At 66.5% G+C, this 54,836-nt stretch carries 53 protein-coding genes and 1 tRNA gene (1 of these 54 running past the window's edge); 30 read left to right on the top strand and 24 right to left on the bottom strand.

What is annotated here, in order from left to right; genetic code table 11:
- Positions 1-183 precede the first annotated feature (183 nt).
- From ACOZBP_RS05950 to ACOZBP_RS05930, 5 genes are all read right to left on the bottom strand, one after another.
- Entirely contained in the window at positions 184-990 is an 807-nt protein-coding gene (locus ACOZBP_RS05950; RefSeq protein WP_422675452.1) for an inositol monophosphatase family protein, read from the bottom strand.
- 133 nt (positions 991-1,123) lie between these two features.
- Positions 1,124-1,690, bottom strand: coding sequence for an elongation factor P (gene efp, locus ACOZBP_RS05945; RefSeq protein WP_422675451.1), 567 nt, complete (start codon positions 1,688-1,690; stop codon positions 1,124-1,126).
- A 124-nt stretch (positions 1,691-1,814) separates the two neighbouring features.
- A complete protein-coding gene (locus ACOZBP_RS05940; RefSeq protein ID WP_422675450.1) occupies positions 1,815-2,369 on the bottom strand; it encodes a TspO protein in 555 nt (184 codons plus the stop codon).
- A 57-nt stretch (positions 2,370-2,426) separates the two neighbouring features.
- A complete protein-coding gene (gene bfr, locus ACOZBP_RS05935; protein WP_422675449.1) occupies positions 2,427-2,927 on the bottom strand; it encodes a bacterioferritin in 501 nt (166 codons plus the stop codon).
- 169 nt (positions 2,928-3,096) lie between these two features.
- Positions 3,097-3,282 carry a (2Fe-2S)-binding protein gene (locus tag ACOZBP_RS05930; protein ID WP_422675448.1) on the bottom strand — a complete coding sequence of 62 codons (186 nt, stop codon included), beginning with the start codon at positions 3,280-3,282 and terminating at the stop codon, positions 3,097-3,099.
- A gap of 122 nt (positions 3,283-3,404) precedes the next feature.
- Between ACOZBP_RS05930 and thiE the strand changes: the two genes are divergently transcribed.
- The 3 genes from thiE (at position 3,405) to ACOZBP_RS05915 (ending at position 6,560) form a co-directional block, all read left to right on the top strand.
- Positions 3,405-4,064, top strand: coding sequence for a thiamine phosphate synthase (gene thiE / locus ACOZBP_RS05925; RefSeq protein WP_422675447.1), 660 nt, complete (start codon positions 3,405-3,407; stop codon positions 4,062-4,064).
- Between the two features lie 64 nt (positions 4,065-4,128).
- Positions 4,129-5,802 (top strand): ATP-binding protein, encoded by a 1,674-nt coding sequence (locus tag ACOZBP_RS05920; RefSeq protein WP_422675446.1) that lies wholly within the window; start codon positions 4,129-4,131, stop codon positions 5,800-5,802.
- Positions 5,803-5,834: 32 nt separating this feature from the next.
- Positions 5,835-6,560 (top strand): hypothetical protein, encoded by a 726-nt coding sequence (locus ACOZBP_RS05915; RefSeq protein WP_422675445.1) that lies wholly within the window; start codon positions 5,835-5,837, stop codon positions 6,558-6,560.
- Positions 6,561-6,567: 7 nt separating this feature from the next.
- Here the strand turns inward: ACOZBP_RS05915 and ACOZBP_RS05910 are convergent, their stop codons facing one another.
- Positions 6,568-6,900 (bottom strand): VOC family protein, encoded by a 333-nt coding sequence (locus tag ACOZBP_RS05910; RefSeq protein ID WP_422675444.1) that lies wholly within the window; start codon positions 6,898-6,900, stop codon positions 6,568-6,570.
- A gap of 89 nt (positions 6,901-6,989) precedes the next feature.
- On the opposite strand from ACOZBP_RS05910, the gene ACOZBP_RS05905 reads away from it, so the two are divergent.
- A complete protein-coding gene (locus tag ACOZBP_RS05905) occupies positions 6,990-7,172 on the top strand; it encodes a hypothetical protein (protein WP_422675443.1) in 183 nt (60 codons plus the stop codon).
- A gap of 10 nt (positions 7,173-7,182) precedes the next feature.
- Here the strand turns inward: ACOZBP_RS05905 and ACOZBP_RS05900 are convergent, their stop codons facing one another.
- Both ACOZBP_RS05900 and ACOZBP_RS05895 read right to left on the bottom strand, forming a co-directional pair.
- Complete coding sequence (locus ACOZBP_RS05900) at positions 7,183-8,385, bottom strand: thiolase family protein (protein ID WP_422675442.1); 1,203 nt, start codon at positions 8,383-8,385, stop codon at positions 7,183-7,185.
- Between the two features lie 64 nt (positions 8,386-8,449).
- Complete coding sequence (locus ACOZBP_RS05895) at positions 8,450-9,277, bottom strand: acyl-CoA thioesterase (RefSeq protein ID WP_422675441.1); 828 nt, start codon at positions 9,275-9,277, stop codon at positions 8,450-8,452.
- 183 nt (positions 9,278-9,460) lie between these two features.
- On the opposite strand from ACOZBP_RS05895, the gene ACOZBP_RS05890 reads away from it, so the two are divergent.
- Positions 9,461-9,952 (top strand): winged helix-turn-helix transcriptional regulator, encoded by a 492-nt coding sequence (locus tag ACOZBP_RS05890; RefSeq protein WP_422675440.1) that lies wholly within the window; start codon positions 9,461-9,463, stop codon positions 9,950-9,952.
- 132 nt (positions 9,953-10,084) lie between these two features.
- On the top strand, positions 10,085-10,495 hold the full coding sequence (locus ACOZBP_RS05885; protein WP_422675439.1) for a hypothetical protein: 411 nt from the start codon (positions 10,085-10,087) through the stop codon (positions 10,493-10,495).
- 90 nt (positions 10,496-10,585) lie between these two features.
- Here ACOZBP_RS05885 and ACOZBP_RS05880 read toward each other — a convergent pair whose 3' ends face one another.
- The 8 genes from ACOZBP_RS05880 to ACOZBP_RS05845 form a co-directional block, all read right to left on the bottom strand.
- Positions 10,586-10,960 carry a hypothetical protein gene (locus tag ACOZBP_RS05880; RefSeq protein WP_422675438.1) on the bottom strand — a complete coding sequence of 125 codons (375 nt, stop codon included), beginning with the start codon at positions 10,958-10,960 and terminating at the stop codon, positions 10,586-10,588.
- A gap of 145 nt (positions 10,961-11,105) precedes the next feature.
- Entirely contained in the window at positions 11,106-13,037 is a 1,932-nt protein-coding gene (locus tag ACOZBP_RS05875; protein ID WP_422675437.1) for a S9 family peptidase, read from the bottom strand.
- Positions 13,038-13,131: 94 nt separating this feature from the next.
- Positions 13,132-13,641 carry a hemerythrin domain-containing protein gene (locus tag ACOZBP_RS05870; RefSeq protein WP_422675436.1) on the bottom strand — a complete coding sequence of 170 codons (510 nt, stop codon included), beginning with the start codon at positions 13,639-13,641 and terminating at the stop codon, positions 13,132-13,134.
- A 61-nt stretch (positions 13,642-13,702) separates the two neighbouring features.
- A complete protein-coding gene (gene mnmA / locus ACOZBP_RS05865; RefSeq protein WP_422675494.1) occupies positions 13,703-14,872 on the bottom strand; it encodes a tRNA 2-thiouridine(34) synthase MnmA in 1,170 nt (389 codons plus the stop codon).
- A gap of 171 nt (positions 14,873-15,043) precedes the next feature.
- Positions 15,044-15,328: a DUF1153 domain-containing protein gene (locus tag ACOZBP_RS05860; RefSeq protein WP_105563033.1), complete on the bottom strand. Its 285-nt coding sequence runs from the start codon at positions 15,326-15,328 to the stop codon at positions 15,044-15,046.
- Positions 15,329-15,514: 186 nt separating this feature from the next.
- The gene (gene flgE, locus ACOZBP_RS05855; RefSeq protein ID WP_422675435.1) at positions 15,515-17,251 is read right to left on the bottom strand and encodes a flagellar hook protein FlgE; all 1,737 of its coding nucleotides are present in this window, start codon (positions 17,249-17,251) and stop codon (positions 15,515-15,517) included.
- Between the two features lie 47 nt (positions 17,252-17,298).
- Complete coding sequence (locus tag ACOZBP_RS05850; protein ID WP_422675434.1) at positions 17,299-17,979, bottom strand: flagellar hook assembly protein FlgD; 681 nt, start codon at positions 17,977-17,979, stop codon at positions 17,299-17,301.
- Positions 17,980-17,982: 3 nt separating this feature from the next.
- Complete coding sequence (locus ACOZBP_RS05845; protein WP_422675433.1) at positions 17,983-19,941, bottom strand: flagellar hook-length control protein FliK; 1,959 nt, start codon at positions 19,939-19,941, stop codon at positions 17,983-17,985.
- A gap of 383 nt (positions 19,942-20,324) precedes the next feature.
- Here ACOZBP_RS05845 and flgK point away from each other — a divergent pair, with 383 nt between their 5' ends.
- The 6 genes from flgK to ACOZBP_RS05815 all read left to right on the top strand — a co-directional run bounded on the left by flgK (position 20,325) and on the right by ACOZBP_RS05815 (position 26,958).
- Positions 20,325-22,439: a flagellar hook-associated protein FlgK gene (gene flgK / locus ACOZBP_RS05840; protein WP_422675432.1), complete on the top strand. Its 2,115-nt coding sequence runs from the start codon at positions 20,325-20,327 to the stop codon at positions 22,437-22,439.
- Entirely contained in the window at positions 22,436-23,374 is a 939-nt protein-coding gene (locus ACOZBP_RS05835) for a flagellin (protein WP_422675431.1), read from the top strand. The genes flgK and ACOZBP_RS05835 overlap by 4 nt, the downstream gene beginning before the upstream one ends.
- Before the next feature lie 105 nt (positions 23,375-23,479).
- Positions 23,480-24,598: an MlaE family lipid ABC transporter permease subunit gene (locus ACOZBP_RS05830; RefSeq protein WP_422675430.1), complete on the top strand. Its 1,119-nt coding sequence runs from the start codon at positions 23,480-23,482 to the stop codon at positions 24,596-24,598.
- Complete coding sequence (locus tag ACOZBP_RS05825; protein ID WP_422675429.1) at positions 24,595-25,383, top strand: ABC transporter ATP-binding protein; 789 nt, start codon at positions 24,595-24,597, stop codon at positions 25,381-25,383. The genes ACOZBP_RS05830 and ACOZBP_RS05825 overlap by 4 nt, the downstream gene beginning before the upstream one ends.
- 16 nt (positions 25,384-25,399) lie before the next feature.
- A complete protein-coding gene (locus tag ACOZBP_RS05820) occupies positions 25,400-26,338 on the top strand; it encodes an MlaD family protein (protein ID WP_422675428.1) in 939 nt (312 codons plus the stop codon).
- Positions 26,335-26,958, top strand: coding sequence for an ABC-type transport auxiliary lipoprotein family protein (locus ACOZBP_RS05815; protein ID WP_422675427.1), 624 nt, complete (start codon positions 26,335-26,337; stop codon positions 26,956-26,958). The genes ACOZBP_RS05820 and ACOZBP_RS05815 overlap by 4 nt, the downstream gene beginning before the upstream one ends.
- Before the next feature lie 166 nt (positions 26,959-27,124).
- On the opposite strand, the gene ACOZBP_RS05810 is transcribed toward ACOZBP_RS05815, so the two are convergent.
- On the bottom strand, positions 27,125-27,775 hold the full coding sequence (locus ACOZBP_RS05810; protein WP_422675426.1) for a 3-oxoacid CoA-transferase subunit B: 651 nt from the start codon (positions 27,773-27,775) through the stop codon (positions 27,125-27,127).
- The gene (locus tag ACOZBP_RS05805) at positions 27,775-28,479 is read right to left on the bottom strand and encodes a CoA transferase subunit A (RefSeq protein ID WP_422675425.1); all 705 of its coding nucleotides are present in this window, start codon (positions 28,477-28,479) and stop codon (positions 27,775-27,777) included. Before ACOZBP_RS05805 ends, ACOZBP_RS05810 begins: the two co-directional genes overlap by 1 nt.
- 140 nt (positions 28,480-28,619) lie before the next feature.
- On the opposite strand from ACOZBP_RS05805, the gene ACOZBP_RS05800 reads away from it, so the two are divergent.
- The 3 genes from ACOZBP_RS05800 to ACOZBP_RS05790 all read left to right on the top strand — a co-directional run bounded on the left by ACOZBP_RS05800 (position 28,620) and on the right by ACOZBP_RS05790 (position 32,623).
- Complete coding sequence (locus ACOZBP_RS05800) at positions 28,620-29,663, top strand: SAM-dependent methyltransferase (RefSeq protein ID WP_422675424.1); 1,044 nt, start codon at positions 28,620-28,622, stop codon at positions 29,661-29,663.
- Entirely contained in the window at positions 29,663-30,076 is a 414-nt protein-coding gene (locus tag ACOZBP_RS05795; RefSeq protein WP_422675423.1) for a DUF2177 family protein, read from the top strand. Before ACOZBP_RS05800 ends, ACOZBP_RS05795 begins: the two co-directional genes overlap by 1 nt.
- A gap of 84 nt (positions 30,077-30,160) precedes the next feature.
- The gene (locus tag ACOZBP_RS05790) at positions 30,161-32,623 is read left to right on the top strand and encodes a prolyl oligopeptidase family serine peptidase (RefSeq protein ID WP_422675422.1); all 2,463 of its coding nucleotides are present in this window, start codon (positions 30,161-30,163) and stop codon (positions 32,621-32,623) included.
- Between the two features lie 158 nt (positions 32,624-32,781).
- Here the strand turns inward: ACOZBP_RS05790 and ACOZBP_RS05785 are convergent, their stop codons facing one another.
- Positions 32,782-33,672, bottom strand: a complete 891-nt coding sequence (locus tag ACOZBP_RS05785) for a LysR family transcriptional regulator (RefSeq protein WP_422675421.1) — start codon at positions 33,670-33,672, stop codon at positions 32,782-32,784.
- A 103-nt stretch (positions 33,673-33,775) separates the two neighbouring features.
- Here ACOZBP_RS05785 and ACOZBP_RS05780 point away from each other — a divergent pair, with 103 nt between their 5' ends.
- The 6 genes from ACOZBP_RS05780 (at position 33,776) to ACOZBP_RS05755 (ending at position 42,279) form a co-directional block, all read left to right on the top strand.
- Positions 33,776-35,929, top strand: coding sequence for a malate synthase G (locus ACOZBP_RS05780; RefSeq protein WP_422675420.1), 2,154 nt, complete (start codon positions 33,776-33,778; stop codon positions 35,927-35,929).
- Positions 35,930-36,158: 229 nt separating this feature from the next.
- A complete protein-coding gene (locus ACOZBP_RS05775; RefSeq protein WP_422675419.1) occupies positions 36,159-36,749 on the top strand; it encodes a hypothetical protein in 591 nt (196 codons plus the stop codon).
- A 255-nt stretch (positions 36,750-37,004) separates the two neighbouring features.
- Complete coding sequence (locus ACOZBP_RS05770; protein ID WP_422675418.1) at positions 37,005-37,739, top strand: hypothetical protein; 735 nt, start codon at positions 37,005-37,007, stop codon at positions 37,737-37,739.
- 177 nt (positions 37,740-37,916) lie between these two features.
- Entirely contained in the window at positions 37,917-38,768 is an 852-nt protein-coding gene (locus ACOZBP_RS05765; RefSeq protein ID WP_422675417.1) for a hypothetical protein, read from the top strand.
- Between the two features lie 59 nt (positions 38,769-38,827).
- A complete protein-coding gene (locus tag ACOZBP_RS05760) occupies positions 38,828-41,359 on the top strand; it encodes a hypothetical protein (RefSeq protein ID WP_422675416.1) in 2,532 nt (843 codons plus the stop codon).
- Positions 41,360-41,370: 11 nt separating this feature from the next.
- Complete coding sequence (locus tag ACOZBP_RS05755; RefSeq protein ID WP_422675415.1) at positions 41,371-42,279, top strand: hypothetical protein; 909 nt, start codon at positions 41,371-41,373, stop codon at positions 42,277-42,279.
- 72 nt (positions 42,280-42,351) lie between these two features.
- On the opposite strand, the gene ACOZBP_RS05750 is transcribed toward ACOZBP_RS05755, so the two are convergent.
- The gene (locus ACOZBP_RS05750; protein WP_422675414.1) at positions 42,352-42,783 is read right to left on the bottom strand and encodes a hypothetical protein; all 432 of its coding nucleotides are present in this window, start codon (positions 42,781-42,783) and stop codon (positions 42,352-42,354) included.
- A 199-nt stretch (positions 42,784-42,982) separates the two neighbouring features.
- Positions 42,983-44,326 carry an MFS transporter gene (locus ACOZBP_RS05745; RefSeq protein WP_422675413.1) on the bottom strand — a complete coding sequence of 448 codons (1,344 nt, stop codon included), beginning with the start codon at positions 44,324-44,326 and terminating at the stop codon, positions 42,983-42,985.
- A 190-nt stretch (positions 44,327-44,516) separates the two neighbouring features.
- Between ACOZBP_RS05745 and cyoA the strand changes: the two genes are divergently transcribed.
- The 7 genes from cyoA (at position 44,517) to ACOZBP_RS05710 (ending at position 51,449) form a co-directional block, all read left to right on the top strand.
- Positions 44,517-45,749: a ubiquinol oxidase subunit II gene (gene cyoA, locus ACOZBP_RS05740; protein ID WP_422675412.1), complete on the top strand. Its 1,233-nt coding sequence runs from the start codon at positions 44,517-44,519 to the stop codon at positions 45,747-45,749.
- Between the two features lie 13 nt (positions 45,750-45,762).
- Positions 45,763-47,772 (top strand): cytochrome o ubiquinol oxidase subunit I, encoded by a 2,010-nt coding sequence (gene cyoB / locus ACOZBP_RS05735; protein WP_422675411.1) that lies wholly within the window; start codon positions 45,763-45,765, stop codon positions 47,770-47,772.
- A gap of 4 nt (positions 47,773-47,776) precedes the next feature.
- Positions 47,777-48,421: a cytochrome o ubiquinol oxidase subunit III gene (gene cyoC / locus ACOZBP_RS05730; RefSeq protein WP_422675410.1), complete on the top strand. Its 645-nt coding sequence runs from the start codon at positions 47,777-47,779 to the stop codon at positions 48,419-48,421.
- Positions 48,418-48,807: a cytochrome o ubiquinol oxidase subunit IV gene (gene cyoD / locus ACOZBP_RS05725; protein WP_422675409.1), complete on the top strand. Its 390-nt coding sequence runs from the start codon at positions 48,418-48,420 to the stop codon at positions 48,805-48,807. Before cyoC ends, cyoD begins: the two co-directional genes overlap by 4 nt.
- A gap of 67 nt (positions 48,808-48,874) precedes the next feature.
- On the top strand, positions 48,875-49,588 hold the full coding sequence (locus ACOZBP_RS05720) for an SURF1 family protein (RefSeq protein ID WP_422675408.1): 714 nt from the start codon (positions 48,875-48,877) through the stop codon (positions 49,586-49,588).
- Positions 49,585-50,907, top strand: a complete 1,323-nt coding sequence (locus tag ACOZBP_RS05715) for an ATP-binding protein (RefSeq protein WP_422675407.1) — start codon at positions 49,585-49,587, stop codon at positions 50,905-50,907. The genes ACOZBP_RS05720 and ACOZBP_RS05715 overlap by 4 nt, the downstream gene beginning before the upstream one ends.
- The gene (locus tag ACOZBP_RS05710) at positions 50,904-51,449 is read left to right on the top strand and encodes a response regulator transcription factor (protein ID WP_422675406.1); all 546 of its coding nucleotides are present in this window, start codon (positions 50,904-50,906) and stop codon (positions 51,447-51,449) included. Before ACOZBP_RS05715 ends, ACOZBP_RS05710 begins: the two co-directional genes overlap by 4 nt.
- An 8-nt stretch (positions 51,450-51,457) precedes the next feature.
- On the opposite strand, the gene ACOZBP_RS05705 is transcribed toward ACOZBP_RS05710, so the two are convergent.
- Positions 51,458-52,399: a DUF808 domain-containing protein gene (locus tag ACOZBP_RS05705; protein ID WP_422675405.1), complete on the bottom strand. Its 942-nt coding sequence runs from the start codon at positions 52,397-52,399 to the stop codon at positions 51,458-51,460.
- A 140-nt stretch (positions 52,400-52,539) separates the two neighbouring features.
- A tRNA-Lys gene (locus ACOZBP_RS05700) sits at positions 52,540-52,615 on the bottom strand.
- Positions 52,616-52,810: 195 nt separating this feature from the next.
- Here ACOZBP_RS05700 and ACOZBP_RS05695 point away from each other — a divergent pair.
- Both ACOZBP_RS05695 and ACOZBP_RS05690 read left to right on the top strand, forming a co-directional pair.
- The gene (locus ACOZBP_RS05695) at positions 52,811-54,220 is read left to right on the top strand and encodes an amino acid permease (RefSeq protein WP_422675404.1); all 1,410 of its coding nucleotides are present in this window, start codon (positions 52,811-52,813) and stop codon (positions 54,218-54,220) included.
- On the top strand, positions 54,220-54,573 hold the full coding sequence (locus tag ACOZBP_RS05690) for an Hpt domain-containing protein (RefSeq protein WP_422675403.1): 354 nt from the start codon (positions 54,220-54,222) through the stop codon (positions 54,571-54,573). The genes ACOZBP_RS05695 and ACOZBP_RS05690 overlap by 1 nt, the downstream gene beginning before the upstream one ends.
- 8 nt (positions 54,574-54,581) lie before the next feature.
- Here ACOZBP_RS05690 and ACOZBP_RS05685 read toward each other — a convergent pair whose 3' ends face one another.
- Positions 54,582-54,836: the 3' portion of a chorismate mutase gene (locus ACOZBP_RS05685; protein ID WP_422675402.1), read on the bottom strand. The gene runs 78 nt beyond the window's last position; only the last 255 of its 333 coding nucleotides appear in the window; the start codon falls outside the window, past its right edge — the gene reads right to left on this strand; its stop codon occupies positions 54,582-54,584.

Genomic DNA, 54,836 nt, shown 5'->3' with positions numbered 1-54,836 from the left:
ATCCTCCCCTGCGTAGCGGGGGAGGGGGACCATGCGCAGCATGGTGGAGGGGGCGAGATCGAGGTCGTCCCGGATATATGAGAGAGCAGTGGTGCGAAATGTTTGACGGTGGCGGCTGTGGCTGCCCCCTCCACCGCCTGCGGCGGTCCCCCTCCCCCGTGAAACGGGGGAGGATCAGAGGCCTTAGGCCGCTTGCAGGACCTTGCGCAGCTGCGGGTGCAGTTCCGGGTTCGAGGCCAGGATCTGCTTGCCGTTCTTGGGGTCGCCGTCGATGTCGATGGTGGTGACCGTGCCGCCGGCTTCGGTGACGAACAGGATGCCCGCCGCCACGTCCCAGGGCTGCAGGTTACGCTCGAAGAAGGCGTCGTAGCGGCCGGCGGCGACCCAGGCGAAGTCCAGCGAGGCCGCGCCCAGGCGGCGGATGCCGGCGACACGCTGGCCGACGGCGTGGATGTCCTTGATCGCCTGCGAATGGCCGGTCTTGCCGATGAAGGGCAGGCCGGTCGAGATCAGGCTTTCCGACAGGTCGCGACGGCCCGAGACGCGGATGCGCTGGTCGTTCAGATAGCAGCCCTTGCCCTTTTCGGCCCAGAACAGCTCGTTCATGACGGGGTTGTAGGTGACGCCGGCGACGATCTCGGACGAGCCGTCGGGATGCTTGCGTTCCAGGCCCACCGTGATGGCGAAGTGGGGCATGGCGTGCATGAAGTTGGTGGTGCCGTCGATCGGGTCGACGATCCAGGTGTGCGACTTGTCGGTGCCTTCGACCAGACCGCGTTCCTCGCCGAGGAAGCTGTAGCCGGGGCGGGCCTTCATCAGCAGTTCAAAGAGGGTGTCTTCGGCCTTCAGGTCGGCGGCCGTGACGAAGTCGCCGGGTCCTTTGCGCGAAACCTGAAGCTGGGCGACTTCGCCGAAATCGCGAAGCATGGGGCGGGCGGTCTTGCGCACGGCGCCGATGATGACCTGAACAAGAGCAGAGGCGAGGGCCATGGGGTTCTCCTGGTCCGTCTGTCCTTGAAGGCCCTGTCGGCCCGGAGAGACGGAGAAGCAAAAGGGGCGCGGACCATCCGCGCCCCCGTAGAAACGTCTTGTGTCCGACCTTGGCCGGAAAAGACGGTGTTTGTTAGTCCGCGCGGCGGACGTATTCGCCCGTCGAGGTGTCGACGACGATGCGCTCGCCGGCCGACATGTAGGGCGGGATCATGATGCGGACGCCATTGTTGGCGATTGCGGGCTTGTAGGAGGACGAGGCGGTCTGGCCCTTGACCGTGGGCTCGGTCTCGGCGACTTCAAGCGTGACCTGTTCCGGCAGTTCAAGGCCGATCGGACGCTCTTCGTGCATCTCGATGATGACCTTCATGCCCTCTTGCAGATAGGGGATGCGCTCGTCGCCGACCCAGCCCTTTTGCAGTTCGATCTGCTCGTAGGTGGCGTCGTCCATGAAGACCAGGCTGTCGCCGTTGTCGAACAGGTAGGAGAAGTCCTTCTGTTCCAGAGTGACGCGCTCGACCTTGTCTTCCGAACGGAAGCGTTCGTTCAGCTTGTTGCCGGTTTCGAGGTTCTTGGCCTCGACGTTGGCGAAGGCGCCGCCCTTGCCGGGCTTGACGTGGCTGGCCTTGGTGACGACCCAGAGGCCGCCATTGTGCTGTAGGACCATGCCGGGCTTGATGTTGTTGCCGTTGATTTTCATAGAAACCGCTGGATGTGAGGGCTGGAGGCGGCCCGGCCGCATCGTGGGCGGGCGCGCGAAATCGCGGCGAGCCGTAGAGGAACAGCGGAAAAAGGGCAATGGGCGCTGATCGTCGGTCTGCGGATCAGTGGAGGCTTGGTCCCTCACGAAGGCGAGCTTCGGCGCGGTTGACCAGTCGGACGCCCCTGCCAGTGGGGGAGGCCAGTTTACCGGCGGCCGGGTCCAGCTTGCGCGCTTCGTGAGCAAAGGCTGCGGCCAGACCCGCCGAGGACATGGCGGCGACGATCTGGGTCGTTCGCTGCGTCGGCCGAACTGCGAGCCAGACGGCGCTGACAGCCTGGGCGGCGAGCCACAGCGCCATGGCGCTGCGTCGCTCCGGACGAGCGGGCGCATTCCAGACGCGAACCGCCGACAGGGTGGTGGCCGAGAACATGGCGGGCAAAATCAGGCTGAGCGGGCCACGCGGACGCTCTGTGATCGGGGCGTCGCCGCCCAGGGGTTGCAGCGCGCGACGCGGCTGGGGGCGGATCAGTTTCGAAGCGGCGGTCGTCGCAGCCAGTGCGAAGCCGGCCGTCAGGGCGACGCCAAGCGCCACATGGGCCCAGTCTCGCCCTTCGGCGTTGAGAAAGTCCGCGGCCTGGTCGCGAGCGGTGTCGAGGGCGTCTTCGATGCTGGTCATGAGACCGGAATGGCCGGACGCGGAAACTCGTTCCGCGTCCGGCGTCTGGAAGACCGCCTAGTTGCCGGTGGCGGCGCCGTCGGTCTTGATCTCGCTCATGGCGGACTGGAGGTAGTTCTGGGCGCCGAGAAGCTCGATCAGCTTGTGCTGGTTCTCAAGGAAGTCGACGTGTTCCTCGGTGTCGGCCAGGATCTTCATCAGCAGGTCGCGGCTGACGTAGTCGCGGGCTTCCTCGCATTGGGTGACCGCGTCGCGCGTGGTGGCGCGGCTGTCGATCTCCAGTTGCAGATCGGCGCCCAGGCATTCGATCGGCTCCTCGCCGACCTTGAGCTTGTGCAGGTCTTGCAGGTTGGGCAGGCCGTCGAGGAAGAGGATGCGCTTGATCAGCATGTCGGCGTGTTTCATCTCGCCGATGGATTCCTGATAGATGACGTCGCCGAGGTGGCTGAGGCCCCAGCTCTCGAACATTCGGGCGTGCAGGAAATACTGGTTCACCGCCGTCAGTTCATTGGTCAGAACTGCGTTGAGGGTGCGGATGATCGCCGGATCGCCCTTCATGGTCGTCGCCTTTCGTCGTGGGCGGCGAAAGGGAGGCCGGAGCGGCGCTCCAGACTCAATCGCCGCCGGATGCGAAGGCTTTTACCACGGCGAATGCTGCTTGGATTATTTGCGAGTACTTATCACTGCATTGATAGTGCGAGTGAATTTCGTCTTTCGATGGCGCGGGCTACTCGGCGGCGAGGGCGAAGGCCGCCTGCGTGTCCTGGATCATCTGACGCATTTCGCAGACGCATTTCGCGCACTGGGCAGCGCATTGATTGGACGCGAAAATATCTTTCGGGCGGGTCGCGCCCGCCTCGATGGCCTGGGCGACGTCGCGTTGGCGAAGGCCGTTACAGTTGCAGACGTACAAGGCGGCAAGCCCCGAAGCAGTTACTGAGAATGGCTCGCTATAGCATTTCTTAAGGCGAGTGCAAATCGTTCGCATCGATGGGCGCGATTGACGCCCGCCGCCGGGACGGGCAGGGCGGGGGCATGGCTCGTCAATCCGCTCTTCCGCCCCGCCCGCCCTGTCAGCTGTATCTGATCACGCCGCCTGTCATAGCCGACCTGGAGGCCTTCGCCGGCCTTCTGGAGCAGGCGCTGGCCGCAGGCGAGGTCGCGGCCTTGCAGATCCGGTTGAAGGACGCGCCGGACGATCAGATCAGGGCGGCCGTGGCGCGGCTGGCGCCGATCGCCCAGGCGCACGGCGTGGCGGTAATTCTGAACGACCGTCCCGATCTGGCGAAGGCCACGGCCTGCGACGGCGTCCATGTGGGTCAGGACGACGCGCCGGTGGCCGAGGCGCGGCGCATCATGGGGCCGGACGCCATGATCGGCGCCACTTGTCACGACAGCCGGCATCTGGCGATGGAGGCGGCGGAGGCGGGGGCGGACTATGTGGCCTTCGGGGCCTTCTTCGAGACTGGCACCAAGGCGACCACGCATCGGCCCGACCTAGCCGAACTGACCATCTGGCAGGAGACGATGGAGACGCCCTGCGTCGCCATCGGCGGGATCACGGTCGAGAACGCGGCCCAGGTCGCCGCCGCCGGGGCCGATTTCGTGGCCGTCAGTGCGGGCGTCTGGAACCATCCCGAAGGACCGGCCGCAGCGGTTCGGGCCTTCAACACGGTGCTCGAAAACGCCTTCTGACTTCAGAGGATGTTTAGGAAGCTTGGTCAGGATGGGGTGTTAGTCGCGGACATCGGACCCGATCATGAACATGAGCCGAGCGCTCGACAGGGCTGAAACCGTGCTCGCCGCCTCCGTGGACGGCGACATTTCCGTGACTGCGCCTAACGCCGCCTTCTTCCGCCAGCCCCTGGCCCCGATCCTGACGGCGGTCGGCGTGACCGTGCTGGTGGTTGTGGCCATTAGTTTTGCGCGAACGAACGGCCTGGTCGCCGCCCTCTGGGGCGCCGGCGGTCTGGCGCTGGCCGTCTGGCTGCGCGGCGGGCGGGGTCGGACCTATGACCTGGCCTTCGGCGCCCTGGTGTCCGTCGGCGTGCTGGCCGGCGAATTCCTGGTTGGCAACGGACCCGCCCTGTCCGCCATGTTCACGGTGGTGAACCTGCTGGAGATCGGTCTGGCTGTGGTTCTGACGCGTCGCTTCGTTCCGGGGCTGAGCGTCAATTCCGTCGAAGGGTTGTCGCGGTTTCTGGGGGTATGTGCAGTCGCGCCCCTGCCTTCGGCCATCCTGAGCGCCGTCGCGCTGGACGCCATGGTCGGCGCTGACCTTGTCGACGGTTTCCGAATCTGGTGGTGCGGCCACGCCCTGGGGCTGGCCGTGATCGGCGCCTTCGGTCTGGCCCTGCAACGCCGCCATCTGATCATCGTGCGCCAGCCCGCGCGGCTCGCTGAGGGGATCGCCCTGCTGGGACTGATCGGGGCCGCCTGCTATGCCATCTTTTCTCACCTGAGCCTGCCTTACGGCTTCCTGTTGATGCCGCTGCTGCTGATGATGGCGGTGCGCTTCCGGGTGTCAGGCATCGCTGCTGCGCTGCTTGTCGTGACGGTCATGGCCGTTGGCGGGACCATGGCGGGGCATGGCCCCTATCATTCCTTCCACGCTCAGGACCGCGCCCTGTTGGCTCAGCTTCTGGTGCTGCTGGGCTATATGCCGATCCTGATGGTCGCCGCCCTGCTGGAAGAGCGGGACCGGCTGGCCGAGCGGGCGCGCGCCGGGCGGGAACGAGCCGAGCGGGCCTCCGCGGCCAAGTCGCGGTTGCTGGCCAATGTCGCCCATGAGATCAAAAGTCCGGTCGGGGGCATCATCGGCATCGGTGAGCTGTGGGCGGGCGGCCAGTTGGGCGCGACCTCGGCCGAGCAGGTCGAGATGGCGCAGATGCTGGTGAAGACCGCGCGACAGGTCGAAACCCTGGCGCACGATCTGCTGGATGTGGCGCGAGCCGAGTCCGGAGCGGTGAAGGTCGAACTGCGACCGACCGAAGTATCGGGGCTGCTGGAAGATGTGCGGAGGGCCCTGATCCTGAAGCCCGAAACCCGCGGAATAGGCGTCGAGGTGCTGATCGAGGGCGACGCCCTGATCGCCCAGGCGGATTCGCAGCGTCTGGCCCAGGTCATCGGCAATCTGGCGGGGAATGCGGTCAAGTACGGCGCTTCCGGCGGTCGGATCCTGCTTCGGGCGGCCTGGGCTGACGACCGCGTGAGGATCGAGGTGGTGGACTTTGGGCCGGGCCTTTCGCTGGAAAAACAGGGGCAGCTGTTCGAGCCTTTCAACCGCCTTGGGCTCGAGCGCTCGGCCATCGAAGGTCATGGCATCGGCCTGGCCCTGGCCAAGCGACTGACCGAGTTGCAGGGGGGCGAAATCGGCGTCATCTCGGCGCCCGGCCAGGGTGCGACCTTCTGGGTCGAACTGGCGGCGGCTTGACCGCCGGGCGGCGCGGGGGCCAAGGTCGGGTTATGAAAACCGTGCTTCTCGCCTCCATTCTCTTGAGCGCCGCGCCCATCGCTGCTCATGCCCAGTCCCAAAGCACCGAGGACCTGACCCGGCGGCTGAACGGCGGGCCGCCGGTCACCGCGCAAGCCGCGCCGCAAGCCACGCCTCCCGCTGTTCGACCCGGCCCGTCGGCGTCAGGCGCGACCGTCGCGACGCCCGCGACGAGGCCCGCGCCAAGCGCGACGCCCGCAGCCACGCCTCGATCCGCAACCGCGTCTTCGCTCCGGCCCGCCGCAACGACGCCCGTTGCGCCGTCGGGAAGCGTCGCCGCGCCGACGCCCCCCGCTACGGCCCCGGCGCCGTCCGCCGGGTCGGCTCCCGCTCCGGGCGCGCTTGGTCCTGCGGCTGTCGCCGCCCTTCCGTTCCGTATCGAGCTGTCGAGCGGGACCCAGCTCTTCGAGGGCCGTGCGGCGCCGGGGGCCAAGGTCTGGTCCGTTCGAAAGGCGGGCAAGACGCTGGCCATGATCTACGCCGGGCCTGCGTCGCAATTTCCCATCTATGACGGCGAACAGGTCACGGCGGCCGGTCGCGTGTCAGTCATCGTGCCTGAAGGCACGCGCCGCATCGCCATGGAGCACCTGTTCCAGCGGCCAGCGGCTCCGACCGAAATCCACGTCTGGCTGATGAGCCTTGACGGCGCCGACCGTGACGCCGCCGAGCGGATCGCCCAGTCGGTAGACCCGAGGTAATCTGCGCCTATTCGGACCAGACGGCCAGATCGTTGCCGGACGGATCGCGAAAATGGAATCGCCGTCCACCGGGGAAGGCGAAGATCGGGTGGGTGATTTTCCCGCCTGCCGCCTCGACCCTGGCCAGCATGGCTTCCAGGTCCCGGGCGTAGAGGATGGGCAGGGGCTTGGGCGTCATGGCGTCGGTGGTGAAGCCGCCGTCCAGGCCCTCGCCGAACGCCGCGTAGTCGGGGCCGTAGTCCTGAAACGCCCAACCGAAGGCTGAGGCGTAGAAGGCCTTGTGCGCCGTCATGTCGGTGGCGGGCAGTTCGAGGTAGTCCAGCTTGCCGTCTTCGCGCATGGCGTCTCTCCAGAAAATGCAGGCGGACGCTTGCACGACGAACGACTCTGCGCAAACCTGCAAATGGTTCGCAAATGCAGGAGTCGGCCATGATCATCCTGAGCGCCGGATGCGCCTCGCTGGCTTCGCTCATGCGCGAGGATGCGGCGGCGGGTCCGACAGCTGAAACGACAAGGGCGCCGGTCGAGACCGACGGACGCCCGCGCCTGATTTCAACGAACGGCGGCGACCAGGGGCCGGCCTGGGTCTCGCCGCCGCATCACTCTCGATAGCCGCGCCTGATCAGGCCAGTTCGACGGCCATGGCCACGGCTTCGCCGCCGCCGATGCACAGCGAGGCCATGCCCTTCTTGCCGCCGCGCGCCTGAAGCGCCGCCAGCAGGGTGGACAGGATGCGCGCGCCCGACGCGCCGATCGGGTGGCCCAGCGCCGTGGCTCCGCCGTTGACGTTCAGCCTGGCGCGGTCGATGCCCAGTTCCTGCTGCGCGATCATGGCGACGACTGCGAAGGCCTCGTTGACCTCCCACAGGTCCACGTCCTCGACCGACCAGCCGGCCTTCTTCAGGGCCTTCTGCATGGCGGGGACGGGTGCGGTGGTGAACAGGCCCGGCTCATGGGCGTGGGCGGCGTGGGCGACGACGCGGGCGACGATGGGCAGGCCCAGGGCCTTGGCCGTGCTCTCGCGGGTCATTACCAGGGCCGCAGCGCCGTCCGAGATCGAAGAGGCGTTGGCGGCGGTGATGGCGCCGTCCTTGGTGAAGGCGGGGCGCAGGGTGGGGATCTTGGCCGGGTCGGCCTTGCCGGGCTGCTCGTCCTCGCTGACGACGACCGGGCCCTTGCGGGTGGCGACCTCGACCGGGACGATTTCGGCCTTGAAGGCGCCCGAGGCGATGGCGGCCTTGGCGCGGGTCAGGCTTTCGATCGCGTATTCGTCCATCTGTTCACGGGTGAACTGATACTGGGCCGCCGCGTCCTCGGCGAAGACGCCCATGGCCTTGCCGGGGGAATAGGCGTCTTCCAGACCGTCCATCATCATGCTGTCGACGATGACGTCGTGGCCGATGCGGGCGCCGCCGCGGTGCTTTTTCATCAGGTAGGGGGCGCCGGTCATGGACTCCATGCCGCCAGCGACGATGACCTCGGCGGTGCCGGCCAGCAGGGCGTCGTGCGCCATCATGGCGGCTTGCAGGCCCGAGCCGCACATCTTGTTCACCGTGGTCGCCTCGACGTGCTTGCCCAGGCCGGCGCCGATGGCGGCCTGACGCGCCGGGGCCTGACCCAGACCGGCGGGCAGGACGCAGCCCATGAATATCTGCTCGACCTTTTCAGGGGCGAGGCCCGCGCGCTCGACGGCGGCCTTGACGGCGGCGGCGCCCAGGTCGGTGGCCTTGACCGTGGACAGGGCGCCCTGGAAGCCGCCCATGGGCGTGCGGGCGAAGGAGACGATGACGACGGGATCGGCAGAGGTCTGGGGGGCGGCGGTCATGAGGAGCGTTTCCAGTGTAAGTCGTTTCGCGGGGATTAGGGGAGGCGGGGGGGCACTGGCAAGGTCAGAGGAGTTTGCGGCGCTGGCGAGCCAGGGCCAGCGGCCGGCCGTCCGCGCCCCAGGCGACGGCCTCGTCCACCGACCAGCCGAGCCCGTGGTCCAGCAACCGGTATTCGAAGAAGGCCCAGCCGTCTGGCGCGGTCTCGGGCGTCGGATCGTTGATGAAGTCGTAGCGCAGATCGACGCTGGTCATCATCGGCGGCGCCTTGAAGGCGGTCCAGGCGGGCGGATAGAGGGCGTCCAGCAGATAGGCCAGGCGAAGTTCGTCCAGGGGCGCGCCGTCGCGGGTGCGCATCCAGACGCGCTCGATCACGGGCTTGCCTTCGTTGCCGCCCAGGATGTTGGGGCCGCTGTCGAAGCGATAGTCGACGTGTTGCGAGAAGCGCGGGGCGAGCGGGCCGCTGAGGCCCGGCGCGTCGCTATCCAGCAGGGGCGGCCGGGCGAGCAACGGGCTGAGGGTTTCGACACTGTCGCCGTCCGCGCCATAGGTGGCGCTGGCGTGGTGGGTCAGGCGCGCGCCTTGCCCGCCCTCGACCACGGCGTAGGCGACGTTGCGGCCCCCGCGCAGCAGGCGAGGGCGGAAGTGGATCGGCTGGCCGTATTTGGCGGCGGCCAGATACTGGACCGTCAGGCTGCGCAAGGGCGCCTTGAGGTCGAGACCTTGCCGCATGGCCCCCGCGCACAGGGCCGCCAGGAGGCCGCCGAACGGGAAGCCGGCCTCGGGCGGGGCGGCGATGGGACCGTTGGAGAATTCGCCCGACAGGTGGGCGGCGAGGCCGTCGTCCGAAGGCGTCAGGGTCAGGGCGTCGTGCAGCAGGTCGGCTTCGGTCATCGGTCCACGCAACAGCAGGCGAAAGAGAGGCGGGCGGAGACTGAAGCGTCGCCGCCCGCAAGTCGAGGAATGCAGAAACCACGACAGGCCAGTCGTTAGTTCGTTGCCTAAAGAAACTGACAAACTGCGTCCCGATTGGCAACCCACTTGTCAAAAGCCTGACGCGGGGTCACTTTCCGCTGCATGGGACGCACCGCCGACTATAGCCGCCAGAGCTGCTCGATCGCCGCCACGCTGGAGGTGATCGGCGACCCGTGGACCCTGCTGGTCATCCGCGACGCCTTCAACGGCGTGCGCCGGTTCGAACAGTGGCAGGAACGGCTAGGCGTGGCGCGCAACGTCCTGGCCGCGCGGCTGAAGTCGCTGGTGCAGCACGGGGTGCTGGAGCCGCAGCTCTATTCCGAACGCCCGCCGCGCAACGAATACGTCCTGACGCCCAAGGGCAAGGACCTGTACGGGGTCCTGGTGACGCTGCACGCCTGGGGCGAGAAACATGTCTATGGCGAGGCCGACAGCGGCGTCGCCATGATCCACAAGACCTGCGGCCACGACCTCAAGCCCCGTATCGCCTGCGGTTGTTGCAACGAGATCGTCAAACCCCGCGACATCGAAGTCACCTGGGCCGAGAACCGGCCGACCGTCGGCGACATGATGCCCAAGGAAGAGGCGGCCTAAAAGGCGGCGAGCAGACGGTAGAGACGTCCGTTAAGGGTGGAAAGCAGACACGGACAATGCTCAGTTTAGCCAATGGCCAATGCAACTCTCTCTCGCAGTCGGACGTCACTCAGGGCTGGGTGCGCGCTAGCCATGCTGGCCTTGTTAGGCTGCGCAGACGAGGGCGACTACGGCTTGACCGGCCACTGGTTTCCGACGGAGATCAACGGCCAGGACGTCACCGGGTCTAGCGTGGAACTTTGGCTCGACAACATTCAGACAACCGATCTCACGCCCACCACTTACGAACTACGCCTTGGCTGCGCGGATGCGGGTCGATGGGATTCGAAACGGAAACTGCTGGTCAGCGACGCCACATACGCGGGCCGGGTGCCGCAGGATCAATGCCAAGCTGCGGACGCACCCCGTCTGGATGCCTTGCGTCGCATGACCCACGAAGGGGTCACGATTGGAGTGGATGCGGAGACCTACGAGGTCAGCTTTTCGACCGCATCAGGACAATCGGCCCGCTTCACCTACTTCTCTTCGCTCGTTGTTGACTAGCAGCCTGTAACCCTGCTCGCGCGGAGACGGACGTCGCGAACGTCCGCAACGGGTCGGCTTCGGTCCTGGGCTTCGGTGCCGAAAGCTGACCTACAGAAATCGGATGGCAGGCTTCTCGAAACACACCACCTCCACGCACTCTTGCGGTGTCGCGATCAGGCAGGAGAAGGTCGTCTCGGGTTCGGAGGGTCGCACGTTCGTGCGATACTCAACCACATAGGGAGCGTCATCGCTCATGAATACGCCGACATCCGCGTCGCGCCCCTTCAGCAAGGGCTCGCCTCGGTAGGTTGCCAAATAGTGGTGGAAGTCGCTTTCGGAATACGAACGAAAAGCGCGGGGCGGATCGAACTGAAGTTCAACGTGAGGCTCACCGCCGACCTCAAGCGTGACCATCAGCGATCCCCCTGTGTATCGAAGGGAATGGAGATGGAAGTTGGCTGGAGGAGCATCTGTGTCAGTCATGCCCAACCTTCCACTGTCCTCTGAAGGTCTGCAACGGGTCGAAAGCGGCATTTGGCCCATGCGCTGAAAGAAGACATGGGGACGACAGCCGACCGCGCTTTCTCACGGACGGCGTGCGTCAGCCTCTGACGTCGCCCCCGCCCGTTCACTCCGCCTTGCGGACGTAGCGGTTCAGGAAGGCGAGGTAGGATTCCTGGGCCTTGATGCGGTTGGCGCGGCGCTGGAAGCCGTGGCCTTCGTCGGGGAAGACGACGTATTCGACCGGCACGTTGTTGGCCCGGACCTTTTCGACCAGCTCGTCGCTCTCGACCTGAAGCACGCGGGGGTCGTTGGCGCCCTGGATCACCAGCAGGGGGCGCTGGATCTTGTCGGCGTGGAACAGGGGGGAGATGGCGCGCTGGCGTGCGGCGTCGGTGGCCGGGTCGCCCATTTCGTCGAACAGGGCCACGCGCTGCGCGCCCCACCAGGCGGGGATGGATTCCAGGGTCCGCACCCAGTTGGTCACGCCGAAGATATCGATGCCGGCCTCGAACTTGTCCGGGTGGAAGGCCAGGGCCGCAGCCGTGATGTAGCCGCCGTAGGAGCCGCCCATGACCGCGACCTGATCATCGGCCACCCAGTCCTGGGCCCGCAGCCAGTCGCCGCCGGCGACGATGTCGCGCAGGTCGGCCTCGCCGTGTTTCTTGTCGTCCATGTGGAAGAAGGTCTTGCCGTAGCCGGACGAGCCCCGGTTGTTGGCCCCCAGCACGGCATAGCCGTGATTGACCAGATGCTGAACCATGGCGGAGTAGCCGCGCCGCGTCTGACCGCCCGGCCCGCCGTGGACTAGGACGACCGCCGGGGCCGGGTTGGCGGCAGAGGCGCCCCTGGGCCGATAGAGGACCGCCGGGACCATGACCCCGCCTTCGCCCGGGTAGCGGACGATGGTCGCCTCGACCAGATCGCCTTCCTTGATCGCCGGGTTCAGGGCCGAGGTCAGGCGCCGCGCGTGTCCGGTCGACAGGTCGGCGACGAAGACGTCGGCGGGCGAGGTGTCGGACACCACGGTGAAGGCGGCCAGATCGGCGCCGGGATCGAAGCGGACGCCGGTGATGTCGCCCTGGGGCAGGCCGGTCAGGCGGACGGGCGCGCGGGTCTGCGCGTCCTCGATGGTCAGTTCGGTCGAGGCGTCGGCGTTGACGGCGGTGACCCGATAGCGGCCGTTGGGCGAGAAGGAGACATACATGACGTCCCAGTCGGCCTGGGTCGTGCGGTTGTGGGCCTTGTTGGCGATGTCATAGGCGTAGGCTTGGGCGAACTCGCCGTCCTGATTGCTGGTGTAGATCAGGGTGGCGTTGAAGGGGCCGAAATCATTGACCTCATAGGCGACGTCGCCGGTGTGCTGGGTGATCAGATAGGGTTCGCCGCCCGCCTGAAGGTCGGCCAGATAGATGTCGGAGTTGGCGCTGGTGTGGGACTTGGTCAGGGCCACCAGACGCCCGTCGCCGGACACCGCGGCCAGGTCCATGCCGGGATTCTGGAAGATCAGCTTCCGGTCATAGGTGGCGGCGTCATAGGCGTAGAGGTCGAAGACCTCGGCGTCGCGCTCGTTGCTGGTCAGCCAGAAGGTTTGGCCGTCGTCGCTGAAGCCGATGAAGCCGGCCTTGAGCTTGTCGCCCGGCGTCAGGTCGCGCAGCGTGCCATCGGTTTCGCGCACATAGATGTGGGTCAGCTCGTTGCCGCCCTGATCCGCCGCGACCAGAACGCGGCGGCCGTCGGGGAAGTAGCTCTGGGCGAAGGTGGCGTTGGTGGTCGAGGCGGTCAGGGGCACGGGATCGCCGCCTGCGACGGGCAGGGCGTAGGCGTTGAACACGCCGGTCCTGTCCGAGGAGATCAGGACGTGGCTGCGCCCCTCGGAGAAGGCCAGGCCGTCCGGGTTGGCCATCGAAAAGCTGGTCGTCTCGAAGAACTGGGCGGCGGTATAGGGCGCAGGGACGGTCGATGCGGCCTGGGCGGGCAGGGCGGACTCGGTCGCGGCGAGGGCGGGGAAGCCGGCGACGAGCGCCAGGGCGGAAACCATGCAGGCGAAGGAGCGCATTCTGAACCTCGTGAGGTGTGGTGACCTGTTGAGGCGTCAACATGGGCCGCTGGATGCGGTCTGTCGAAAGTTTAATGAGCGCGGTTCTGCGACGTCAGGCCGCCGCGCCGCCCTTCAGCACCATCAGGGGGATGACGATGTCCTCCTCGTCATCGAGGTGGCGGATCAGGCTGGGGGCGGCGCGGTCCAGCAGGTCGGCCAGACGGTGGCCTTGGTCGGGGGCGTCAGGCGACTGTCCCGCGACCGACTGATGGAAGGCGACGGCGGAGTGGTAGAGGGCGTCCAGATGGGCGTGGATGGCGTCATGGTCGCGGTCCAGCAGATCGAGGCCGGTCTGGATGCGCGGCTCGATCAGGCGGAACTGCGGGAAATAGTGACCGCTCTCGACGCGGTGGTGGCCGTCCAGATGCTGGAGGAAGGCTTGCAGCGTCGGCAGCAGGGCGGCGTGCAGGCCGCGCGGATCCAGCCCGCCGGACCGCCAGCGGGTCGCGGCCTCGGCCATCTGAACCTGCTGGGCGCGGAAGCCGGCGTGCATCTGCAGCCAGAAGGCGGCGGTTTCGGGCAGGGCCTCGGTCCAACGCTCACGCGGGAAGGCGTCACGCAAGTACAGCATGTCGTCGGGCAGGCCGGCGCGGACGCCCAGCGCCTGCGCGTCGTGAGGCGCCTCAGGCGACAGCGGTGGTGCCCTGGATGAAGCCGCCGCCCAAGACGCGGTCGGGGTCTGCGGGGTCGTAGAGGGCGCAGGCCTGGCCGGGGGCGACGCCTTCTTCGCCTTCGTCGAAGACGACCGAGACGACCTTGTCTTCGCTCAGGGTCAAGCGAGCCGGCGAGGGCTGGCGGGTCGAGCGGACGCGGGCCAGGACGGGGGCGCCGTCGCGGGCGGCTTCCTCGATCGTGGCCTGATCGCCCAGCCAGTTGGTTTCTTCCAGCACCAGGCTGGCGGTCAGCAGGGCTTCGCGCGGGCCGACGATGACGCGGCGGTTGTCAGGGTCCAGCTTGGTCACGAACAGGGGCTCGCCCACGGCGACGTTCAGGCCCCGGCGCTGGCCGATGGTGTAGTCCGTGATGCCGCCGTGCTGGCCCAGAACCCGGCCGTCCATGTGAACGATCTCGCCCGCCTCGCGGCCTTGCGGGCGCAGGCGGTCGATCAGGGTGCGGTAGTCGCCGGACGGCACGAAGCAGATGTCCTGGCTGTCCGGCTTGGCGGCGATGCGCAGGCCCAGAGCGGCGGCCACGCCGCGCACCTGGGGCTTTTCCAGATCGGCCAGGGGGAAGCGCAGATAGTCCAACTGCGCTTGGGTGGTGGCGAACAGGAAGTAGGACTGATCGCGCGAGTGGTCGACGGCCTTCCTCATCTGCGAGCGGTTGCCGGCGGCGGCGCGGCGGACGTAGTGGCCGGTGGCCATGGCCTCGGCGCCCAGGTCGCGGGCGACGTCCAGCAGGTCGCGGAACTTGACCGTCTGATTGCAGCGAATGCAGGGAACTGGGGTCTGGCCCTTCAGATAGGAATCCGCGAACTGGTCGATCACCGCGTCCTTGAAGCGGCTTTCATAGTCGAGGACGTAGTGGGGGATGCCGATCAACTCGGCGGCCAGACGGGCGTCGTGGATGTCCTGACCGGCGCAGCAGGCGCCCTTCTTCTTCAGGGCGGCGCCGTGGTCGTAGAGCTGGAGCGTGACGCCGACGACATCATAGCCGGCCTTGGCCAGCAGGGCGGCGACGACGGTGGAATCCACACCGCCCGACATGGCCGCGACCACACGGGCGCCGACCGGCAGGCCGACAGCCTGTCGCGCGCTCTCGATCGCGGCGTCTATGTCGGCGGCGGCGGACATGGGAGCGATGGTCGGGATGGGGCAGATGTCGTCAGCCATGGTCATCGCCGCCATATAGAGGTCCCTGCGTTCGATTTCGAGGCATGGAGCCGAAAACGACAAAGGCCGCCTCCGTCACCGGAAGCGGCCTTTATCCTTGGGCCTATCGCGCTTCGCGCTACTTGAGGCCCATTAGTCCCGGTAGCTCTGGATGCGCGTGGTGCGCAGCCCTTGCATGCCCCATTTGTCGATCGCCTGTTGCCAGGCGATGAATTCCTCGGCCGTCAGACGATATTTCGTCAGGGCGTCCTCGAGGCTGATCAGACCGCCGCGAACGGCGGCGACCACTTCGGCCTTGCGGCGGATCACCCAGCGGTTCGTTTCCGCGGGCGGGAGATCCCGCAGGGTCAGCGGCGTGCCCGTTGGGCCGACCACATATTGTTCGCCTCTACTATTCAGGCGTCGCTCTTGCAGCATGGGCTTAAGCCTCTTTCACCACCACCATCGACGCGTAGCCTAGAGGCACCTCGGCTAAGGGGCGTTTAAGCGTCGTGGTGAAGGAATGGCTAAGACGCATCCTCCGTCCCCGGCGCATGCGAGGCGCCGGAAACGAAGGATTCATCGAGTCTAACGAAGGCTTACTCACGGAGTCCCGTTAAGCGATCAACGCTTGATGCTGAGCAGTTCGGCCAGCATCTCGTCCGCCGTCGTGATGATCTTGGACGAGGCCGAATAGGCGCGCTGGGTGGTGATCAGGCTGGTGAACTCGGCCGAGAGGTCCACGGTCGAGGATTCCAGTTGCTGGGCGGCCAGCATCCCGGAGCCGCCCGTGCCGGCCGCCTTCAGGTTGAAGGTGCCGCTTTCCAGGCTGACGCGGAAGGCGTTGCCGGAAACCTGACGCAGGCTGTCGGGGCTGGGGAAGGTGGCGATGGCGACCTGGGCGATCTTGCGCATGACGCCGTTGTCGAAGATGGCGGTGACGAAGCCGCCCTCATCGATCTTGATCTCCGACAGGTTGCCGAAAGCCGTGCCGTTGGTGACCGTCGACTGCACGATCGAGGCCGTGTTGAGCTGGCTGAGGCCGCCTGCCGAGGTGTTCAGATCCAGCGTCAGAACCTGATCCGAAATCCCCAGACCGTCCGCCCATTTGATCCGGTTGGCGTTGGCGGGAAGCGTCAGATCCAGGTTGGAATCGGATGCTCCGAAGTCCAGCAAGGCGTTGGTGGGGTCGCTGAACAGAGCATTGGGCATGGTCTGCATGGTCGTGACGTCCAGACGACCGGACGGCGTAAAGGCGATCACGCCGGTCTTGATCTGGCCGTTCGAAAACGCGCTGCCGGTTTCAACGCTGTCTGCGGGAACGGCGACGACCTCGGCGTACCACTGGTTGGCGACGTCGCTCTTCAGCAGACGGATCTCGATATTGCGCTGACCGCCCTTGGAGTCGGAGACCGGGATATTGATCTTGAAGTCGGGCTTGATGCCGACCGGGTTGTCGTCCTCGCCATTATACATGGCCATGGAGTTCAGGCTGGGGTCGTACTTTGTCTTGGCCACGACGTTGTTCCCCATGGCCAGGTTGGCGAGTGAAACCATGTCGCCGCCGCCCAGATCGAGGTCGGTCAGGGTGCTGCCAGGTCCGCCGCCGGTCACGCCCGTCAGACCCACGAGATTGCCCGTGGTTGCGTCGTAATCCGCAACAGCGGTGATCGTCTGGTTTCCGGTCTTGATCGTGACGTTGTACTGGTTGGCCGTCGCCGTCGGCGCGTAGCGAACGGTGAAGTCCTTGGGACCCGACGCGGCGGGAACCACGGCGATATTGGCGTACTTGCTGGGGCTCGCGCCGCTCTGAATGGTCTGGCCGGAGAACAGGTTGGCGTTGATCTGGGCGCGCGTGGTCTTTTCGGCCGTGCCGCCGACGGTGCCGATGTTGATGGAGCGCAGGCGCGTCAGATCGGACGGGTCCGTGGCGATGTCGCCGTTGGAATCCACGGGCCAGCCTTGCAGATAGAGGCCGGCGCTGTTCTTCAGGTAACCCAGATCGTCGATGCGGAAGGCGCCCGCACGGGTGAACAGCCGGCTGTCGGTCGCGCCGACGCCTTCGGCCTTCTCGGTCGTGACGAAGAAGCCCTGGCCGTCGATGGCCAGATCGGTGTTCTCGGTCGTGCGCTGAAGCTGGCCTTCCTGGCTGATGAAGTGACGTGCGGAGGCGATGACGCCGCCCGCCGCATAGCCGCCGGCGCCCTTGCTCTGGCTGTTGACCAGGGTCTGGAACTCGCCTTGCGTCCGCTTGTAGCCGATGGTGTTCACGTTCGCGATGTTCTGCGAGATCGCGGCCAGGGCGGCGGAGTTGGCGGAAAGACCGGAAACACCGGCCTGCATGGCGCTGTTGATGCTCATTGTGTCGGCTCCTTAAGCGGAAATGGGGAACGGGAGAGGGACGCCGTTCAGGCGTCGGTCTCGGGTGTGGTTGGGGGCTGGACGCTCGCGTTCTTCTCGTCGAGCGCAATGATGCTGGACAGCGGCATGACCGAGCTGCCGATCGTGACGTAGGGCTGGTCGGCGTACATCTCGACGCCGGTGATGCGGCCGCGCATCAGGACCTGGGCGTCGACCTTGCCGCCCGTCGCGTCCTTGGCCGTGACCTTGAGCGTATAGACGCTGCCGTCCTGGCCTTCGGTCCAGTTGAAGTCGTGCACGCCGGCGCCGGCCTCTGGCGCCGGGCCCTTCCATACGACCTGACCCGTGGCGTTCAGGACCTGAAGCTCGACTTCCGAAGCCTTCGCACCCAGTTCGTAGCTCCACGACGCCTTGCCGTCGGTGGCCTTGGTCGCGTCCCAGACGGCGGTGGCGTCCTTGCCGATGTAGTTGGACGCCGAAGCGAGGCCGTCGCCCTTCTGACCATCGAGAAGCGCGGTCAGCAACTGGTTGGACAGCAACTGTTGTTCGACGCCGGCCATCTGGGTGAGCTGGGCGGTGAACTGGTTGGAGTCCATGGGCGACAGGGGGTCCTGGTTCTTCAACTGCGCAGTCAGCAGCGAAAGGAAGGTCTCGAAGTTCGAGGCCAACATGCCGGAGCTGTTGTTGATCTTGTCTGTGGCGGTGTTGGAAGTGACGGCGGTGACCATCGATCAGACCTTCATATCGACGCGGTCGGGCGTCATCGAAAGGGAAGCCCAGGCGCCCGGAGGCGGTAGGACGGTATCGGCCTCGGCGGCCACGCGGGCGGCGCCCGCGAAAGCGCGGCGATCGGGGGACCGGTCGAAGGCCCCGCCCCCGAACCCGGACGACGGGTTGCGCTCTGAGAACTCCAGCGAGTCCTGAGTCAGCTGGAAGCCGGCGTCCTGAAGTTGCCGACGCAACTCATCGGCCCGGCTGCGCAAATCCGTCGCGGCGGCCGGATTATCGAAGGCCAGACGAGCCGTGAGATGACCCTCGGAATCGATCTCCATGCTGACGTCGACCCGCCCCAGGCCCTCGGGCGTCAGGGCCATGTCGAAGCGGGTGGAGCGACCCTCCAGCTTCTTCATGATCTGGGCGGCGATCTGAGCCGTTGTCTCGACCGTGGCTCGCGACAGCTGTGACAGGCCCAGGTCGCGGGCTGTCGCGGGCGCGGCGTTCTGAGCCTCCAGAACCTGCTGCGAGGGCGCGAGGTCCGGCGCGGCGGCGGGGTCGAGCGGGGCGGCTTCGACCGAGGCGATCGGCTTGGCCGCTGTAGCGTTGCTCAGGCTTGGCGCAGAGAGGGTCGGGGTTTGCACACCGGCGGCCTGGGGCGACGGGGCGCCGCCCTTGGCGTCGGCCTGGGTGTCCGTCTGGCCGGTCGGCGATGCGGCGTTGGACGGACGATCGTCCAGACGGGCGGCGCCGTTGCGGGGAGGCGCGACGGGTGCGGCGGATGCCGAGGTTGGTGTCGGCGCAGCGGGGGGGGCGAGCTGGCCATTCGACGGAGCGGCTTCACCCTCGGCGTCGGAAGCGGTCGCGTGCGCTGAGGCGGCTTGCTCGGGCACGTCGGCGACCTCAGCCGGCAGGACCGCGAGCGGTTGCGCCGAGGCGATTGTCTGAGAGCGGGGCGTCGGAGCGATGATCGACCGGGCCCCTTGAGCTGGCGGGGGAGCGACTTCGACACGCGGGGCTTCCGGTGTCGCTTCAGTCAGGGCCTTGAGGGGTTCGGCCTGGATCGGGACCTGAGGCTGGCTGTCAGCTGCAACGGTCGGGGCGGCAGCGAACGTGGTGGTCGCTGTGATCTGCGGCGATGCCGTCGGGGCGGGACGGGCCTGAACGGAGGCTTCCGGACGCGTCTTCTCTGCGGCCGAGACCGGCTTGGCCTCGGGCGAAGCGGAGGCGGGGAGGGGCGCAACTCCGCCATCGGATGCAGGCGTCGCCGGCGGCGTCGAAGATGCGGCTGGCTGCGGCGTGCCGAGCAGGGCGCCGACATTTGCAGCGACGGGCGGCGTCGGACGGGCAGCGGCCTCGGCCATGGCGGGCCGGTCTGGCGCAAGATCAACGGAGGGCCGGGCCGTAGCCTGTTCGGTAGAGGCCTGGACCGTGGACGGTTCGGCCTTTTGGGCGGCGTCAGGCTGCGCGGCTTCGCCTTGGGCCGGCGCCGTCGTCTGGGCGGTCAAGATCGGTTCGGGGGCTTGGGCGGCGAACTGTGCGGCGGGGGCGAGAGGCGTGGCCGGATGGGAAGGGACGTCAACGGGCGCAGGCGAAGCTTCGGCTGCCGGCGGCATGACGGGCGCGGCAGAATTCGGAAGAGACGCGGCCGGCGGCGGCGAAGCGGCCGCGATGCTCGGCTCCGTCATGTCAGAATCGGGCGAGACCGGCTGAGCAGGAGCGATCAGGGGGATCGGAGGCCAGGCCGGCGCGGCGACGACGGCGGCGTCCACGACTGGAGTTTCGGGGGCGTCGAGATCCGCCGCCGGAAGATCAGGAGGTGTCTTGCCGTCGTTGTTCGACACCGGCGCAGACGGGGCGGCAGCCGCGACCATGCCCGCGAACAGGCCGTCGCTCGCCATCGCCCCGGCGGGCGCCGGGGCCGTTCCGCCGGTGGCGGTCGGGACAATGGAGGACAGGACGCTCAGCGCGGACATGGGCTGCGATAGGGCTTTCGCGAGGTGGATCGGCGCCTACTGCACCCGGGCTGTTCGCAAGGGCCGGCGCAAGGTCCGGGCCAAGTGCGTGACGCGCTGGTAAGTCGTTGAAATAAAACATATTTATTATAATGCAGACGCCTGAAGGCGGGGCTCGGGGCCCGGTCTTTCTTGCCGCGCCGCTACGCTTTTTGCCGAGCGCGCCGGGCTGGATCGGCATGGCCCGCGACTTGCGGCAGGTCAGGAGAACGCACAGGGGCTGAATAGCCGATGGTAAGTAAAATCAATGAGTTGGCTAGAATGGCTGACCGGAAAGCCGGGCAAGATTTGCGCGCAGGCCAGCAAGGCTTGCCGGGCGCGGCCCTGTTTGGAGCCTTTATCTGATGTCCCTGAACTCGATCATGAACATCGCCACCTCGGGCATGAACGCCGCCCAGACGCAGTTGCGGGTGGTTTCCGACAACGTCTCGAACGTCAATACGCCTGGCTATGTCCGCAAGGTCGCCGACCAGCAGTCATGGGCGAGCCAGGGCGTCGGCTCGGGGGTCGAGATCGCCCGCATGCGCCTGGCCACCGACCGCTTCCTGCAAGCGGCGAGTCTGACCGCCGGGGCCGATGCGGGTCGCCAGTCGGTGCGTTACGAGCTGTTTGACCAGATCCAGTCCCTGTTCGGCGATCCCGGCGCGGACAGCGGCTTCTTCTCTCAGCTCGACAATATCTTCGCCGCCTTCTCCACATCCGCCGAGAATGCAACCTCGGGCGCCTTGCGGCAGGACGCCGTGTGGAAGACCCAGGCTGCGTTCGACGAAGCGGCCCGCATCAGCAAGAGCATTCAGGGCGCGAGAGAAGAGGCGGACAGCCGTATCCGAAGCGCCGTTGATCGCACCAACGGCCTGCTCGAGCAGATCGAGAAGTTGAACGTCGATATCGCCAAGGCGAACGTCGTCGGTACGGATTCCACTGGCGCCCAGACGATCCAGGCCACGCTGATCAACGAACTGGCCGAGATCATGGACGTGAGGGTCACGACCCGCTCGGTCGGCGGCGTCGAGGTGCGCACCGGCGCGGGCATCCTGCTGGCCGGGCAGGGGGCCACCAAGCTGGAATACAAGCCGGCCGGCGTGGTTTCGTCCGAGACGGTCTTCAACCAGATCATGGTGATCGAGCCCAATGGCCAGAAGCGGCCGCTGACAGAGGGCCTCGCCTCTGGTGAACTCAAGGGGCTCCTGGAGCTGCGCGACGTGGACGCGCCGGCGGCTGCGGAACGCCTGGGCGAGTTGATGACGCGTCTGGCCGACGAGCTGAACCGGGCGCACAACGCCTCGTCCGCCGTGCCGGCGCCGTCGGTGCTGAACGGCCGCAACGTTGGCCAGTCGCTGGAGACGGCGCTGGCGGGGTTCACCGGCACGACGACCATCACCACGGTCGACGCCCAGGGCGTCATCCAGAATGCGGCCCGGATCGTCTTTTCGGGCGGGACCATGACCATCAACGGGGTGGCCGCCACGCCGGCCACCTTCCTGACCACCCTGAATGGTCAGCTGGGGGGCGCGAGCGCCAGCTTCGTCAACGGTCAGCTGAAAATCGAGGCTCCGGCAGGCAGCGGGGTCGCCATCGCCGACGATGCGACCAATCCCAGCATGAAGGCCGGGCGTGGCTTTTCGCACTACTTTGGACTGAACGACCTCGTCTCGACCGCGAGGCCCGCCCTGTATGACACCGGCCTGACGCCGGCGTCCCAGCATGGGTTCACCCCGGGCGAGGCGATCAAGTTCCGCTTTACCGACGGCTCCGGGACGCGGATCCGCGACATCACCGTGGCGGTGCCGGCTGGTGCGGGCACGATGGCCGAGATGCTGGCGGCCTTGAACGACCCCGTCAGCGGGGTGGGCAATCAGGGCAGCTTCAGTCTGAACCCCGCCGGCGAGTTGATCTTTACCGGCCACGGGGCGCCCCCCTCGACCCTGTCGGTGGTGGAAGACGGCACGGGTCAGGTGCCCTCGGGCGTGGCGATGAGCGACCTGTTCGGCCTGGGCGGCGCCCGGGCGGCGCGGGCCGGCGGCTTCTCGATCCGCGCCGACATCGCCAAGGACCCCGCCAATCTGGCGCTCGCTCAACTGAACCTCTCCGCGGCGCCCGGCACGATCGCCCTGAGCCGCAATGACGGCAGCGGGGGTCGGTTGCTGTCCAAGGCGGACCAGAACACCACCGTCTTCTCGGCGGCCGGCGGGGCGGCCGGCGGTTCGGTATCCCTGTCGCGCTACGCCTCGGAATTTTCCGGGGAGATTGGCGGCAAGGCGACGACAGCCAAGACCCGCGCCGCCAGCGCCAGCGCCCTCTATCAGGAGGCGACGGCCCGGCGCAGCTCCGCAGAGGGCGTCAACATGGATGAAGAACTGGTGCTGATGACCACTTATCAGCAAGCTTTTAACGCTTCGGCGCGCCTGATCCAGGCGGCGTCTGAAATGTATGACACCCTGATCGGAATGATGCGATGACCCGCGTTTCGACGTTTGGAAACTATCAGTCGGCCCTGCTGCACCTGATGAACGCGCAGTCGCGCGGCGAGGAGGCTCAGAATAAGGTCAACACCAAGAAGAATGCCACGGATCTGGTTGGTTTCGGCCGCACCTCTGAAACGGTCAGCGCGCTGAAGTCGAGCCAGACGCGAATCCAGGGCTTCATCGACACCTCCAAGACCGTCATCGATCGCCTTGCGTCGCAGGACCTCGGGCTGGACCGGGTCGCCGACGCCGCGACCGCAGGACGCCTGGCGATCGCCAACGCCATCGCCGCCGGGCGGATGGACGGACTGATGGCCGCCATGGAGACCGAGTTCAAGATGGCCCAGGACGGGCTGAACATGAAGCATCAGGGCAAGTTCGTCTTCTCCGGCGGGGCTGTGGACCAGGCGGCGGTCGTCATGCCCGCTGCGCCTGCTGGCACGGACCTGGAGAAGCTGGCTGCGATGCCGGCGGCGGCGGATGTCTTTCGCAACGACCCGCTGAAGCAGAAGTCCTGGCTGGACGAGAATGTGACGATGGACACGGGCTTCCTCGCCAATGAGGTCGGGGGTGAGCTTTTCGGCGTCTTCCGCGATCTGCAACTGCTGCATCAGGCGACGCCGCTGGAAGGCCAGATGACGGACGCCCAGAAGACCGCCCTGACCACGCTGATGACGCGGTTTGAGACCGCGGCCAAGGGTGTGGTCGAGGTCCAGTCCAGGAACGGCGCCATGCAGGCCCGTGTCGAGACGCTGCTGGAGTCGCAGGAGGGGCGGAAGATTTCGGTCGACACCATCCTGTCGGGCAAGACGGACGCCAATATGGCCCAGGCCGTGACCGAACTGGAAATGTCCCAGATCGCCATCCAGGCCTCGGCCCAGGTGATCAGCCAACTGCGCCAGGTGTCGCTGCTCAACTATCTGAGCTGATCCGGACGGCTCGCCCTGCGTATTGAACGATAACGGTTTCGGCGCGTTCGCTCTTCCACGAGCTTCGCCATGGGCGATCAGGCGAAGCTCGGCTAAAGGGTGGGCATGGACGTAGCGGATTTCCAGATCGAGGAGGGCCCGGAGGGCGCCGCCAGACTGCGCTTGACGGGCGACTGGACCACCATGGGCGTGGCTCGGACCGCGCGACGGTTGTCTGACGACCTGGGCAGCCGAAAGGTCGAAACCCTGGACCTGGAGGGCCTCGGCCGGTTCGATACCGCCGGCGCCCTGGCGATTGTTCAGAGCCTTTCCCAGCCCCTGCCCAAGACGGCGTGGCGCGATCGGCCCGAAGCCGGACGCATCTACGCCATGGTGGAGAAGCTGGAGCGGGAGTCCTCGCCGCCGCCGCGTCGTTCGCATCCGCTGACGCGCGCCTTCGCCAAGATCGGTCTCGGCGTCTATGATTTCGGGGCCGAGGCGATGCTGTCGCTGGCCTTCCTGGGACGGCTGATCGTGGCTGTAGGCGGGGCGCTGAAGCATCCGCGCGGCATCCGCTGGCCCGCCTGGTTCAGTCAGGCCGAGCGGTCCGGGCTGGACGCCATTCCGATTATCGCCGTGACCAACTTCTTTATCGGCGCGGTCATCGCCTTCCTGGGAGCCAATCTGCTGACCCAGTTCGGGGCGGGCGTGTTCACGGTCCAACTGGTCGCCGTGTCGGTCCTGCGCGAGTTCGCTGTGGTCATCACGTCGGTTCTGCTGGCGGGCCGTTCGGCCTCGTCCTTCGCCGCCGAGATCGGTTCGATGCGGATGAACCAGGAGGTCGACGCCATGCAGGTCATGGGCGTCAATCCGTTCCAGGCCCTGGTGATCCCACGTCTGGCCGCCATGCTGCTGATGCTGCCCTTGTTGACCTTCGTCGGGATGGTGGCGGGCATGTTCGGCGGCATGCTGGTGACATGGAGCGAGCTGGCCTACGGCCCTTCCTTCTTCCTGCAGCGCATCACCGAAGATCCGATGATGGGCACCCATCTGATGGTCGGCCTGGTCAAGGCGCCGGTCTTCGCCGTGGTCGTGGCCGCGATCGGCTGTCGTCAGGGCATGTCCGTGGCCGGCGATGTGGAAAGCCTGGGGCGCCGCGTGACGGCGGCCGTGGTGCAGGCGATTTTCGCCATCATTTTCCTGGACGCTGTCTTCGCCATGCTGTTCCTGGAGTTGAATCTGTGAGCGCGCCGACCGAAACGCCGCCGCGCGAAACCCTCATCGAGGTTCGCGGTCTGCTGAGTCAGTTCGGCGAGCGCACGATCCACGAAGACCTGGATCTGGACGTGCAACGGGGTCAGGTGCTGGGCGTGGTGGGCGGCTCCGGCACCGGCAAGACGGTGCTGCTGAACTCCATCATCGGCCTGAAACAGCCTGAGGGCGGGTCGGTGAAGCTGTTCGGCATTGATCGCGAAACCATGTCCAAGGATGAGGCCGCCGAGATCGAGCGCCGGACGGGGGTTCTGTTTCAGCAGGGGGCGCTGTTCTCGGCCCTCAGCGTTCTGGACAATGTCGCCTCGCCGCTGGTCGAGCACACGGATCTGCCGCGCGATACGATCCGTGAACTCGCAGAGATGAAGATCGCCATGGTCGGCCTGAAGCCCGAGGCCCACCACCTGAAGCCGGCAGAACTGTCGGGCGGGATGCGCAAGCGCGTCGGACTGGCGCGGGCCCTGGCCCTGGATCCCGAGCTGATCTTTCTTGACGAGCCGACGGCGGGGCTGGACCCCATCGGGGCCGCCGCCTTCGATCAGTTGATCCGGGATCTTTCGGACGATCTGGACCTGACGGTCTTCATGATCACCCACGACCTCGATAGCCTGTACGCCATCTGCGACCAGGTGGCGGTGCTGGCGGATAAACATGTTGTCGCCAAGGCCACGGTTCAGGAACTGGAACGTTCCGACCATCCCTGGATCAAGGAATACTTCCTGGGGCCGCGCGGTCGCGCCGCCCACAAGGCCGCCTGAGGAGAGCGGACGAAAGATGGAAAGAGACGCTCACTACGCCGCTGTCGGCATCGCCACCGTCGCCTTGTTGCTGGCGCTGGCGGTGTTCACGATCTGGTTGGCCCGACTGCAGTTCAACAATGATTTCGATGTCTACGACATCGTCTTCTATGGGCCGGTGCGAGGCCTGTCCGAAGGCGGCGAGGTCCACTTCAACGGCATTCGCGTCGGCGAGGTCACGGCCCTGAATCTGGATCCTGAAAAGGGCGATCAGGTCATCGCTCGGGTTCGCCTGAACGGCACCACGCCGGTCCGCGTCACCTCGCGCGCCCAACTGGAGCCGCAGGGCATCACGGGCCTGAACTATATCCAGATCACGGCGGGCGAGGCCAATAGCGCCCTGTTGAAGTCGCAGTATCCCGAAAACGTCGTGCCGGTGATCCAGAGCCAGCCCAGCCCGATCGCCGAGCTGCTGAGCGGGTCGGGCACGGTCTTGGCCCAGACTGTGGACGCCCTGAACCGCATCAACCGCGTCATGTCGGACGACAACATCCGCTCCTTCTCGACCAGCATCAAGAATGTCGAGGGGCTGACAGCCGAACTGGAAGCCCGCAAGGGCATGTTCCAGCAGCTGGAAGAGACGATCACCAAGGCCAACGCCGCCGTCGGCGAGTATCAGCAGCTGGGCGCCACGGCGCGGCAACTGGTGGATACGGACGGGCGTCAGGCGATCGCCAACATCAACAAGGCGACCGCGGAGGCTCAGGCCGCCATTGCTTCGATCAATCGTTCGGCCACGGGTCTGGAAGGCCCGCTGGGCGACTTCGGCACCCAGACCGTGCCGCAGTTGAACGACACCATCCGTCAGCTGGATCAGGCGACGCGCTCGTTGCAATCCCTGATCGACAATGTGCGCGAGAGCCCGCGCGACTTCATCAGCAAGGCTCCGTCCAGGGAAATCGAGGTGCAGCCGTGATCCGTTCCGCTTTTCTGATCGCGACGGCGTCGGTCGCCTTGTCCGGTTGCGCCCTGCTGTCGTCGCCGGACCCGGTGCAACTCTATCGCTTCGGCGGGGCGTCGGCCTTCGCCGGGACAGGTGCGACCTCCGCCTGCCCGGACGTTCATGTCTCGATGCGCAGGGTCGATTTCCCCGAGGCGTCGCGCGGCGACCGCGTCCTGGCGGTGACCGGGGCCGAGGCCGCCTACATCAAGGGTGCGCGCTGGGTCTCGCCCGCCGAGACCCTGTTCGAGGAGAGCCTGCGCAACGCCTTTCTGGACGGCGGGACCTGCACGGTCCTCAGTTCGGGGCCGCTGACGCGTGACGGCCTGCTGCTGAGCGTGGACGTACGCCGGTTCGAGGCGGCCTACGCCGCGCAGGGCGCTGTGCCGGACGCCAATATCGTGGTCCTGTTGCGTCTGGTTCGTCCGGGCGACCGCTCGATCGTGGCCGAGGACCGTATCTCGGTCAGCGAGAGCGCCGGAGAGAACCGCCAGTCGGCCATCGTCGCCGCCTTTGATCGGGCCACCGCAGAGGCCAGCCGCCAGATCGTCGTCTGGACGGATCAGCAGGCCAGTCAGGCGAAGCGGGCTTCCTAGTTCTGTCATCCCGGCCGAAGCCGCAGGCGGAGAGCCGGGACCGCCCAAGGCGTTGCGTGTTTAGCGGTCCCGGATAGCGGCTGCGCCGCTTCCGGGATGACGGAAATAGAAAACCCCGGCGGCCTCGTGGTCGCCGGGGTTTCTGTCTTCAGGCCGAAAGGGCGGTTCAGCCCAGGCCGGCCGCGACGGTGTAGGCGGCCTCGGTCCTGGCGGCGACCTCGTCCAGGGTGACGCCATCGGCCAGTTCGATCAGCTCCAGGCCCGAGCCGTCCGGCTTGACGTCAAAGACGGCCAGATCGGTGATGATGCGGCTGACCACGGCCGTGCCGGTCAGGGGCAGGGTGCATGCCTTCAGGACCTTGGCCTGGCCGTGCTTGTTGGCGTGGTCCATGACCACGACCACGCGCTTGACGCCTGCGACCAGGTCCATGGCGCCGCCCATGCCCTTCACCAGCTTGCCGGGGATCATCCAGTTGGCGATGTCGCCGTTCTGGCCCACTTCCATGGCGCCCAGGATCGACAGGTTGATGTGGCCGCCGCGGATCATGGCGAAGCTGTCAGCGCTGCTGAAATAACTGCTCTCGGCGATCTCGGTGATCGTCTGCTTGCCGGCGTTGATCAGGTCGGGGTCTTCCTCGCCCTCATAGGGGAAGGGGCCCATGCCCAGCATGCCGTTTTCCGACTGGAGAGTGACCTCCATGCCCTCCGGGATATAGTTGGCCACCAGGGTCGGGATGCCGATGCCGAGGTTCACATAGAAGCCGTCCTGCAGCTCCTTGGCGGCGCGCTCGGCCAGTTGTTCGCGGGTGCGGGCCATTACGCGGATTCCTTCTGACGCACGGTGCGCTGTTCGATGCGCTTCTCGGACACGGTCTGGATCAGGCGGTCGACATAGACGCCCGGCGTGTGGATGCAGTCGGGGTCCAGCGAGCCCGTCGGGACGATCTCCTCGACCTCGACGACCGTGACCTTGCCGGCCGTGGCCACCATGGGGTTGAAGTTGCGGGCCGTCTTGCGGAAGACGAGGTTGCCGCGCTCGTCGGCCTTCCACGCCTTGATGATGGCCAGGTCTGCGATCAGGCCGGTCTCCATGACATAGTCCCGCCCATCGAAGTTGCGCACTTCCTTGCCCTCGGCGACCAGAGTGCCGACGCCGGTGGCGGTGAAGAAGGCGGGGATGCCCGCGCCGCCCGCGCGGATGCGCTCGGCCAGCGTGCCCTGCGGATTGAACTCCAGCTGCAGTTCGCCGGCCAGGTATTGCCGCTCGAACTCCTTGTTCTCGCCGACGTAGGACGAGATCATCCTGGCGATCTGCCTGGTCTCCAACAGCTGGCCCAGGCCGAAGCCGTCCACGCCCGCGTTGTTGGAGATGACGGTCAGCCCCTTGACGCCCGAGGCCTTCAGCCCCGCGATCAGGTTCTCGGGAATGCCGCAAAGGCCGAAGCCGCCGGACATGACGGTCATCCCGTCAAAGGTCAGGCCCTCCAGCGCGGACGTGACGTCAGCGTAGATCTTGCGCATCGCTCTCCCTTTTTCACCGTCTGATGAATATTGCGGTCTTACCCGTCCATAAAGCGGGCGAGCGGACGGGGCAAGCGCCAGCATCCAAAGGCGGCGCTGATGCGTATGCAAGGGGTCGCTCTGTCGCCAATGGAATCTGCATGAGCCTGGTCAACGCCGCCATTCGTCAGTTGCAAGATACGCCCTTTCCCGACTTCATCAGCCGTCCGGCGATCGACAGTCTGGTGAGCGAGGCCCGCCGCCGGCTGGACCGGGACGGACCACATGACCAGGCCGCGTTTGCGCGAGAGATGGCGTGTCGGGCAGTGGCCGAGCATACGGACGCCGCCAATGACCAGCATTACGAACTGCCGGCCGAGTTCTTCGAGATCTGCCTCGGCGCGCGGCTGAAATATTCCTGCTGCCTGTATGGCGATGGGGCCGAGACCCTGGATCAGGCTGAGGAGAAGGCGCTGGCCGAAACCTGCGCCCACGCCGATCTGGCGGACGGGCAGACCATTCTGGAGCTGGGCTGCGGTTGGGGCTCGCTCAGCCTGTGGATGGCCGAGCGCTATCCTGCGGCCCGGATCACCGCCGTTTCCAACAGCCACGGCCAGCGCGGCCATATCGAGGCGCAGGCGCGGGCGCGGGGTCTGGGCAATCTGACGGTCGTGACCTGCGACATGAATGATTTTCAGGCCGAGATCGGCGGCTTCGACCGGATCGTCTCGGTCGAGATGTTCGAGCACATGGCCAACTGGCGCGCCCTGCTGGCGCGGGCGCGGGGCTGGCTGAAGCCCGAGGGGCGGATGTTCATCCACGTCTTCACCCATCGCGACGCGCCCTATCGCTTTGACCACACCGACAGCGGCGACTTTATCGCCCAGCACTTCTTCACCGGCGGCATCATGCCCAGCCGTGGCCTGATGCGACAGTTTCCCGACCTGTTCGAGGTGGCGCAGGAATGGACCTGGAACGGCGTCCACTATGCCCGCACGGCCAATGACTGGCTGGCCAACATGGATCAGAACGCTGAGCGGGTGGCCGTGCTGATGCGCGAAACCTATGGCCCGGAAGCGGCGCTGTGGACCCGACGCTGGCGTCGCTTCTACCTGGCGACGGCGGGTCTGTTCGGAAACGACGGCGGCCGCACCTGGGCGGTCAGTCATTATCTGTTGAAGCCGGCCGGGGAGGGCCTGTCCTGATGCTGAAATATGTCGCGGCCTATCTGGGGGCCGGTCTGACCTTCGCCGCCATCGACGCGGTGTGGCTGACCACCATGGCGGATCGGCTGTATCGGCCGGTGATCGGTCCCCTGATGGCGGACAAGCCGAACATGACGGCGGCGGTGATCTTCTATCTGATCTCCATCGGCGGCATCGTGTTCCTGGCCATCATGCCAGCGCTCAAGGAGGCCGCCTGGACGCGCGCCTTGCTGAACGGGGCGGTTCTCGGCTTCGTCGCCTACGCCACCTATGATCTGACCAATCAGGCGACGCTGAGCGTCTGGTCTACGCGGCTGACGATCATCGACCTGTGCTGGGGGACGACCCTGACCGCCGTGGCTTCGGTCGGCGGCTATTTCGCCGCACGGTGGGCCGAAGGGCGCTTTGGCTGAGCCATACGGGTTGACCCTCCGGCAAGCGCGCCCCTAGACATTGACCGCCCGGCGTTTTCGGGCGCGAACCGGGGGAAGATCACCATGCGTCGTCAACTTTTGAAGCAGGCTCTGCCTGCCCTGGTCCTGCTGGCCGCCGTGCCCGCCCTGGCCACGCCCGTCGCCGCCCAGGCGCCCGCCGCGCCGACCTATCAGCAGCCGCCGCAGCCGATCGCGCAGATCCTGGACTCCAAGCCCAACCCGACGGCCAGCCTGAGCCCGGACCGCAAGACCCTGCTGTTGCAGGACCGCTCCAACCTGCCGAGCATCGCCGAACTGTCCGAGCCCATGCTGCGTCTGGCGGGGTATCGCATCAATCCGAAGAACAACGGCCCGGCCAACAGCCGCGTGACCTGGCTGACCGGCCTCAGCTTCCAGGCTGTCGATGGCGGCGCCGCGCGCGTCGTGGCGGGGCTGCCCGCAGATGCGCGCCTGACCAATGTCAGCTGGGCTCCGAACGGCAAGGCCGTGGCCTTCCTGCTGAACACCCCGACTGGGCTTGAGCTGTGGACCGCCGACGTGGCCTCGGCCCAGGCGCGCCGTCTGACCGGACCCAGCGTCAACGCCGCCAATGGCGCGGGCTTCAGCTGGCTGCCTGACGCCTCGGGTCTGTTGGTTCAGGCTGTCCCCGCCGGTCGTCGCGCTGCGCCCGACGTGACGCGCCCGCCCTCGGGTCCGACCGTGGCCGAGACCGGCGGTCGCGCGGCGCCGGTGCGCACCTATCAGGACCTTTTGGCTGACGCGGGCGACGAGGCCCTGTTCGAGCACTATTTCACCAGCCAGCTGACCATCGTGCCGCTGAACGGTCGCGCGCGGACCCTGGGCCAGCCGGGCGTCTTCCTGAACGCCTCGGTGTCGCCCGACGGTCGTTTCATCCTGCAGACGCGGGTGAAGAAGCCCTATTCCTATGTCGTGCCGGCCAGCCTGTTCCCGGCTGACGTCGTCATCACCGACCTGAACGGGCGCGAGGTTCACCGCGTCGCCGACCTGCCGCTGCGCGACAATGTGCCCACGCCGTTTGACGCCGTCGCCCCCGGCCCGCGTTCGGCCCAGTGGCGCGCCGACGCCGACGCCACCCTGGTCTGGGTCGAGGCTCAGGACGGTGGTGATCCGCGCAACCCCGCCGAGGTGCGCGACCGCGTCTTCATGCTGCCTGCGCCGTTCAACGACCGTCCGCGCACCCTGGTGGACCTGAAGGAGCGTTATGCCGGCGTGCAGTGGGGCCGCGACGATACGGCCATCGTCAACAGCCGCTGGTTCAACACCCGCCACGAGACCCGTACCCTGGTCGATCCGTCGAACCCCGGCGCGGGCCGCGTCCTGGTCGATCGCAACTATCAGGACCGCTACAATGACCCGGGTTCGGTGGTGGTGGAGCCGAACGCGCGCGGTCGTTCGACCATCCGTTTCACCGCCGACGGCTCCAAGGTCTTCGTCGAGGGCGACGGCGCGACGCGCGAGGGCGAGTATCCCTTCCTCGACACCCTGGACCTGAAGACCGGCGAGACGGAACGCGTCTGGCGCTCGGCCCAGGGCGAGTATGAAAGCGTCGTCGGCATCCTGGACGATGCGGGCCGCAAGCTGGTCACCTATCGCGAGAGCCGCACCGACCCGGCCAACCTGCGCCTGCGCGATCTGGACGGCGGCGTGACGCAACTGACCCAGTTCCCTGACCCGGCGCCGCAACTGGCAGACGTGAAGCGCGAGCTGATCACCTACACCCGCGACGACGGGGTTCAACTGTCGGGGACGCTGTATCTGCCCGCCGGCTACGACAAGGATCGCGACGGCCCGCTGCCGCTGGTGATGTGGGCCTATCCGGCCGAGTTCACCGACGCCGCCGTGGCCGGTCAGGTGGTCGACACCGACAACCGCTTCGTGCGTCCGGGCGGCATTAGCCACCTGTTCCTGCTGACCCAGGGCTATGCCGTTCTGGACAACCCCTCCATGCCCATCGTCGGCAAGGATGGGGCCGAGCCCAACGACACCTACATTGAACAACTGTCGGCCAGCGCCAAGGCGGCGGTCGATGCGGTGGTGGCCCTGGGCGTCGCCGATCGCGACCGGATCGCTGTCGGCGGGCACTCCTACGGCGCCTTCATGACGGCCAACCTGCTGGCCCACACCGACCTGTTCAAGACCGGCATCGCGCGCTCGGGCGCCTATAACCGGACGCTGACGCCGTTCGGCTTCCAGGCCGAGCAGCGGTCCTACTGGGAGGCGACCGAGACCTATAACGCGATGTCGCCCTTCACCTACGCCAACAAGGTCAATGAGCCGATCCTGCTGATCCACGGCGGGGCCGACGACAACTCGGGCACCTTCCCGGTGCAGTCGGAACGCTTCTATGCGGCGCTGAAGGGCAATGGGGCGACGGTGCGCTACGTCGTTCTGCCCCTGGAAGCCCACGGCTATCGCGCGCGGGAATCGGTCGGTCACACCCAGTGGGAAATGGTCACCTGGCTGGATCGGTATCTGAAGCCGAAGACGACGGCGGCGGCGCAGTAAGCCGCCATTTTCCTCCCTGTTCGCGGAGCGAATGGGGAGCTTGCGCGGCGGCGTAGCCGACGTGACGGAGGGGGCGACTCGACGGGCCGACGTCTGCGCCGCCCCCTCCACCGCTCTGCGGTCCCCCTCCCCACAAGTGGGGAGGAAAGTCAGATGGCTTACCTGTCCCATTCTGGCGCATCGCCGTAGAGGCCGGACAGGAAGTCGATAAAGGCCCGCACCCGGTTTTCGGCGCGGGCCCGTCCAGCGGTCAGGGCGAAGACGGCCACGTCCGAGGCCCCCGCGTACTGCGGCAGGACGCGGCTCAGCCGCCCGTCGCGCAGTTCATCCCCCACGTCCCAGGTCGAGCGCAGGGCGATCCCGGCGCCGCCGAGCACCAGTTCGCGCGCCACCTCTGACGAATTCGTCCGCACACGGCTGCGGGCTCGAAAAGTGACGGGGCCGTCGGGGCCTTCAAGGCGCCAGGCCGACTGGTTCTCGGCCGCCAGCTGGGCGTGATGGCGCAGGTCGTCCAGGGTCTGAGGCGCGCCGTGTTCGGCCAGATAGGCTGGGGTCGCGCACAGGACCCGCCGGTTCGGAGCCAGCCGGCGCATGGCGGGGTCGCCCGCCTCATAGCTGCCGATGCGCACCGCCACGTCTACGTCTTCGGCCATCAGGTCGACGAAGGCGTCGGTCAGGTTCAGCTCCAGCGTCAGCCGGGGGTGGGCGTCCAGAAACGGCGTCAGCAGGGGGGCCAGCCGCCGCCGTCCGAACGAGGTCGGGGCCGAGACCCGCAGCAGGCCGCGCGCCTGGGTCGTGCGGCGCGACACCAGGGCCTCCAGATCCTCCACCCCGTCCAGCAACTGCATGGCGCGGTCATAGACCAGCCGTCCGGCCTCGGTCGGGGCCAGCCGCCGCGAGGTGCGCTCGATCAGCCGCACCCCCAGCCGGTCCTCCAGTCGCGCCAGCCGCCGCGAGGCCACGGCGGGCGACAGGTCCAGCCGGCGGGCGGCGGCGGACAGGCTGCCTTCCTCCAGGCTGCGGACGAAGATCTCATACTCGGCCAGCATGGCGGGGTCTCATGTTTGCGGTTTTGGCAAAGATAACCGTCGATCTTCGCCGTGGCTAGGCGGCGGGTGGGCAGGTAGGGTTCAGGCTCAAGGAGAGCCCGCCATGTCCACCCCCTACGTCCGCCACGGAAGCCTGAGCGTCGCCGCCGAACTGGACGCCTTCGTGCGCGACGAGGCCACGCCGGGGACGGGGGTGACGGCTGAGGCTTTCTGGGCCGGGCTGGAAGGCTTGCTGGCCGAATACGCACCCCGGAACCGGGCGCTGCTGGCGCGCCGCGATGAACTGCAGGCGAAGCTGGACGACTGGCACCGCGCCCATCCGGGCCAGCCGGACCCCGAGGCCTATCAGGCCTTCCTGCGCGAGATCGGCTACATCGAACCCGAGCGGACGGAAGCGCGCGCCGAGACGGCCCATGTTGATCCCGAGATCGCCACCCTGGCCGGGCCGCAACTGGTCGTGCCCCTGACCAACGCCCGCTATCTGCTGAACGCCGCCAATGCGCGCTGGGGCAGCCTGTATGATGCGCTGTACGGCACGGACGCCCTGGGCGAGGCGCCAAAGGGCGGCGGTTATGACGCCGAGCGCGGGGCCGGGGTCATCGCCCGCGCCCGCGCGGTGCTGGATCAGGCGGCGCCTCTGGCCGAGGGCGGCCATGCCGAGGCGGTGGAATACAGGGTTGAGAGCGGACGGCTGGTCGTCGGGCTGTCGGGTGGGCGCACGACGGGGCTGGCCGATCCCGCAGTCTTCGTCGGCCATGCGGGCGAGCCGGCGGCGCCCTCTGGCGTCCTGTTGCGCCACAACGCTCTGCATCTGGAGATCGTCCTCGACCGCAGCCACGCGATCGGCCGCACCGATCCGGCGGGCGTCGCCGATGTCGTGGTCGAGGCGGCCCTGTCGGTGATCGCCGACGCCGAGGACAGCGTCGCGGCGGTGGACGCCGAAGACAAGCGGCTGGTCTATTCCAACTGGCTGGGCCTGATGCGCGGCGACCTGTCAGCGGGCTTCGTCAAGGACGGGGAGACGATGCAGCGGCGGATGAACGGCGACCGGGGCTATACGGCGCCGGACGGAACGGCCTTCGCCCTGAAGGGACGCAGTCTGCTGATGGTCCGCAACGTCGGCCTGCATTTGACGACCGATGCGGTTCTGGACGGGGAGGGGGGCGAGGTCCCCGAGAGCCTGCTGGACATCGCTATAACCGGCCTGATCGGTCTGCACGACCTGAAGCGTCCGGCGGATCGGCGCAACAGCCCGGCCGGCTCCATCTATGTCGTGCGGCCCAAGATGCATGGGTCGGAGGAGGTCGCCTTCGCCGACGCCGTGTTCGGCGCGGTCGAGGCCATGGTCGGTCTGCCGCCGCTGACGATCAAGATGGGCATCATGGACGAGGAGCGGCGCACCAGCGTCAACCTGGCCAACTGCATCGCGGCGACCAGGGGACGGGTGGCCTTTATCAACACGGGATTCCTGGACCGCACCGGCGACGAGATCCATTCGGTGATGGAAGGCGGGCCGGTCGTGCGGAAGGAGGCGGTGCGCAACACCGGCTGGATCAAGGCCTATGAGGACCGCAACGTCGACATCGGCCTGAAGGCGGGTCTGTCGGGCCGCGCCCAGATCGGCAAGGGCATGTGGGCCGCGCCGGACCGCATGGGCGAGATGCTGGCGACCAAGGCGGGCCATCCGCGGGCCGGGGCCTCGACCGCCTGGGTCCCCTCGCCGACGGCGGCGACCCTGCACGCCCTGCATTATCATGAGGTCGACGTCTGGAGCCGGCAGGTCGAGATCGCGACGCGTCCCGCCACGGGGCTGACGGCCCTGTTGACGCCGCCGTTCACGACCGGGACGCCCTCCGCCGAGGAGATCCGGCAGGAGCTGGACAACAACGCCCAGGGCATCCTGGGCTACGTCGTGCGCTGGATCGATCAGGGCGTCGGCTGCTCCAAGGTGCCGGACATCCACGACATCGGCCTGATGGAGGACCGCGCCACTCTGCGCATCTCCAGCCAGCATCTGGCCAACTGGCTGCGCCACGGCGTGGTCACGGAGGGCGAGGTGAGGGTGGCGCTGGAGCGGATGGCCGTCGTGGTGGATCGCCAGAATGCGGGCGATCCCGCCTATAGGCCGCTAGCCCCGGCTTTTGACGGACCGGCGTGGAATGCCGCCTGCGACCTGGTGTTCAAGGCGCGCGAGCAGCCTAACGGCTATACCGAGCACCTGCTGACCGCCTGGCGACGTCGCGCCAAGACGGGCTGAGCAACACGCCGGCGTACCGCCGCTGTCCCAAAATGAGGCGAAAGCTTGCCAATGGTTAACGGCGCTCGTAGAACGGCGTCCGTTAACGTTTCATTTACCCGAGCGGCGCGGCGGCTGACGCTGTGCCTGTCGGGGGTGTGCCAAATCGGGATGGCACGGCTCTTGGAACGCTGACCAACGAACCCCTCCTGGTGGCGGGGGCGCCGCGAAACGCGGCTTGGGGAGGCGAATGGTGGGCTGGTTTCTGACCACTTCGGAAGTGAGGCGCGCAGCCGTGCGTCCTGTGATGCGGGTTGGCGGCGTGATGGCTCTCGTGCTGGCGGCGGTCGCCGGCACGGCGTCGGCGGAGCCCATGCGCGACAGCGGCCTGGCCAGCAGCCTGGACGTCATCGTCAAGGGCAGGATCGCGCCGGATTGCCGCCTGTCGGGCGGCGGCGACGTCAACTTCGGGGAGCTGACGGGCGGCCAGCAGGTCGAGGCGGACTTCGGCCTGTCCTGCAATGTTCCCTTCGACATCAGCTTCCAGTCGCAGCGCGGGGGTCTGGCCCACACGACGCGGCCTCGCGGGGAGGGGCCCTTTGCGGGCACCCTCGGCTACACCCTGAGCGTGGTCATTCCCACCATGCGCCCCGAGGCGGCGGTCCTGGCCGGCGCCTTCAACAGTGAAAACCTGATCGCCGCGAAGACCCTCAGCAGCGGCGAGGGGATCGCCAAGGGCGGCGGCCGCATCCAGATCCGCACCAATCGCCCTGAAGGTGCGGGCTTGCTGGCGGGAGAGTATTCGGAAGTCTTGAATGTAACCATCGCGCCGAGGGTCTAGTAACCTTCACCATATAAGTATCCGAAATTTAGAGAATTAGTGTATCTGGCGGTCGTCACTGAATTTGGCGGCCGCCATTTCAATTTAATGAGCATAATTTATTTATCGCCTGTGGGTTGAGTGAAATAAAAGATAGCTAACAACGTTTTATGTGGATTGACTAACCTTTTAAGACCTGAGTAACATCTAGGCAGATCGAGGGGGCTTCTCCATCTCGGTCGACACTTTCGTCAGAACCTCACCTGGAGAATTCCTATGAAAATCGCTTCGATCCTCGCCGGCGTCGCTCTCGCCGCCCTGACCGCTTCGGCCGCTTCGGCCGGCGACATCAACCAAGGCCAGACGCAACTGCCCTTCGTCGGCACCACGAATGTCGGCGGCGGTTTCCTTGGCGGCCTGAACAACGCCAACGCTCAATGGGGCGGCTCGCCCACCTCGTCGTGGCACGCTGTCGGCGAGTCGGCCGGCAACAACGGCAACGCCGCGTCCTCGGACGGCGCCACCTTCACCCTGAAGGGCTCGGTCTCGACGGACTGCGCCTACTATTCGGGCACCGGCGACCACACGCTGAACTTCGGCACCATCGGCATCTACGCCAGCGACAACACGGGTCCGGCCGCCGCCTTCACCATGACGGACGACGCCTCGGTTGAAATCAACACCAACCTGGCCGGCTGCAACACCGTCAACACCGTCACCGTGTCGAAGGTGAACATGGTCAGCGACAACAGCGGCGGTTACGACGCCAACGTGTTCCAGAACACGCTGCCCTTCTCGGTCAACGCCAAGTACACCGCCAGCCCGACGAGCGGCACCGGCACCCAAGCCGCCAACTGGACCGTTCCGGCCAACGCCCTGTCGGACTTCCGCAAGCACGGCGCCTGGAAGTCGGCCATGTCGCTGAACGTCAACATCGCTCAGCAGCCCAAGGCTCTGCTGGCCGGCAACTACACCGGCTCGGTCAGCGTCACCATCGCTGCCGGCATCTAAGCTGGTTGAAGACGATCGACCTCGGGGAGGGCTTCGCGGCCCTCCCCGTTTTCGTTTCAGTGACCATTGCTCGCTATGGGTTCAAGGGCGTGTCGGGGCGCCTTTGCGGCGGATCAGTCCGCAGGAATTTCTTGAGATGGCGGCCGTCGCTGGACGGCCTCGGGGGAGTAACGATTGATGCTGCGATCCGGTTTTCGCTTCATGCGTCTGAACCGCCTGGCTGCCCTTGCCTGCGGTCTGGCGGCAGGTCTTCTGGTCGTGTCGGCCGCCGCCTGGGCCATGCGCGTCTCTCCCATGGTGTCTGAACTGACCACCACGGGCGCCGGATCGGCCGCCCGGATCGAGGTCGGTAATATCGGATCTGCGGCCCTGCCGTTCGAAACCCTGATCACCCGGATGGAGGTCGATGCCGACGGCAATATCATCGAGACTCCGGCGGACGAGGACTTTCTGGTCTTCCCGCCCCAGGGGGTGGTGCCGGTCGGCGGCCGTCAGGTCGTGCGCGTGCAGTGGGTCGGAGAGCCGACCATTGATTCATCGCATGCCTACTATCTGTGGGTGAAGCAGTTGCCCGTGGCGACCGATCCCGTTGCGCCGGAAGGCGGCGGCGCCCTGTCGGTGCAGGTCCTCTACACGATGAAGGCCCTGATCGTTGTCGCGCCTCCCGGCGCCCAGCCCAAGGTCGAGGTCGTTTCGGCCGCCCCCGCCATGGTGACGCCGCCTACGCCCGAGATTGATCCGAGCCTGAGCGGCGACGCGGCGCCTCCGCCGCCGCAAGCCGAGCCGGGCGTTGAGGTCGTGGTCGCCAATACCGGCAAGCGCTACGCCCTCATGAGCGGCGCGACCTGGATCGTGGAAGGCACCGACAAGGCGGGCCAGGCCTTCCGGCGTGAATACGGCAGCGACGACATCGCCCAGACGGTCGGCGTCGGCTACCTGGCGCCCCTGGGCGGCAGGCGAACCTTCAAACTGCCGACTGGCGTCGAGCTGGATCCGGCCAGGCCGGTGAGCGTGCGGTTCGCGCGATGAGGGCAGGCGGGGGGAAGGCGTTGCGGGGGGCGGCGTCCAGGATTGCGCTGGCGACAGCCGTGATGGCCGTGCCGGGCGGCTGGGCCCACGCCCAGGTCGCAGGCATGGTGCAGGCGGCCTCGCAGGCCGCGGCACAGGCGGCGCAGGCCGTATCGCCGACGCCAACGGCCGCTCCTGTCGAGGCCACGCCGCAGACGCGGCCGAACATCAATCCCTACGACCGCGACATCGCCATGACGGTGCCGCTGAATTTCAATCGGCGCGTCCTGGGCGAAATGCCGGTGCTGCTGACGCGCGATGACCGCTTCATCGTCGAGAGCGTGGGCTTCCGCGCGCTGATCGACCCCCTGCTGACGCCTGAGGCTCAGGAGGAGTTGAGGAGCCGTCTGGCGGGCGTGGAGTCGTTTGCGCCTGAAGAGATCAACGCCACCGGCATTTCGCTGGATTATGATCCTGATCAGCTGGCGGTTCTGGTGCTGCGCATCGACCCGACCAAGCGTTCGGTGGAATCCCTGTTCCAGGGCGGCCGCGCCGACGAGCCCGGCGAGAAGGCCGAGGACTTCAGCGCCTACCTCAACACCAATCTGAGCGTGTCGCGACGCCAGTCCTCCGGGGACGTGACGGCCCCGAGCGTCTTCCTGAACGGCGCCGTCCGATACAAGAACCTGGTGTTCGAGAGCGACTTTCAGGGGCGCGAGGATCAGTTCTCGGGCGACTACGAGATCGAGCGCCGCTACGCCCGCTTCGTCTTCGACCAGCCGGCCGAATACCGTCGCTGGTATCTGGGCGATCTGAACGTCGAAACCCGCGGTCGTCAGGGCTTTGCCGAAATGGGCGGCGTCGGGGTGACGCGTCAGAAACAGCGCTTTGACAGCTTCCGCAACAACGTTCTGGCCGGCGGCCGGCAACTGGTGTTGCAGGAGTCCTCGACCGTCAGGGTGCTGCGCAACGGGATCTTCATTCGCGAGTTCCGCCTGGACCCGGGCCAGTACGACCTGTCCAATCTACCGCTCGACGCCGGTTCCAACGACGTCCAGCTGGAAATCCAGAACGAGTCCGGCCGTCGCGAGACCGTGTCCTACAGCGCCTATCTCGACTCGATTGAGTTGGAGCCTGGCGACTACGAGTATGGCGCCTATCTGGGCGTCACCAACGGCGGGACCTTCGGTTCGCCGGACTATTCCGACGGCTCGCTGGCCTTCAGCGGGTTCTGGCGCAAGGCCTTCGTGAACAAGCCGGCGGTGGGTCTTGGCCTGCAAGCCTCGGAAACCGTTCAGAACGTGACCGGCCAGACCCAGTTCATTCTGCGCAACGGCGCGCGGCTTCAACTGGATGCGTCCGCCAGCAATGGGGATAATGGCGGCGGCTACGCCTATGCGCTGAGCTATGATCACTTTGTCGATCTGGGCGAGACCTACGACAGCTGGACGGTCGTGGCCGACTATACGTCCGAAGAGTACGCCACCCTGGGGAATGAGTTCGGGTCCAACCCGACGTCATGGGTCTTCACTGGCGCCTACTCGCATCAGTTCACCGAAGACTGGACTGCGACGCTGAGCACCTCCTATCGGATGGGGCGCGGAAGCAATGACGACGCCTATGTGGTGAACGCCGTCAGCTCCTATCGTTTCAGTCCGCAATGGAGCGTGCAGGTCGGGGCCGAATGGGTCGACTTCGGCGACAACTTCGCCGCAGGCAACGCCAACGGCGCCGGCGTGACCTTCGCCCTGGTCTGGCAACCGCGCTATGATCGTCGCGGCGAGGCGCGCTACAGCTCGGCCCGCAACAGCGGCAGCGTGCGGTTCCAGCAGTCGACGGAAAACCGCGTAGGCTCGTTCGGCTATTCCGTCGCTTCGACTTACGACGATGGCCCCGGCACGCTGAGCGGGCAGGTCGACTATATCGCCAACCGCTTCGACGCCAGCCTGACGCACTCGACCTTTGGTCCGAGCTTCAGCAGCGTCACCGACGAGCAGATCACGTCGCTGCGGGTTGGCACCTCTATCTCGACCGCGGGCGGCAAGGTGGCCATCGGCCGCAACATCTACGACAGCTTCGCCATTCTGTATCCGCACCAGTCGCTGGAGGACAGGCCGGTGATTGTCGGCGAGTCGTTCGAGCGGGGGAACTATACCTCGCGCAGCGGGGCCCTGGGACCTGCGGTGTCCAACAGCCTGACCTCCTATGTCGACCAGTCCGTGCGCTATGACGTGCTGGGCGTGCCGGCGGGCTATGACATCGGCGAGGGCGTGCGACGGGTGCGTCCGGGCTACAAGAGCGGCTACGCCATCCAGGTGGGCAGCGAGGCCTTTGTCTCGGCGCTGGGACGACTGGTGGGCAACGCAGCGAAGCCTGCGGCGTTGATCTCGGGACGCGTGCGACTGGCCGATGATCCGGCGGCGGAGCCGGAGCTGTTCTTCACCAACTCGGCTGGACGGTTCGCGATCCAGAAGCTGGTTCCGGGCAAGACCTATCGGGTCGAGCTCTTTACGTCACCGGGCGCCGGCTTCGAGTTCACGGTGCCGCTCGACAACGAAGGTCTGCTGGATCTGAAGACGGCCACCGTGCCGGTCGACATCACAGACCAATGAGGAAGACGATCATGGTCTCCACCGTTTCGAAATCCCTGGCCACAGTCGCTGCTCTCGGCCTGCTGGCCTTGTTTCCGGACCAGACGTCCGCTCAGGACAAGTGCGAACTGGCGATCGAGCCGGCGCTTGAACAGTGGACGATCCGCTACAATCCGCTGGAGGACGATGTCGCCCAGCGGCAGTTCGACATCTCTCTGGTGAACACCGGGGCCACGCCTTGCAACGGCAACATCCTGGCGTTCCTCCAGGGCGAGTCCTTTGGGCTGAGGGGGCCGGCCGGCGCGCCGGTCGTCCGCTATGCCTTGGTGGACGACACCTATGGCGGGGTGAACATAACCCCTGTCACCGGCCAGAGCCCGCGTCGTCGAGGTTCCAGCGTCAGGATCAAGCAGGGCGAGCGCATGCCTGCCAGGCTGACCTTTGCGGCCTTCCCGGACGCCGGTGCAGCGCAGGGGCGCTACGCCCAGACCCTTCATCTGCTTGTGCAGCAGGACAATGGACAGGTTCATGCCGCGCGACCCGTCACCCTGGCGCTTGAGGTGGCTGCGGCCGCGGCCATTGGCCTGAAGGGCGAGTTCACGCGCCCGCAGGGAACGGCTGTCATTGACCTGGGCGAGTTGACCGAGGGGCCGCGACCCCTGAACGCTTCGCTTTACGTGCACAGCACGGGCGGTTACCGCGTCTCCATCACCTCGGCCAATCAGGGGCGGCTGCGGCAAGGGGCGTCGGGCTGGTATGTCGACTACAGGCTCAAGGTCGGCCCGCAGAACATCAACCTGCAGGGCAGCGACACCTTCAGCGTCGTGTCCCAGACCGCTCGTCAGGACGACTATCCGTTGAGCGTGCGGATCGGCGACGTGGCGGGCAAGCGCGCCGGCGACTACAGCGACACCCTGACCTTCACTGTGGCTGCGATCTGACGGAACGGAGCGCGGAAACCAGAACGCCCCGCAGGATCTGCGGGGCGTTCTCGGCTTGGAGGTTCAATCCGCCTAGATGGGCTGGATCGTCAGGGCCAGGATCAGGGGTTGTTCCAGTTCGACTTCGTCGAAGCGATAATCCACGGTTCGGATGGTGGCCATGTTGGAGCGACGCAGTTCCAGCATGCCGCTCCTGGAGAGATTCAGCGAGCGATTGCCGTAGGTGATCCTGGCTTTTTCCGTTCCCGTCAGCGGACGGTACTGAGCGGAGACGGTAAAGCCGCCCGGGCTGTTGCAGGCTTCGACGACCGAGCCGATCCTTCCGGCCTCGGCCATGACGGCGCCGGTCGGACGGACCCAGCAGGCCACGGGAACAGTGGCGCGTAGCTGATAGGAGTTTCCTGCCGTGGGGCCCGCGCACGCGACGTGCGGGAGCAGAGCCGCGGACAGACCGGCCGTCACGGCTAGAAACATACGGCGTTTTGCCGGCTTCAACTTGGTCATGACGTCCTCATCACCCTTGATTTCAACAGGACGATACTTGGCCGCTCTTAACTTGACGCGAGCAGACAGGCTTAGCGGGCGCTTAAACGCCATCGTAAACCGTCGCTAACCTTGTTGGTCTTGCCGGCGGAACGCATGAAAAAGGGGGCGCGATCCGGATCGCGCCCCCTTTAAGATGGGGTAGCCCGTTTGGGGGGCGTCAGGTCTTAGCGCCCGCGCGGCCTCGGCCCAGTTCGCGGTTCAGCCAAAGGGCCAGCAGGGTGCAGATGGCGCCCGAGAGCAGATAGCCGCCGCCCGCCACCAGACCGAACTTGCCCGACAAGGCGAGAGCCGCCAGCGGCGCGAAGCCCGCGCCGAAGAGCCAGGCCAGATCCGAGGTCAGGGCCGAGGCGGTGTAGCGGTTGGTCAGGCTGAAGCTGGAGGCGATCGAGCCCGAGGCCTGACCGAACGACAGGCCCAGCAGGATGAAGCCCAGGATCATGTAGGCCAGTTCGCCAATGGGGCCGCCGTCCAGCATCTGGGGCGCGAAGCCCGAGAAGGCGGCGATGCCGGCGGCGGTGACGGCCAGCAGGGCGCGGCGGCCATAGCGGTCGGCGAGCCAGCCCGAGGCTAGGATGGCGACCAGGCCGAAGACGGCGCCGACCAACTCGATCATCAGGAAGCGGCTGGGCGATTCTTCCGTGTAGAGGAAGACCCAGGACAGCGGAAAGACTGTCACCATGTGGAACATGGCGAAGCTGGCCAAGGGGGCGAAGGCGCCGATGACGATGCCGCCGCCTTCCTCTCGCACGGCCTTGATCACGGGGGCGGGGTGCAGTTCCAACGTCTCGAACGCGGCCTGGAAGGCGGGCGTCACCACGATGCGCAGGCGGGCGAACAGCGCCACCACGTTGATGGCGAAGGCCACGAAGAAGGGATAGCGCCAGCCCCAGTCGAGGAAGTCGGCGGCTGACAGTTTGCTGAGGAAGTAGGCGAACAGGGCGCTGGCCACGATCAGGCCGAAGGGCGCGCCCAGCTGCGGCACCATGGCGTACCAGCCACGACGGTTCTCTGGCGCGCTGACGGCCAGCAGCGACGCCATGCCGTCCCAGGCGCCGCCCAAGGCCACGCCCTGACCGATGCGCAGGATGATCAGCATGACCGCCGCCCAGTGACCGACCTGGTCAAAGCTGGGCAGGAAGCCAAGCGCGACGGTCGAAATCCCCATCAGGAAAAGGGCGATTGTCAGCTTGGTCCCGCGTCCGAAGCGCCGGTCGATGGCGATGAACAGGGCCGTGCCGAACGGACGGGCGATAAAGGCCACGGCGAAGACGGCGAAGGACAGCAGGGTCCCGCCCAGCGGTCCCGCATAGGGGAAGACCAGTTGCGGGAAGACCACGACCGAGGCGATGGCGTAGACGAAGAAGTCGAAGAATTCCGACGTGCGGCCGATGATCACGCCGATCGCAATTTCTCCGGCGTCGATTTTGCCGTGTCGCGCGTTGATCTGGCTGGCGTCCCGCTCGAGGGGCTCTGAAGAAGGCGCGCCGCTGTTGGCGTTCATGACCGATGACGTTCCCTGGACCCGGGCGCGACACGCGCGCCGACATGGTAAGAATGGCGAAAGTCGCCATTTGCTCCCGATCGTCGTCGGGGGGGATAGGACGGATTGTCCAATGTCCCCTCCCGGCGGGCGGCGCTACGGGCCGCGCACAATGATCGTGCCAGAGCCCTCTTCCCGGACAGGAACCGCCGTGCGCCGCCTGCGACCTCTCTTGCTATTGCCCCTTCTGGCCCTGCTGCCGGGCTGTGAAGCTGTTGTGCTGTCGCCTGCCGGCGACATTGCGGCCCAGCAGCGCGATCTGCTGGTCTGGTCGGTGGTGCTGATGCTGATCATCGTCATCCCGGTGATGGCGATGGTGATCTTCTTCGCCTGGAAGTACCGGGAATCGAACAAGGAAGCCCGCTACGAGCCGGACTGGGACCATTCGACCCATCTGGAACTGGTGATCTGGGCGGCGCCGCTGCTGATCATCATCTGCCTGGGCGCCATCACCTGGTCGGGCACGCACCTGCTGGATCCCTACCGTCCGCTGGATCGGGTCAACAGGGGGCAGGCGATCGCTGCAGACATCGAACCCTTGCAGGTCAACGTCGTCGCCCTCGACTGGAAATGGCTGTTCATCTATCCGGAATACGGCATCGCCACGGTCAATGAACTGGCCGCGCCTGTGGATCGGCCGATCCGTTTCCACATCACGTCTTCCGGCGTGATGAACTCCTTCTACATTCCCGCCCTGGCCGGTCAGATCTACGCCATGCCGGGCATGGAGACGAAGCTGCACGCCGTCATCAACCATCCGGGCGAATATGTCGGCTTCTCGGCCAACTATTCCGGCGACGGCTTCTCCAACATGCGTTTCGCCTTCCACGGTCTGGATCAGGCGGGCTTCGACCAGTGGGTCGCCGGCGTGCGCGCCGACAGCAAGGGGCTGGATCGCGAGACCTATCTGGAACTGGAGAAGCCCAGCGAGAAGGTGCCCGTACTGCACTACGCCTCAGTCGACGAGGGTCTCTTTGACGCCGTGCTGAACATGTGCGTCGAGCCGGGCAAGATGTGCATGGGCGAGATGATGGCCATCGACAAGAAGGGCGGGCTGGGACTGACCGCCGTTCACGCCACCTGGCCGCTGGTTCACGACAAGTACGCCCGCCGCGGCGAGGCTGTTCTCGGTTCCGGCGAATCCTACGTCATGGCGGTCTGCACCCCGCTGGAGGCTGAGAAGGCTGCTGTGGACGCCGCCCGCCGTCGTCAGGAACTGGCGCTGCAGATGACCCGCTCGACCCCGAGCGAACAGATCATGGGCATGGGCCTGGCTCGCCCGGGTCAGGTCGCCCGCACAGAAGTCGCCGCAACCGGCTGGCCCTTCGCTTCTCGCATTCCTGCGCCTGCCGCCGCCGACGCCCCTGCTGCGTCGCAATCCTGAGCGCCTGACCGACATGTCTATTGATCAAATCGCATCCATGATCTTCGGCCGACTGGACTGGAACGCCCTGCCGTTCCACGAGCCGATCCTGATCGCCACCTTCGCTGTCGTGGTGCTCGGCGGTCTGGCGACCCTGGCCCTGATCACCCGCTACAAGCTGTGGGGCTACCTCTGGACCGAGTGGTTCACGACGGTCGACCACAAGAAGATCGGGATCATGTACATGATCCTGGGTCTTGTCATGTTCCTGCGCGGCTTCGCCGACGCCGTCATGATGCGTCTGCAGCAGGCGATGGCCTTTGGCGGGTCCGAGGGCTATCTCAACGCCCACCACTATGATCAGATCTTCACCGCCCACGGCGTGATCATGATCTTCTTCGTGGCCATGCCGCTGATCACCGGCCTGATGAACTATCTGGTGCCGCTGCAGATCGGGGCGCGGGACGTTTCCTTCCCCTTCCTGAACAACTTCAGCTTCTGGATGACCACGGCGGGCGCGGTGCTGGTCATGGCCTCGCTGTTCATCGGCGAGTTCGCGCGCACCGGCTGGCTGGCCTATCCGCCGCTGTCGGGCATCGGCTACAGTCCCGGCGTCGGTGTCGACTATTACATCTGGGCGCTACAGATCGCGGGGGTGGGGACCACCCTGTCCGGCATCAACCTGATCGCGACCATCGTGAAGATGCGCGCGCCGGGCATGGGCCTGATGAAGATGCCGGTCTTCACCTGGACCTCGCTGTGCGCCAACGTCCTGATCGTGGCCTCCTTCCCGGTGCTGACGGCGGTTCTGGCCCTGCTGTCGGCTGACCGCTACATCGGCACCAACTTCTTCACGAACGACTTCGGCGGCAACCCGATGATGTACGTGAACCTGATCTGGATCTGGGGCCACCCCGAGGTCTACATCCTGATCCTGCCGCTGTTCGGCGTCTTCTCGGAAGTCACCTCGACCTTCTCGGGCAAGAAGCTCTTCGGCTACACCTCCATGGTCTATGCGACGGTGGTCATCACCATCCTGTCCTACCTGGTGTGGCTGCACCACTTCTTCACCATGGGCTCGGGCGCATCCGTGAACTCCTTCTTCGGGATCACGACGATGATCATCTCGATCCCGACAGGGGCCAAACTTTTCAACTGGCTGTTCACCATGTACCGGGGCCGCATCCGTTTTGAACTGCCGATGATGTGGACGGTCGCCTTCATGCTGACCTTCGTGATCGGCGGCATGACGGGCGTCATGCTGGCGGTGCCGCCGGCGGACTTCGTCCTGCACAACTCGCTGTTCCTGATCGCCCACTTCCATAACGTCATCATCGGCGGCGTGCTGTTCGGCCTGTTCGCCGCCATCAATTACTGGTGGCCCAAGGCCTTCGGCTTCAAGCTGGACAAGAAGTGGGGCCTGGTCAGCTTCTGGTGCTGGGTGGTCGGCTTCTGGATGGCCTTCCTGCCGCTCTACGTCCTGGGCTTCATGGGCGTGACGCGTCGGATGCGCGTGTTCGACGATCCCTCGTATCAGATCTGGTTCGTCATCGCGGCGGTCGGCGTGGGCGTCATCGCCATCGGCATCCTGGCCATGTTCGTCCAGTTCGCCGTCTCGATCATCAACCGCGACAAGCTGCGTGACGAGACGGGCGACCCCTGGCACGGCCGCACCCTGGAGTGGGCCACGTCTTCGCCGCCGCCGGACTACAACTTCGCCAAGACGCCGATCATCCATGACTCGGACGCCTGGTGGGACATGAAGGCGCGCGGCTACGCGCGTCCGGTCGAGGGCTTCAAGGCCATCCACATGCCGTCCAACACGGGCGCTGGCGTGATCCTTTCGGGTCTGGCTCTGATCGTGGGCTTCGCCCTGATCTGGTACATGTGGTGGCTGGCGGCGCTCGGCTTCTTCGCACTGATCGCCTACGCCGTCTTCCACACCTTCAACTACAAGCGCGACTACTACATCCCGGCCGAGACGGTGCAGGCGACCGAGGACGCGCGCACCAAGGCCCTGGCGGCCGCAGCGGCGAAGGGGTGATCCGATGAGCCACGCTTCCTCCCTGAACCATGACTACGTCGACGAGGCCGGGCGGCCGATCTACCACCCGGTCGAGGAGCCGCATCACCCGGAAGGCCACAGCACCATGCTGGGCTTCTGGATGTACCTGATGAGCGACTGCCTCATCTTCGCGATGCTGTTCGCCGTCTATGCGGTGATCGGCGGCAACTACGCCGCCGGCCCGGCGCCCAAGGACCTGTTCGACCTGCCGCTGGTGGCGCTGAACACGTCGATGCTGCTGCTGTCGTCGATCACCTACGGCTTCGCCATGCTGGCCATGGTCAAGAACCGCACGGCCCAGATGCAGATCTGGCTGGCGATCACCGGCGTCTTCGGCCTCTGCTTCCTGGGGATCGAGCTCTATGAGTTCGCCCACATGATCCACCTGGGCGCCACGCCTCAGCGCAGCGGCTTCCTGTCGGCCTTCTTCATTCTGGTCGGCACCCACGGCCTGCACGTCACCTTCGGTTGCATCTGGCTGGTCACGCTGATGATCCAGGTCTGGCAGAAGGGTCTGATCCCGGCCAACAAGCGCCGCCTGATGTGCCTCAGCCTGTTCTGGCACTTCCTGGACGTCATCTGGATCGGCGTCTTCACCTTCGTCTATCTGTTCGGGATGCTGCGATGAGCGCCGAGGCCCACGAGGAACACGCTGTGGATCATCATGATGACCACGCTCACGGCGACGACCACGATCACGGCTCGTTCAAGACCTATCTGCTTGGTTTCGTCTTGTCGGTCGTGCTGACGGCGATCCCATTCTGGCTGGTCATGACCGAGGCCTTGGCGCCCCAGACGACCGGTCTGGTCATCACGGCCTTCGCTGTGGTGCAGATCGTGGTGCACATGATCTTCTTCCTGCACATGAACCACAAGTCCGAGGGCGGGTGGAACATGCTGGCGCTGATCTTCACCATCGTCATTGTGGTGATCGCCGTCGCGGGGTCGGTCTGGGTGATGTATCACCTGAACACCAACATGATGCCCACCCACGACATGCAGACCATGGGCTGAGCCTGACGGCCAGCCGGGGAGAAGCGCCATAGACCCGTCGTCGCGACCCGCCCGGCCGCCGCGCAGCATGACCGTGCTGATCCTGGGCGCGGTCGTGTTCGCCGTCCTGTTCGCGGGCTTTTCCGCCCTGGGCGTCTGGCAGGTGCAGCGTCTGGCCTGGAAGCAGGACCTGATCCGTCAGGTTGATGCCCGTATCCACGCCGCGCCCGTCGCCGCGCCGCCACCAAGGCAGGCGGTCACGCGTCAGGCGGATCAGTATCGTCGGGTCGTCGTCAGCGGCCGTTTCGATCATCGGAATGAGGCTCTGGTAAAGGCGGTGACGGACCTCGGTCCCGGCTATTGGGTGCTGACCCCGCTGACGACCGACCGTGGCTTCACCGTCCTGATCAACCGGGGCTTCGTCCCGTCCGAACATCAGAAGCCGACGGATCGCGCCGCTGGCCAGGTGGAGGGCCAGACGACCGTCGTCGGCCTGCTCCGCCTGAGCGAGCCGGACGGCGGCTTCCTGCGCGACAACGATCCGGCAGGCGACCGTTGGTTCTCGCGCGACGTGGCGGGCATCGCCAGCGCGAGGGGGCTGCAGGGACCGGTCGCTCCCTACTTCATCGACGCCGACGCGACCCCCAATCCCGGCGGCTGGCCACGCGGCGGACTGACTGTGGTGCGCTTCGCCAATACGCATCTCATCTACGCCCTGACCTGGTTCGGGCTGGCCCTGATGTCGGCGGCGGGCTTCGTCCTGTTCGCGCGTGAGGAAAAGCGTCGGAGGGCGGCGCGATGAGCGCCACAGGCTTCGCGCGCGGCCTGCTGGGTCTGGACGACCGGGCCGAGGTGTCGGTGTCGCCGGGCGCTGCCGGGCGGCGCAACATGCTGCTGCTGATCCAACTGCGCTGGCTGGCGGTGGTGGGGCAGGTCGTGACCATCGCCGTCGTCCACTGGGGGCTGAAGATTCCCCTGCCGCTGGGCATGCTGCTGCTGGCCCCGACCGGGCTGGCGCTGATGAATCTGGCCAGCGCGCCGGTCACCCTGCGTCGTCAGAGCGTGACCGACCCCGAACTGCTGCTGGCCCTTTTTGTCGATGTGGCCGCGCTCAGTTGGCTGCTCTTCTTCAGCGGCGGGGCGAGCAATCCGTTTGCGGCGCTTTATCTGATGCAGATCGTGCTGGCGGCGGTCCTGTTGCGCCCTCCCTATGCTTGGGGCTTCGTCCTGGTCACCAGCGCCTGCCTGGGCCTGCTGGCCGTATGGCATCAACCGCTGTTGCTGCCGCCCAGCGCCGATGCGCGCCTGGGGCTGATCCAGGCCGGCGCCCTGGTCAACTTCATCCTGATCGCCGTGCTGCTTGTGGCCTTCGTGACGCGGACGACCCAGAACGTGAGGGCGCGTGACGCCTATCTGGCCGACGCCCGGCAACAGGCGGCGGAGCAGGACCATATCGTCCGCATGGGCCTGCTGGCCTCGGGCGCCGCGCATGAGCTGGGCACGCCCCTGGCCTCTCTGTCGGTCATTCTCAGCGACTGGAAGCGGATGCCGGAACTGACCGCCGACGCCGACCTTAAGTCCGACATCGCCGAGATGCAGGCCGAGGTCGAGCGCTGCAAGACCATCGTCACCGGCATCCTGATGTCGGCGGGCGAGGCCCGGGGCGAGGCGCCGACCATCACCACCCTGGGCGGCTTCCTGTCCGAGATTGTCGCCGACTGGCGTGAGAAGTCCAACGACGGGATGGCCGTGGTCCTGCGCGGGCCAACGCCGCGGGATCCGCGCATCATCGCCGATCCCGCCCTGAAGCAGGTCTTCAGCGCTCTGTTAGACAACGCACATGAGGCCGGGGCCGAGCGGATGATAATCGCAGCAACACTGGAAGACGACCTGCTGTCGGTCGAGTTCAACGACGACGGTCCGGGCTTTGCGCCCGACATCCTTGCTCGTGTCGGCCAGCCCTATCAATCGACCAAGGGCCGGGCAGGGGCGGGACTGGGGCTCTTTCTTCTGTTTAATGTGATGCGCAAGCTGGGCGGCGGCGTCGTCGCCGCCAACCGACGCGACGGCGGCGGCAGCGTCCGTCTCAGCCTGCCTCTGGAGGCCTTGGCGCCCAAATGACTGATCCTGCCGACACCCCCCGCCAGTTGCTGATCGTCGAGGACGACGAGGCCTTCGCCAAGACGCTGCGCAAGTCGTTCGAACGGCGCGGGTACGAGGTGGTGTCGGCGCGCAGCCATGAGCAGTTGCTCGAACTTCTGGCCCTCCATCATCCCCAGTACGCCGTGGTGGACCTGAAGCTGGGGGCGGCCTCGGGCCTGACCTGCGTCCAGACCCTGCACGCCTTTGATCCCGAGCTGAACATCGTTGTCCTGACCGGCTTCGCCAGCATTGCGACCGCTGTGGAGGCGATCAAGCTGGGCGCCCGTCACTATCTGGCCAAGCCCGCTGGCACGGATGAGATCGAGGCCGCCTTCGCCCGTCAGGACGGCGACCCCGACGCGGCGCTCAGCGCCCGCCCGACCTCGATCAAGACGCTGGAGTGGGAGCGGATCCACGAAGTTCTGGCTGAGACCAACTTCAACATCTCCGAAACGGCCCGTCGTCTGGGGATGCATCGCCGCACCCTGGCGCGGAAGCTGGAAAAGCGTCAGGTCACTTAGGGGCGCGGTTAGTGGGCGCCGCGTCCGAACAATCGTAGGATCTGATGCAGCAGCACGGCGAGGACCGCGCCGACCATCAGGCCCAGCAAGGCCGACAGCAGGGCTGTGGTCGTCCAGCTTGCGGCGCCGCCGAGCGGTCCGACCAGACCACTGACCGCGTGGGCCAGATGCTCGATCGGTTCAGCAGGCCAGGCCAGGCCGAGCGTGTGCGTGCCGTGCACCAGGATGCCGCCGCCGACCCAGAGCATGGCGACCGTGCCGATGACGGACAGGCCCGAGAAGACGCCCGGCATGGCCTTGACCAGACCGCGTCCGATGGCCCGGCTGGTCCTTGAAGCGCGCTCCGCCATGTGCAGGCCAATATCGTCCAGCTTCACCAGCAGACCGACGGCGCCATAGACGGCTACAGTCATGGCCAGGCCGACCACGATCAGCACGCCGGCCTGGGTCAGCAGCGGCGCGTCCGAGACGTCGGCAAGGGCGATGGTCATGATCTCGGCGGAGAGGATCAGATCCGTCCGCACAGCGCCGGAAACGGTGGTCTTTTCCAGATGGGCGGGGTCGTCGCTGACGGGCGCCTTTTCGGCCTCGTGACCGCTGAACATCTCCATCACCTTCTCGGCGCCCTCGAAGCAGAGGTAGGCGCCGCCGCACATCAGCAGCGGCGTGATGGCCCAGGGCGCGAAGGCAGTCAGCAGCAGGGCCACGGGGAGGATCAGCAACAGCTTGTTACGGATAGAGCCGATGGCGATCTTGCCGATGATGGGCAGTTCGCGGCTGGGCGACAGGCCGGTGACGTATTTCGGGGTCACCGCCGCATCATCGACGACCACGCCAGCCGCCTTGCTGGCGGCCTTGCCCGATGCGGCGCCGATGTCGTCGATCGAGGCGGCCGCCAGCTTGGCGATCCCAGCGACATCGTCGATCAGGGCCATCAGTCCAGAAGGCATGGGAACACCGCAAGGAGAGGAAAAAGGCAGAGCCTTCTTCCTGCCTGCGACAAGGCGTCTTGGAAAGAGGTCGAGCAGCGAACCGCCAAGAGTTTCCCTCAAGAGGGAAGCAGCCTGCCTGGGAATACTGAGAGAGACGATGGTGGGTGATGTAGGGTTCGAACCTACGACCCGCTGATTAAGAGTCAGCTGCTCTACCAACTGAGCTAATCACCCGTACCGTCGTCTGCGCCATTGGTGCGGCGCCGGTGCTTCGCAACGACCCGTAGAGGTTGCCCGAAGGGCGCTCCTAATACTCATGATGCAGAGGAGGCGCAAGCGTTGATTACGGCATTTTCTAAAGTTTGTCTCGCGCGCTAAGGTCCGCGCGGAATCAGCCGCCGACAGAGGCGGTCTTGGGGAAACGTAGACATGGCGTTCTGGAACCGTCGGCGGTCGATCGATGCGATGTTGGCCCCGCACGAAGGGCCGGCGCTGAAGAAGACCCTCAGCTGGCCGCACCTGATGGCGCTGGGCGTCGGCGCCATCGTCGGGACCGGCATCCTGACCCTGATCGGTGTCGGGGCCGGCCTGGCGGGGCCGGCCGTGCTGATCAGCTTTGGTCTGGCGGGTCTGGTCTGCGCCTGCGCGGCCCTGGCCTATGCCGAACTGTCGACCATCATGCCCGCGTCGGGCAGCGCCTACACCTACTCCTATGCGGCCCTGGGCGAGATCTTCGCCTGGGTCGTGGGGTGGAGCCTGATCCTGGAATACTCGCTGGTCGTGTCGGCGGTGGCCGTGGGCTGGTCGGGATACGCCATTCCTTTCCTGGCCGGGATGGGTCTCGATCTGCCGCTGGCCCTGACGGTCGGCCCGCATGTCGAGGGCGGCCTGATCAACCTGCCTGCCGTCTTCATCATCGCCGTGGTGACGGGTCTGCTGCTGATGGGGACCAGGGAAAGCGCCACGCTGAACGCCGTGCTGGTGGTCATCAAGATCGCCGCCCTGGTCGCCTTTGTCGCCATCGCCCTGCCGCGCTTTGACGCCGCCAACTTCACCCCCTTCATGCCGCACGGCTTTGGCGCGCCCTTCGTCCAGACGGGCGTCATGGCGGCGGCGGCCATCATCTTCTTCGCCTTCTACGGCTTCGACGCCATCGCCACGGCGGCTGAGGAAACCAAGAAGCCGGAGCGCGATCTGGCCATCGGCATTGTCGGGTCGATGGTGATCTGCACCATCCTCTATATCGCCGTCGCCGCCGCCGCGATCGGCGCAGCCCCCGTCGCCAGCTTCGCCGACAGCCCCGAGCCGCTGGCCCATATCATGCGCGGTCTGGGCCAGGGCGTCGCCGCCCAGTGGATCGCTGCGGCCGCGGTCGTCGCCCTGCCGACCGTGCTGCTGGCCTTCCTGTTCGGCCAGAGCCGCATCTTCCTGGGCATGGCGCGCGATGGCCTTCTGCCTAACCGTCTGGCCAGGATTTCCAACCGCGGCGTGCCGACCGTCGTGACCATCTTCACCGCCATCGTCGTGGCCATACTGGCCGGCATCATGCGTTTGGACGAACTGGCGTCTCTGGCCAACGCCGGCACCCTGATGGCCTTCATGGCCGTGGGCGTCAGCCTGATCGTGCTGCGCGTCCGCGAACCGAACCGCGAACGCAAGTTCAAGGCGCCGCTCTGGCAGCTGGTAGGCGGTATCGCCATCGTCGGCTGCATCGTCTTCTTCTTCAGCCTGAAGGCTTCGACCCAGTTCTATTTCCTGCTCTGGAATCTGGGAGGTCTGGCGATTTATCTGCTGTGGTCGTCGAAGAACGCACGACTGGCCAAGAGCAAGGACGCCTGATGGCGACGCGGGATCTGACGGGAGCGGTGGATTTCACCGTCCTCGAGACCATGACCGGCGGCATGGACGACATCACCGAGGAGGTGCTGGGGCTGTTCGTTCAGCAGGCTGTCCTGTGGTCGCCCATGCTGGACGCCGCGTCCGAAGGCTGGCGCGATGCGGTCCACACCATCCGGGGCGCCGGCGCCGGGATTGGCGCGCGTGACCTGGCGGCCGTCTGCGCCGAGGCCGAGCACGGCGAGCAGGCCGTGGCCGAAGCCGGGCTTGAGCGGGTCAAGACGGCGCTGGACGCCGTCCTGACCGACATCGCCGCCTATCGTCATGAGCTGATGTTGAGAAGCCTGAAGGGCTGAGGTTCGCCTCAGCCCCGCGTCGCGTCGTACCTGGCGAACTCATGGGCGATGCAGCGGTCGATCAGCAGACGCCAGACCGGCTCGGCGATGTCCGGAGACAGGCCGGCTGTCCGGGCGGCCGTGAGGACCTTGGCCACCACGTCGTCGATACGGGCCTGATCGAAGACGGCGTCGCGGTTCGGCTTGATGCGGGCGGCGGCGTCCATGTAGCGCTGACGCTCGGCCAGCAATGTCACCAGCGCCCGGTCCAGAGCATCCACGCC

The organism is Brevundimonas sp. NPDC058933 (genome assembly GCF_049315965.1).
Classification (GTDB): domain Bacteria; phylum Pseudomonadota; class Alphaproteobacteria; order Caulobacterales; family Caulobacteraceae; genus Brevundimonas.
The sequence above is the reverse complement of the archived record's forward strand: the minus strand, read 5'-3'. Positions and strand labels throughout refer to the sequence as shown.

Coding starts and splice junctions, on each gene's coding strand:
- ACOZBP_RS05950 (WP_422675452.1), bottom strand. CDS start 990: ATGGCCCTCGCCTCTGCTCTTGTTCAGGTCATCATCGGCGCCGTGCGC.
- efp (WP_422675451.1), bottom strand. CDS start 1,690: ATGAAAATCAACGGCAACAACATCAAGCCCGGCATGGTCCTACAGCAC.
- ACOZBP_RS05940 (WP_422675450.1), bottom strand. CDS start 2,369: ATGACCAGCATCGAAGACGCCCTCGACACCGCTCGCGACCAGGCCGCG.
- bfr (WP_422675449.1), bottom strand. CDS start 2,927: ATGAAGGGCGATCCGGCGATCATCCGCACCCTCAACGCAGTTCTGACC.
- thiE (WP_422675447.1), top strand. CDS start 3,405: ATGGCTCGTCAATCCGCTCTTCCGCCCCGCCCGCCCTGTCAGCTGTAT.
- ACOZBP_RS05920 (WP_422675446.1), top strand. CDS start 4,129: ATGAACATGAGCCGAGCGCTCGACAGGGCTGAAACCGTGCTCGCCGCC.
- ACOZBP_RS05915 (WP_422675445.1), top strand. CDS start 5,835: ATGAAAACCGTGCTTCTCGCCTCCATTCTCTTGAGCGCCGCGCCCATC.
- ACOZBP_RS05910 (WP_422675444.1), bottom strand. CDS start 6,900: ATGCGCGAAGACGGCAAGCTGGACTACCTCGAACTGCCCGCCACCGAC.
- ACOZBP_RS05905 (WP_422675443.1), top strand. CDS start 6,990: ATGATCATCCTGAGCGCCGGATGCGCCTCGCTGGCTTCGCTCATGCGC.
- ACOZBP_RS05900 (WP_422675442.1), bottom strand. CDS start 8,385: ATGACCGCCGCCCCCCAGACCTCTGCCGATCCCGTCGTCATCGTCTCC.
- ACOZBP_RS05895 (WP_422675441.1), bottom strand. CDS start 9,277: ATGACCGAAGCCGACCTGCTGCACGACGCCCTGACCCTGACGCCTTCG.
- ACOZBP_RS05890 (WP_422675440.1), top strand. CDS start 9,461: ATGGGACGCACCGCCGACTATAGCCGCCAGAGCTGCTCGATCGCCGCC.
- ACOZBP_RS05885 (WP_422675439.1), top strand. CDS start 10,085: ATGCTGGCCTTGTTAGGCTGCGCAGACGAGGGCGACTACGGCTTGACC.
- ACOZBP_RS05880 (WP_422675438.1), bottom strand. CDS start 10,960: ATGACTGACACAGATGCTCCTCCAGCCAACTTCCATCTCCATTCCCTT.
- ACOZBP_RS05875 (WP_422675437.1), bottom strand. CDS start 13,037: ATGCGCTCCTTCGCCTGCATGGTTTCCGCCCTGGCGCTCGTCGCCGGC.
- mnmA (WP_422675494.1), bottom strand. CDS start 14,872: ATGTCCGCCGCCGCCGACATAGACGCCGCGATCGAGAGCGCGCGACAG.
- ACOZBP_RS05860 (WP_105563033.1), bottom strand. CDS start 15,328: ATGCTGCAAGAGCGACGCCTGAATAGTAGAGGCGAACAATATGTGGTC.
- flgE (WP_422675435.1), bottom strand. CDS start 17,251: ATGAGCATCAACAGCGCCATGCAGGCCGGTGTTTCCGGTCTTTCCGCC.
- ACOZBP_RS05850 (WP_422675434.1), bottom strand. CDS start 17,979: ATGGTCACCGCCGTCACTTCCAACACCGCCACAGACAAGATCAACAAC.
- ACOZBP_RS05845 (WP_422675433.1), bottom strand. CDS start 19,941: ATGTCCGCGCTGAGCGTCCTGTCCTCCATTGTCCCGACCGCCACCGGC.
- flgK (WP_422675432.1), top strand. CDS start 20,325: ATGTCCCTGAACTCGATCATGAACATCGCCACCTCGGGCATGAACGCC.
- ACOZBP_RS05835 (WP_422675431.1), top strand. CDS start 22,436: ATGACCCGCGTTTCGACGTTTGGAAACTATCAGTCGGCCCTGCTGCAC.
- ACOZBP_RS05830 (WP_422675430.1), top strand. CDS start 23,480: ATGGACGTAGCGGATTTCCAGATCGAGGAGGGCCCGGAGGGCGCCGCC.
- ACOZBP_RS05820 (WP_422675428.1), top strand. CDS start 25,400: ATGGAAAGAGACGCTCACTACGCCGCTGTCGGCATCGCCACCGTCGCC.
- ACOZBP_RS05810 (WP_422675426.1), bottom strand. CDS start 27,775: ATGGCCCGCACCCGCGAACAACTGGCCGAGCGCGCCGCCAAGGAGCTG.
- ACOZBP_RS05805 (WP_422675425.1), bottom strand. CDS start 28,479: ATGCGCAAGATCTACGCTGACGTCACGTCCGCGCTGGAGGGCCTGACC.
- ACOZBP_RS05800 (WP_422675424.1), top strand. CDS start 28,620: ATGAGCCTGGTCAACGCCGCCATTCGTCAGTTGCAAGATACGCCCTTT.
- ACOZBP_RS05795 (WP_422675423.1), top strand. CDS start 29,663: ATGCTGAAATATGTCGCGGCCTATCTGGGGGCCGGTCTGACCTTCGCC.
- ACOZBP_RS05790 (WP_422675422.1), top strand. CDS start 30,161: ATGCGTCGTCAACTTTTGAAGCAGGCTCTGCCTGCCCTGGTCCTGCTG.
- ACOZBP_RS05785 (WP_422675421.1), bottom strand. CDS start 33,672: ATGCTGGCCGAGTATGAGATCTTCGTCCGCAGCCTGGAGGAAGGCAGC.
- ACOZBP_RS05780 (WP_422675420.1), top strand. CDS start 33,776: ATGTCCACCCCCTACGTCCGCCACGGAAGCCTGAGCGTCGCCGCCGAA.
- ACOZBP_RS05775 (WP_422675419.1), top strand. CDS start 36,159: ATGGTGGGCTGGTTTCTGACCACTTCGGAAGTGAGGCGCGCAGCCGTG.
- ACOZBP_RS05770 (WP_422675418.1), top strand. CDS start 37,005: ATGAAAATCGCTTCGATCCTCGCCGGCGTCGCTCTCGCCGCCCTGACC.
- ACOZBP_RS05765 (WP_422675417.1), top strand. CDS start 37,917: ATGCTGCGATCCGGTTTTCGCTTCATGCGTCTGAACCGCCTGGCTGCC.
- ACOZBP_RS05755 (WP_422675415.1), top strand. CDS start 41,371: ATGGTCTCCACCGTTTCGAAATCCCTGGCCACAGTCGCTGCTCTCGGC.
- ACOZBP_RS05750 (WP_422675414.1), bottom strand. CDS start 42,783: ATGACCAAGTTGAAGCCGGCAAAACGCCGTATGTTTCTAGCCGTGACG.
- ACOZBP_RS05745 (WP_422675413.1), bottom strand. CDS start 44,326: ATGAACGCCAACAGCGGCGCGCCTTCTTCAGAGCCCCTCGAGCGGGAC.
- cyoB (WP_422675411.1), top strand. CDS start 45,763: ATGTCTATTGATCAAATCGCATCCATGATCTTCGGCCGACTGGACTGG.
- cyoC (WP_422675410.1), top strand. CDS start 47,777: ATGAGCCACGCTTCCTCCCTGAACCATGACTACGTCGACGAGGCCGGG.
- cyoD (WP_422675409.1), top strand. CDS start 48,418: ATGAGCGCCGAGGCCCACGAGGAACACGCTGTGGATCATCATGATGAC.
- ACOZBP_RS05720 (WP_422675408.1), top strand. CDS start 48,875: ATGACCGTGCTGATCCTGGGCGCGGTCGTGTTCGCCGTCCTGTTCGCG.
- ACOZBP_RS05715 (WP_422675407.1), top strand. CDS start 49,585: ATGAGCGCCACAGGCTTCGCGCGCGGCCTGCTGGGTCTGGACGACCGG.
- ACOZBP_RS05710 (WP_422675406.1), top strand. CDS start 50,904: ATGACTGATCCTGCCGACACCCCCCGCCAGTTGCTGATCGTCGAGGAC.
- ACOZBP_RS05705 (WP_422675405.1), bottom strand. CDS start 52,399: ATGCCTTCTGGACTGATGGCCCTGATCGACGATGTCGCTGGGATCGCC.
- ACOZBP_RS05695 (WP_422675404.1), top strand. CDS start 52,811: ATGGCGTTCTGGAACCGTCGGCGGTCGATCGATGCGATGTTGGCCCCG.
- ACOZBP_RS05690 (WP_422675403.1), top strand. CDS start 54,220: ATGGCGACGCGGGATCTGACGGGAGCGGTGGATTTCACCGTCCTCGAG.